Raw genomic sequence first — 57671 nt, 5'->3', positions numbered from 1 at the left:
ATCAGGAGATCGAGGTCGGCCTTCAGCCAGACCGATACGCCATGGCTCGCGATCGCCTCGCGCGTCTGCGCGTTCATGAAGGCGCCGCCGCCGGTCGACAGCACCTGCGGGCCGTTCTCCAGCAGCCGCAGGATCACGCGCTGCTCCAGCGCCCGGAACTCCGGCTCTCCGTAGCGCTCGAACAGCTCCGGCACGGTCATGCGCGATACGCTCTCTATCTCCTGATCGCTGTCGATGAAGGGCAGCGAGAGCATCGCCGCCACCTTGCGGCCGATCGCCGTCTTGCCGGCACCCATCAGGCCGACAAAGATGATGGAGCGGCTGCCGAGCCTTTCGAGCAGCGCGACACGGCCTTCGTCCGGCGGATTTGCTGGCAGCGCGTTCATGCGGAACCTCTTTTGCGCCGTATCGACATCAAAAGCCTGTTTGCGTCAAGCACGGCGCCGCAAGCAAACAGGATCGTGCGGCTTTCCAACGGAACCTTCGCCGACAAAATCCTTCGTCCTTGAATTGGTCGGATTGGCGTCCCATAAGGGCACAGGGTTTGGAAACGCAAAAACAAGAAGACGGGCGAAAGCTGAATGCCGACATTGTTTCGCTTTGTCGTGACGCTGGCGGTTCTTGCAGGCATTGCCTATGGCGCGATGTTCGCGCTGGCGATGTTCGTCGAGCCGAAGAAGGCGGAAATGAGCGTGCGCATTCCGGCGGAAAAGCTCAATCCGAAGAAGAACTGATCCCGGCCAGATGAACAGCGCCGCCCGCATCGAAGCCTTCCTGGAGATGATGAGCGCCGAGCGGGGGGCGGCCGAGAACACGCTTTCCTCCTATCGCCGTGACCTCGAAGACGCTTCCGCCTCGATCGGCGGCGGGCTGGCGGGAGCGGGAGCGGCCGACATCCGCGCCTATCTCGACGACATCGCGGCCAGAGGCTTCGCTCCGACCTCGCAGGCGCGAAAATTATCGGCGATCCGCCAGTTCTTCAAATTCCTCTATGCCGAAGGACTGCGCGGCGACGACCCGACCGGCACGCTGGACAGCCCAAAGAAGGGCCGACCGCTGCCGAAGACGATGACCGAAGCCGAGACCGGCCGCCTGCTCGACCGCGCGGCCGAGGAAGCGGGCGGTGCCGCGCCGGGCGGCGACCGGCTGGCGGCGCTGCGCCTGCATGCGCTGGTCGAGGTGCTCTATGCCACCGGCCTGCGCGTTTCCGAGCTGGTCGGCCTGCCGGTGACGGTGGCGCAGCGCGACGACCGTTTCTTCATGGTGCGCGGCAAGGGCGACAAGGAACGCATGGTGCCGCTGTCGGCCAAGGCGCGCGACGCGATGCGGGCCTGGCTTGCAACAAGGGCCGAACGCCCGGCCTTTGCCGAGAGCCCCTATCTGTTTCCGGCTTCCTCCGACAGCGGCCATCTCTCCCGGCAGGTTTTCGCCCGCGATCTCAAAGGGTTGGCGGCCCGGGCCGGTATCGCCTCGGCCAAGATCTCGCCGCATGTGCTTCGCCATGCCTTTGCCAGCCATCTCTTGCAGAATGGCGCCGATCTCAGGGCCGTCCAGCAACTGCTTGGCCACGCCGATATCTCCACCACGCAGATCTACACCCATGTTCTGGAGGAGCGGCTGGTGCGGCTGGTCAACGATCATCATCCGCTTGCCGACTAGGCCTCATATCGCTATGTGATGGCGACGTTCCACCGCCCGGAGCCAGCATTTCCAGGGTTCCGCCAGCCATTGCCTTCCGACGGATCGGTCCGCCCAAGCATGTACAATTACCTCGATTTCGAAAAGCCGGTGCAGGATCTTGAGCTCAAGATCCTCGAGCTGAAGAAGCTTGCGGAGAACGGCGAGGCGGTCGATGTCGCCGACGAGATCAACAGGCTGGAGAAGCGCTCGCGCGACGCGCTGCGCGATCTCTACAAGGCGCTCACCCCCTGGCAGAAGGTGCAGGTGGCGCGCCACCCCGACAGACCGCACTGCGTCGACTACATCAAGGGCTTGTTCAGCGATTTCACGCCTTTGGCCGGAGACCGCAATTTCGGTGAGGACCAGGCGATCGTCGGCGGTTTCGCCCGTTTTCGCGGCGAGCCGGTGGCGGTGATCGGCCAGGAAAAGGGCTCGGACACGGCGAGCCGCCTGAAGCATAATTTCGGTTCGGTGCGTCCCGAAGGCTACCGCAAGGCGGTGCGGCTGATGGAGCTTGCCGATCGCTTCAAGATGCCGCTTCTGACGCTGGTGGATACTGCCGGCGCCTATCCCGGCGTCGGCGCGGAGGAGCGCGGCCAGGCAGAGGCCATAGCGCGCTCGACCTCGGCCTGCCTGGCGCTCAAGGTGCCGTCGATCTCGGTCGTCATCGGCGAAGGCGGCTCCGGCGGCGCCATCGCCATCGCCACCGCCAACCGCGTCTACATGCTGGAGCATGCCATCTATTCGGTGATTTCGCCCGAGGGCGCGGCTTCGATCCTGTGGCGCGACACCACCCGCTCCAAGGACGCGGCGACCAACATGAAGATCACCGCCCAGGATCTTCTCGAGATGAAGATCATCGACGCCATCGTTCCCGAGCCGATGGGTGGCGCCCAGCGCGCTCCCGAAACGGTGATTGCCGCGACCGGCGACCTCATCGCCAAGACCATGAAGGACTTTGCCGGCGCCAATATCGACTTCCGCGAGCAGCGCCGTGAGAAATATCTGGCGATGGGCCGCAGCCTTTAATCGGGCCGCCCGTGGTAAACTGTGGCGGCAACGAACAATTTCGCCACAAAAATGCCGCCGCATTCGGCTCAATGAAAATCGCCGTGAGGGGTTGGCCAAGGCTTGCGGTAAGGATTTTTCAAGGTTAACGGGCTTACCGTCCGTCGGTGTTCAGCGTGCGGGCTCGGTCGTGCCGAGGCCTTTGGCCCGAAAGAAAGACGTAGCCGTAGCGATGTTTGCCAAGCTTGCCCGCACCGGAGTCCTGATCGCCGCGATTGGCGTCGCCGGCTGCAATGATTCGTCGATGAAGGATTTCGCGCCGGAGGCCAACAAGCCGCTGCCGGACAAGATCCTTGCCGACATGAAGGCCAAGGGCATGGTGCGCACCTCCTCGGTGATGGCGCGCATCTTCAAGGAAGAAGGCAAGCTGGAGATCTGGAAGGCCAAGACCAACGGCCGCTACGATCTCGTTGCCGCCTATGACATCTGCAAATGGTCGGGCAAGCTCGGCCCCAAATACACCGAGGGCGACCGCCAGGCGCCGGAAGGCTTCTACACGGTGCGTCCGTCGCAGATGAATCCGCGTTCGAACTATCATCTGTCCTTCAACATCGGCTTTCCCAACGCCTATGACCGCGCCAACGGCCGCACCGGCGCCAATCTGATGGTGCACGGCGCCTGTTCGTCGTCCGGCTGCTATTCGATGACCGACGCGCAGATTGAGCAGATCTATGCCTTCGGCCGTGACGCCTTCCAGGGCGGCCAGACCGAGTTCCAGATCCAGGCTTTCCCGTTCCGCATGACCGCCGCCAACATGGCGCGCTACCGCAACGATCCGAACTACGAGTTCTGGAAGATGCTGAAGGTCGGCTACGACAATTTCGAGATCACCAAGGTGCCGCCGAAGGTCGACGTCTGCGAGAAGCGTTACGTCTTCAACCAGGTGGCGCCTGAAGGCACGACCTTCGATCCGACCGGTCCCTGCCCCGAGAGCACGCAGCCGGATTCGTTGAAGACGGCCTATGCCGATTACGAGAAGCGCTATGACGCGGCTTTCAGCTCTGCCGTCAGGTCGAGCGCGCCGGCGCCCAAGCCGACCATTGCCGGCATCAAGGAAGCCAGCATCGTTTCCGATTGGTCGAAGCGCCGCGCCCGCGGCGAGCGCGTGCCGATCGAGCCGCCGTCGATGAATTCCGATGGCTCGGTGACCGAGACGGTGCGCATGGGCCGCATCGATTCGCCGCTCGGCCGCAAGATGGCGGCGCTCGACGCCGAGAAAGAGGCCAAGCGCAAGGCCGAGGAGCAGCGGCTGGCGGCAATCGAAGCCGCGAAAGCCGCCAAGGAAGCGGCCAAGGCTCAGGCGCTGGCCGAAAAGGAAGCCGCCAAGCAGGCAGCACAACAGCAGGTCGTCACCGCCGGCGTCGAGGTGGCGCCGGCCCAGCCGGCGGCTGAGACACAGGCGGCGAGTGCTGACGAAGGCACCGTGTCCAAGCTGAAGAAGAAGCTGCTCGGCATGTTCGGCGGCTGAGATCTTTGAGCTTGGCAAAGCACGCAATCACCTACGATCTCAAGGGCCTGAACTGTCCGCTGCCGGTGCTCAAGGCCCGCAAGCGTCTGGCCGCGATGCGGCCGGGCAGCCGTCTGTGGCTGGAGACCACCGATCCGCTCGCCGTGATCGACATTCCGGCCTTCTGCGCCGATGCCGGCCATCAGTTGATCGAGACGGCGACGGTAGCCGGAGGCCATCGCTTCCTGGTCGAGCGCGGCAGCGCGGCTTAACCAGTAGCGGGCTTTCCAATCACAGTCCGGCGATCGCCAGCGGATTGGCTTCGAGCGCCGCCCGGTCCGGCGTATCGATCGATGGCCGATTGGTGAAGGCGGCGAACAGCCGCTGGACATAGTCTTCAGGCATATCGAGCGTGATCAGCACCAGTCGGGTGCCGCGCTGGCCGTCCGGCCAGGCCGGCAGCCTTGCCGTCGGATGCAGGACCTTCTGCACGCCGTGAACGACCAGCGGCCGTGACGGATCTTCCATCAGTTCGATGACGCCCTTCATGCGCAGCAGCTTCTCACCATGCGTCGAGCGTAAGAGATCGAGGAACATCTCGATCGCCGAGAACGGCACCGGTCCGTCGTGGACGAGCGAGTGGCAGCGCACGCGGCTGTCGTGGCGGTGGTCGTGATGATGGTGGCTGTGATCATGGTCATCGTCGTGGTGATGATGGCCGTGGTCATGCGCTGCCTCTTCGCCGAGCCAGCGTCGCACATCGGCGGTCTTGGTATCGGGATTGTAGAGGCCGCAGTTGAACAGCGACGCCACGCCCGTGCCGCCATCGTTGACGTCGAGGAGTGCCGCGCCCGGATTGATCTGATGGAGCCGTGCCCGCAGGGCCCCGACATCCCCTACCTCGGCAAGGTCGGTCTTGGTGAGCACGATGCGGTCGGCGACCGCCGCCTGCTTCACCGCCTCGACATGAGCATTGAGGGTCGCCTCGCCGTTGACGGCATCGACCAGCGTGATGACGCCGTCGAGCCGGAAAGCCTGCACCAGCGCCGGATGCGCCATGATCGACTGCAGCACCGGCGCGGGATCGGCAAGGCCGGTGGTTTCGACCACGACGCGCGCAAGCCGGGCGATACGGCCGGTCTGCAGCCGGTCGACGAGATCGGCCAGCGTATCGACGAGATCGCCGCGCACCGTGCAGCAGAGGCAGCCGTCGGAAAGCTGGATGATGCCGTCCGAGGCCTGCTCGACCAGAAGATGGTCGATCGCCACCTCGCCGAGCTCGTTGATGATGACCGCCGTGTCGGCGAGTGCCGGGTCCTTGAGCAGCCGGTTGAGCAGTGTCGTCTTGCCGGCGCCGAGAAAGCCGGTGAGCACCGAGACGGGAATGGGAAAGCCGCTGTTCATCGCTTGCGCGCCGGCTAGTTGGCGGCCTTGGCCGGCTGGTCGCCCTGCACGGCGGCAGCGGCCGTTCCTGTCGCGGCGGGCGCAGCGTCGGCCGGCAGCGGCTTGTCGGGTCGCCAGGTCGGCAGCGGCACATCGGCGTAGTTCTGGTCGGCTTGGTCGACGAAAGCCTTCGGCGCCGGTCCGGTGGCACCGCCGAGGCCGACCGCGATCAGCGTTGGGTGGTCGAGTTTCACCTGATAAGGCGATTTCGGCTTGTTCTTGGCGTCGACGGTTGGGGCGGCCTCGGATTGCTCCTCTTTCGTCTTCTTCTTGCAGATCTCGTCATGCAGATCGTTGGGCGACAGCGTGTCGCCATAGGGCTTGAGCGCCGCCAGCGTCGTCGAGCCGGCGGCCGGCGTATCAAAACCCTGGTCGAGCAGCTTCGCCGCGGCTTCGGCGCGGCTGATGGCGGATTTTTCGCCAAGCACCACGGCAACCAGCGTGCGGCCATTGCGCGTCGCCGAGCCGATCATGTTGAAGCCCGAGGAGCAGACGAAGCCGGTCTTCATGCCGTCGGCGCCCGGGTAGCGGCCGATCAGGAGATTGTAGTTGGGAAGCGCCTTCTTGCCGACGGCAAGTCCCTCGATGGAGAACCATGGCGCATATTGCGGGAAGTCGTTGCGGAGCGCCGTGACCAGGACGGCGAGGTCGCGCGCGGTCGTATACTGGTCCGGCGAATAGAGCCCGTTCGGATTGACGAAATGCGTGCCGGTCATGCCGAGTCTGGCGGCCTCGGCATTCATGCGGTCGGCAAAGGCCTCCTGCGAACCGCCGATGTTCTCGCCGACGGCCATGGCGATGTCGTTGGCCGACTTGACCAGCATCATCTTCAGCGCATTGTCGAGCCGCATCACCGAGCCTGGCTTGAAGCCCATCTTGCTCGGCGGCTCGCCGGCGGAATGTTTCGTCACCTTGATCGGCGAATCGAGCGCGACCTCGCCGGCGGCGATCGCCCGGAACGTCACATAGGCCGTCATCAGCTTGCTGAGCGAGGCCGGATACCAGCGCTTGAAGGCATCCTGATGCTCCAGCACCTTGCCGCTCTTCAAGTCGAAGAGAACCACCGGATTGGCGCGCGCGGCGCCACAGAGCATCGGCAGCGCCAGCCCGCCCGCCAGCAATAGGTTGAGGAAATGCCCTTGCCGCATGATCTATTCCGAAATCGCCTCTTGCCGTAGTCGCCGCTGGCTCCGTAAGATTTCGATACGCGATAGCCAGCATGGTGCGGACCGACCCTCGACCCAGGACCGCATTCGTGCGTGCTATTTACCCTATGTGACGCCAAAATGGCAAAGCGCCAGGCAATCACAATTGCCGGGCAGCGGACCTGAGCCGTCTGCCCCAACAAAGAGATGGACCGATTATGCCAATTCTCAACCGTGCCGCGGAAATGCAGGAAGAAGTCGCCGGCTGGCGGCGCCATCTGCACCGGACGCCGGAGTTGAATTTCGACGTCTTCCAGACCGCCGGCTTCGTCACCGACAAGCTGATGGCCTTCGGCTGCGACGAGGTCGTGACGGGGCTCGGCAAGACCGGTGTCGTCGGCATCATTCGCGGCCGCAAGGGCGAGGGTCCGACCATCGGGCTGCGCGCCGACATGGACGCGTTGCCGATCAATGAGATCACCGGCAAGCCCTATGCGTCGACAGTCCCCGGCAAGATGCATGCCTGCGGCCATGACGGCCACACCGCCATGCTGCTCGGCGCCGCAAAATACTTGGCCGAGACGCGCAATTTCGCCGGTTCCGTGGCGGTGATCTTCCAGCCGGCCGAGGAAGGCGGCGGCGGCGGCAATGAGATGGTCAAGGACGGCATGATGGAGCGCTTCGGCATCTCGAAGGTGTTCGGCATGCACAACATGCCCGGCCTTCCGGTCGGCGAGTTCGCCATCAAGCCCGGCCCGATCATGGCGGCGACCGCCGAATTCACCATCACCGTCAAGGGGCACGGCGGCCATGCGGCCATGCCGCACGGCACGATCGACCCGATCGTCGTCGCCAGCCAGTTGATCAGCGCTCTGCAGACTATCGCCTCGCGCAACACCGATCCGGTCGAGGCCGTCGTGGTGTCGGTGACGAAATTTCACGCCGGCGATGCCTACAACGTCATTCCGGAACAGGCCGAGATCGCCGGCACGGTGCGCACGCTGAAGAAAGAGGTGGCCAGGAAAGCGGAAGAGCGCATGCGCGCCATCTGCGCCGGCCTTGCGTCGGCCTTCGGCGCGACGATCGAGGTCGACTACGACGCCAACTATCCCGTCACCTTCAACCATGCGGAAGAGACGGTTTTCGCCAGCGATATCGCCGCCGACGTCGCCGGCGACGCGCATGTCCACCGCGCCATCCAGCCGGTGATGGGCGGCGAGGATTTTTCCTACATGCTGGAGGCGCGCCCCGGCGCCTTCATCTTCATCGGCAATGGCGACAGCGCCGGCCTGCACCATCCGGCCTATGACTTCAACGACGAGGTCATCCCGCATGGCATGAGCTATTGGGTGAGGCTGGCGGAGGCCGCGTTGGCCGCCTGACCGCCTTTGCGGCACGGCGGCGAGCCCACCTCGCTGCCGCCCGGCCGGCGCCGTGGAGTAAGTTGTTGCTCGGCAGCGAGCAACACCTCTTGGCGAACCGGCCCGAAGCGGCTATGTGTCTGGCCGCGTGGTCCCGTAGCTCAGTAGGATAGAGCGGCAGATTCCTAATCTGTAGGTCACAGGTTCGATTCCTGTCGGGATCACCATAATTTTCAAACGCTTAGCGAGAAGCCGCCATACTTTTTTCTGAAGATTAGTACGGCGAATTTCGCAGCTCCCGCGGTTCTCGCACGGTCAGCGATGGCCGCTTGACCGGAAAGTCGGAAGTTCTGTGTGACGAAAAGGCGGATTGCGGTCGGCCTCCCAGCTTCGCAAGGGCCAGCCTTACACCAGAGGACTAGATCGATTGATCATTACGACCTGCGATAGGCAAAGATAGCCGTCTGCCGCAATCGCGCTGTGCCGGGCTATGCCTGTGCATCATCAGAATGATTGATGAAAATGCCACCCTGCAGAGCGATAACCGGGCGTCAACTTTAGCTCAGGCAAGCCATGCTCCCGGCATACTGGAAGGCACCAGCGGCGGATACGGTTTTTTTTGAAAATTCTAATTTGCCGGCATCCTGCAGATGGGAAAGCGTACACGATTATGACCTGGATCACGGGGGCCCGGTCCGGCGCCCATACCGGCCGTTAGGGCCTGGCTTCGCAGACGTTTCGATCGACGCTCACCTCAGGGAAATTGCGGCGCGCTACCCCTCGAAGGTGGCCGTCCATGACGGCGTGAATGAGCTTCGCTACTCGAATCTCGATACCGCCGTCCAGCTTTGGTCGCGCCGTGTCACCGCCCTTGCCCCTGAAGGGAAGGCGGTCGGAATCTGCCAGCCCGCTTCGGTCTGGTATATTGTTGCGGTGCTTGCGATCATTGCCGCGGGGAGGATTGCAGCCCCGCTCAATGCAAGGGATCCCAGCGTCAGGATCAACGAGATTGCATCCGCGGCGCAGCTCTCCGCCATCCTTGGCGCAGGAAGCCGGCCTGAAGATTTGGCTGCCGAAATCCAGTGGATCGACATTACGGCAAATGCCGCGGCGGACGATCAATTGTCGGCCATGCCGCATCCATCACCATCTGTCGATGCGCCGGCGATCGTTCTCTACACGTCGGGCAGCACCGGGCGTCCCAAGGGCATCGTCAACAGCCAGCGCAGCTTGCTCTGGCGCGTGCAACAATATGTCGACGCATGTCACATCAATTCCGAGGATGTTTTCCTTCCCCTGACGGGTCTGGCCACGATAGCCGGCTGTCGCGAGATTTTGGCGGCCATTCTCACCGGCGCCACCTTGCACCTCGTCGAGCTGGAAACGATCGGCCTGCGCGGCGTTCGCGCGAGGATCAAAGACCAGGGCACAACCGTCACCTACCTCGTGCCCGCCTTGCTTCGCACGCTCATGGCCGATGCTCCCGCCGACACGTTCAGCTCGCTCAGAGTGGCCCGCGTCGGGGGTGAGAGAGTGCTTTGGACCGACATTGCCCTTCTGCGCAAAGCCGTCCCGCCGCAATGCCTCGTCCAGATCGGCTATTCGTCCACGGAAACGACAGGCTCGCAGTGGTTCCTGCCGTCAGAGCCGCCGAACGCCGAGATCGACGTGCCGGTTGGACGCCTCTTGCCGGGGATCGCATTTGCGATCGTGAATGAGGAGGGGCGTCCTGCCCCGCCCGGTGAAACGGGAGAGCTCGTGATAAAAAGCCCGTATGTCCTCCTTGGGCATTGGGAGAACGGCGCCGTCGCCCCCGCCGAAGCGGACGCTGACAATCCGCGCGAGCGGATTTTCCCGACCGGCGACCTCGTCCAATTGGATAGCCACGGACTATTGAGGATCATTGGCCGAAAGGGGCGGCAGATAAAGATCAATGGTCGACGCATCGAGCCGGCCGAGCTCGAGAGGGTGCTGCGATCCGCCCCATCCGTTCAGGACGCCGTGGCGATCGTGACGGAGGCAACCGAACTTGTCGCATTCGCGACCCCGAATGATCCCGCGGGTCCGGATTTTGTGGATGACCTTCGCCAGTTGATCGCAAACGCGCTGCCCTCACCCTTGCGCCCTCTGCGGCTTCATCGCGTGGATGAGATTCCGCGCTTGGGCAGCGGAAAGATAGACCTGGCGAAACTCGGGAAGATGGACCTTTTGGCCAGGAAGCCGACCACCATTGCCGATCTGCCAAGTCCCGGCAGCGACCTGAAAGTGCGTCAGGTGGTGCAAAAGGCCTGGGGCAAGGTTCTCAACACGCGCGCAGCAGCAGGAAGGTGGGACGAGGCCGGTGGAGATTCGCTCAAGCTGCTGCATTGCGTGATGGAGATCGAGACCCTGATCGGCCAGGAGCTCGGGCTTGAGAACTTCACCGTGGGGATGAGCGCGGAAGAGATGGTGAGGGCAGTCGTCGCGGCGCAAGCAGCCGCGCCGGGCAGAGCCGCACCGGAGCATGATCCTCCGCTCCTTTTCCTGTTTCCCGGGTCCGTCGGATACGGACCAAGCCTTGCCGCTTTCGCCTCTGCCATGAGCAAGACCGCAAAGGTCGTGCCGATCAGATATCCAGGTCTAGCAATGATCCTCAAGGGACAGAACGATCTGGCGAGCATGGTGGATGCCGCAGTCCAGCAGGTCAACCGCGCCCAGCCGTCGGGCCATGTCAGGCTTCTCGGCCATTCGCTCGGTGGAGCAGTTGCCCTGGAAGTCGCCGTGCGCCTGCTCAAGGCGGGACGGTCGGTAAAGTTCGTCGGCATCCTCGACACGAGCCTTGAGGGCGAGCGCAGCCGTCGCTGGGAGACGGTCACCCGCACGGTGCGCCGGATACGGTCCAACCGCATCTCGTTCCACCGCGTCGCCTGCCGCGCTCTGGCGAAGATGGCGGTCAGAATGGGTTACGAAACTCGTCTCGCTCGCGCGATCGACCGTTACACCGACGGCCAGTTCAATGGAGCCTGCTTCCGGATCAAGCTGGAGCTGCAGGAAGTGTTGCGGGCCCAGGCCTTCTTCCGCTGGCTGGAGGAACCCAAAGCGGCGCTTTCGATCCCCGGCACCCTGTTTCGCTGTGCTCGTCCGGGCATGTCCCGCACCATCGGGTGGGACAGCGTATTCCGCGACCTGCAGGTGATTCCGATCGTCGGTACCCACATCGATCTCGTAGCGGAGCCTCATGTCGCGACCAACCGTCCACTGATCGAAAAGGCCGTCCTGCAAACGTATACGCCAGCCGAATCTCTGCGATTGGAGGGCCAACCGGCATGATCTCGCTGTTCACCAAGGAAGTGCTGGCATTGGATGCCGCCGCGGAGGCAGACCGCATCGCGTCGTCGACGCGCGAGCAGGTTCTGGTCACGCTTCGTCGGCGCGGTGTGGTGGTCGGGCTGTCAGGCGGCATCGATAGTTCCGTCGTCGCATCGTTGTGCGTGCGCGCCTTCGGAAGGGATAAGGTCCTGGGAATCTTCATGCCGGAGCGGGACTCCTCCGGGGACTCGCTGAGGCTCGGGCGCGTCATCGCGGCCCAGCTCGGCATCGACACCCTGGTGGAAGACATAGCCCCGGCGCTTGATGCCATCGGCGCCTATCGTCGACAAATCGAGGCCATCCGCTCCGTCGTTCCAGACTATGACGAAGGGTGGAAATGCAAACTGGTGCTCACCTCGGTCCTGGAGAGCCAAGGCCTCAACATCACCCGTCTCACGGTTCAGGATCGTGACGGCAAGGTCAACACGGTCCGGCTGCCCATGGCAGCCTATCTGCAGATCGTCGCCGCGACCAACTACAAGCAGCGCATCCGCAAGATGACGGAGTACTATCACGCGGACCGCCTCGGCTACGCGGTAGCGGGAACGCCGAACCGGCTCGAATACGACCAGGGCTTTTTCGTCAAGCAAGGCGACGGCATCGCCGACGTGATGCCGATCGTGCACCTCTACAAAACGCAGGTTTACCAGTTGGCGGAACATCTCGGGGTGGACGAAGAAATCCGGCGCCGGCCTCCGACCACCGACACATTCTCCATGGCGCAGAGCCAGGAGGAATTCTATTTTGCACTGCCTTACCACCTGACGGATCTGTGCCTCTATGGAGTGAACCATGGAGTATGCGCGGACGAGGTCGCGGCGGCTGCGGGCCTTACCGGCGGCCAGGTCGAAAAGGTCTACAAGGATATCGAGGCCAAGCGTCGGGCAGCACGTTACCTGCACGCCCGGCCCTTGCCGTCCGTCCCGATGGATGCGGGCTGACCCGGATGTGCGGGATCGCCGGAATACTGGCGCTGAGCGCCACCGCCGAACCGCCTTCTCGCGAGGCACTGATACGCATGGCTGGCGCGCTTGCGCATCGCGGCCCGGACGAGCGGGGACTTTACCGGGACAGACGTGCAGGGCTGGCGCATGCCCGCTTGTCGGTCGTCGATCTTCGACATGGACAGCAGCCCCTCGCCGACGCTGACGGCCTGATGTGGGTCGTGTTCAACGGCGAGATTTTCAACTACCTCGAACTGCGGGACAGGCTGATCGCTCTCGGTCATCGGTTCCGCACCCGCAGCGATACCGAGGTCGTTCTGCACGCCTATCAGGAATGGGGCCAGGCCGCCTTCGAGCGTATGAACGGTCAATGGGCGCTGGCAATCTGGGACCCGGTTGCCGGCCGGCTGGTATTGTCGCGCGATCGCTACGGCATTTGCCCGCTGCATTTCTGCGAGCATGGAGGCCGCATGTTCTTTGCGAGCGAAGTCAAGGCAATTTTCGCGGCCGATGCCGCGATCCCGCGCGCGTTCGATCCGGCCGGCATCGATCAGACCTTCACCATGTGGACGGTCGTTCCTCCGCAGAGCGTGTTTCAGGGCATCCGCGAACTCCCGCCTGGACATGTGCGCCTCTATGAGAACGGCGTGGCGCGCGAGTATCCCTTCTGGCAACCGCGCTTCCCGGAAATCCATGGTCGGGAACACGACCGATCCAGCGGCTCCCTGGACGATGCGGTCGAGGAGGTGCGCGTCGCGCTGGAAGCCGCGACGGCGTTGCGGATCGTGCAGGCCGATGTGCCGGTTGGCTGCTATCTGTCGGGCGGGCTCGACAGCTCCCTTGTCGCCGCGCTCGGAAGGCGCTTCGCCGGCGAGCGTTTCCAAACCTTCTCCCTGCGTTTTGCGGATGCCGAGTATGACGAGACCCATTTCCAGCGGCTCGTCGCCGCCCGAACCGGGAGCGAGCACCACGAGGTAGTCGTTTCGCGCAGCGACATCGCCGCGGTCTTTCCCGAGGTGATCCGCCACACCGAGCGGCCAATCCTCAGGACCGCCCCGGCACCACTCTTCCTGCTGTCGAGGCTGGTGCGGGAACACGGCATCAAGGTGGTGCTGACCGGCGAAGGCGCCGACGAGATGTTTGCCGGCTATGACCTGTTCCGCGAAGGCAAGGTGCGCCGCTTCTGGGGACGCCAGCCGGCTTCGACAAGGCGTGCCCGGCTGCTCGAACGGCTCTACCCCTACCTCTCGCGCTCACCGGTTCATCAGCAGGCGCTGGCCAGGCAATTCTTCGGCCGCAACATTCAGGCCCACGCCGTGGCCGGATTTGCGCATGACACGCGCTGGCGCACGACGAGCGCCATCAAACGCCTGTTCTGCCCGGATATGCGCGCCGCATCGGAACGGCGCGACGCGGTGACCGAACTGCTCTCGACATTGCCGGCCGAATTCCCGCGATGGAGCCCCCTCGCCCAGGACCAATATCTGGAGATCCGGACGCTGATGTCGGGCTATCTGCTCTCTTCGCAAGGCGACAGGATGCTGATGGCTCATTCCGTCGAGGGCCGCTTCCCCTTCCTGGATGACAAGGTCGTCGCCTTGGCCAATGCGCTTCCGGACGCCTACAAGCTGCGGGGCCTCGATGAGAAGCACGTGCTGAAGCGCGCCGCGGCGCCGATTCTGCCGCCCCAGGTCGTTGCCCGAAAGAAGCAGCCCTACCGGGCGCCGAATGCGCTGAGTTTCTTCGCCGCGGACGCCCCGGCATACATTCGTGAAGCGCTGTCCCAGACAGCATTGCAGGCGGCGGGCGTCTTCGATCCCCAATCGGTTGCCCGTCTGGTTGGAAAGTGCCAGGCCCGAGTTGGCGAGGGCGACATGTCGAATTCCGACAACATGGCCCTGGTGGGCGTGCTGTCGACGCAACTCCTGCATCAGCAATTTGTCGCAACCCGTCCAGCCGGCGCGACAAGGCCGGATCTCGGCATCGATGTCGACTACGAGCATCGGGAAAGGGAGGTAGCATGATCCATGGTGCCGTACCGCTCCTGCACGACTATCTGATCCACTCCGCCAGCCGGCTCGGCGATAAGGTGGCGCTGGTTTGCAATCGGCAACGCGTCACCTACGCCGAAATCGACGAGCGCTCCAATGGGCTTGCGCAATGTCTGGTGTCGGCCGGCGTGCAACGCAGCGACCGTGTGATGATCTTCGCCGACAACACGCTCGAGACCGTTGTCGGCTTCTGGGCGGCGCTCAAGGCAAACGCTGTCGTGTGCATCGTCAATCCGCTCACAAAGAGCGAGAAGCTCGACTACCTCCTGAATGATTGCCGACCGGCGGCGCTGATCACGGACCAGCACTTGCGCTCGGTGTTCGGTGGGCCGGCGCACAACTGCCGATCGCTGCGAAAGGTGATCGTATCGGGGCCGATCGAGGACGACGAACTCAACCGGCTGCCGCATGCGATGCGGTGGGAAACGGCCGCCGAAAGAGCTCTCGCCGCGCCGGCACGCTGTTCGATCGACGTCGATCTTGCCGCCATCATCTATACCTCCGGGTCCACGGGCGAACCCAAAGGAGTGATGCTGACACACCGCAACATGACGGCGGCATGCACATCGATAGCGTCATATCTGGAGCTTCGCGAAGATGAGGTGATCCTCAACGTCCTGCCCCTCGCCTTCGACTACGGCCTCTATCAGATGCTGATGGCCTTCCGCACCGGCGCTCGGCTTGTCCTCGAACGTTCCTTCGCTTTTCCGGCGCAGATCCTTCAGCTCATCAAGGACGAGAGGATTACGGGCTTTCCCGGGGTGCCCACCATCTTCGCCTCGCTTTCGGAGCTCAAGTCGCTGAAGGACCACGACTTTTCGAGCATCCGCTATGTCACCAACACCGCGGCCGCCTTGCCGCTCAAGCACATCAACATGCTCAGGGAGCTGTTTTCAGACGCGCGAATCTATTCGATGTACGGCCTCACCGAGTGCAAGCGCTGCACCTACCTGCCGCCGGAAGATCTCGAGCGAAAGCCCCTGAGCGTGGGGATTGCGATCCCGAACACGGAAATGTGGATCGTCGACGACAACGACAGGCGGGTCGAGCCCGGAACCGTTGGACAGCTTGTCATCCGTGGCGCGACGGTGATGAAGGGTTACTGGGGCAAACCGGAAGCGACCGCCAGGAAGCTCAAGCCTGGCCCCTTGCCGGGCGAGCAGGTGCTCTACACCGGAGACTACTGCCGGATGGACGCGGAGGGCTATCTCTACTTCATCGGCCGCGGCGACGAGATCATTAAATCCCGCGGCGAGAAGGTTGCGCCGAAGGAAGTCGAAAACGTGCTGGTGAACATTCCGGGCGTGAAGGAGGCCGCGGTGATCGGTGTCCCCGACGAGCTTCTGGGCCAGGCGGTGAAGGCGTTCGTCGTGATCGAGCAGGGACGGATCGTCGGCGAGAAGCAGCTTCAGATGGAATGCCAGAAGCGGCTGGAAAACTTCATGGTCCCGAAGTCGATCGTCATCGTGCCCAGTCTGCCCAGGACGGACACCGGAAAACTCAAGAAGGTAGCTCTTTCGTAGCGCCTGTTGAACGGCGCGGATCGCATTTGTCTTTTTATCGGAGGGTGGATTGGATGGATTCGATTTTGGCAACCAAGCCCGCGGGCGACGTTTACACGAAACAAATTCGGGATTTCCTGGCCTCGAACTTCTACGTCGCCGACGTGAAATCTCTCAGCGCCACGGAATCGCTGCTCGATCAGGGCATCGTCGATTCCACCGGGGTGCTCGAGGTCATCGGCTTCATCGAAGAGACCTTTGGCATCATCGTCGAAGACAGTGAGCTCCTCCCTGAGAACCTCGATTCCATCCAGGGAATAGCGCAGTTCATCGCCCGAAAGAGGGGGTGAAGCCGACCTGCCAGTTGCTCAGGGCTGCGGCTTTGCATATCCGAGCACGACGCGCGCCTCGCCGGCGAGGTTGGTGACGGCGGCGATATCCTCGTAGCCCCTGCTGCGCTCCATCAGGCTTGCGACCTGGCGGTCCTGACCGAGGCCGACCTCGAACAGCAGGGCGCCGCCGGGCCGCAGATACCGCAGGGCATCCTTCACCACGCGCATGTGGATAGCGATGCCGTAAGGCCCGGCCGCGAAAGCCTCGCGCGGCTCGAGAGCGACCAGATGGGAGCGATCGCCTTCAAGCCGTTTCTCCGAGATATAGGGCGGATTGCACACGATGAGGTCGATCGTGCCCTGATGTAGCAAAGCGGATAGAGCTTCGAACAAATCGCCCTTCAGGACCGATACCCTGCCGACCAGCCCATGGTGGACGATATTGCGGTGTGTTGCCTCGACACACGCATCGGTAAGATCGCTGGCCCAGACCTTCGCGGCCGGAACATGATGCGCGATGGCGCAGGCGAGATTGCCTGCGCCGCAGCACATGTCGACGACGCGCGGCGCCGGCAGGTTCATTCGATGCAAGACATCGACCGCGGTCGTGCCAAGCAGTTCGGTCTCCGGTCTCGGGACCAGTGAGCCGGGAGCGACGAGCATCTCCATTCCCATGAAGGCCGTGCTGCCTTTGCTGTAGGCGTCGGTAACGCTGATATCTTGGCTCAAGGCTTGCACTCGTAAAGACATCGAGTTGGTCGGTTGCTGCGGAAGCGACAGCCTACTGGACCGCCGCGCTTTCGAGTTCACTGCTGAACTTGACCTCGATCGTATCGCCAGGCGACACATCGGCGTCTTCGTCGGCAGGTTCCTTGCGCCATTGCCCATCGATCTTGCGAATGACCGTCATCTGAGCCCTGACGGTTTCGCCGGCGATCGACAAAGGCGCGGCGGTTGCGCCCTGGGGCTGCAGCTTTTGGCTCGCGGCGCGAAGTCTTGTGCCGATGTCGGCCAGCCGGACCTCGGTGTCCCGCAATTCGTTCAGCAAACCGATACGCCTTTGGTTCTCGTTGCGCTCGAGCTGCCTGGCAAAATCATCCTGCTGGCGCCGCGTTCTCATGAGCTCGACCGATGTTTCCAGCGCCCGGCTGGACGAAAGCAGGACAGCGCGCCGAACATCGGCGAGCCGGTTGTTCGTCAGATTCCCGGCCTTGAACAGCTTGGTGACCTGCTCCAGGTCGTCCTCATCGGCCTTCACTCCGTCCGCTTCATCCTGCGCGCGCTTCAGCAGCGCTTCGACCTGCGTGGCGGCATCCTTGGCGCCTTTTTCGACAAAGCTCTGCTCTTGCTGGAAATTGTCCAGGGAGAGCTTGAGCGCTTCCGCTTCGGCTTTCGCTATTCCCGCAGCGAGCGCGGGAGAAAGGGGCGATCCTTGCGGAGGCTGCATGTCGAAGCTTGCCTGTTTGTCGAGTTCGGCACGCAGGCGCGCGCTGTGGAAGTAGTCCCTGGTGTATTCTCCCCAGATCATCTCATAGTCGCGTCGGAGATCCGTCGGATCCGGTCCTGCCTGGTTGCCCCGCGCCCGCAGGAGGCTGAAACCGCCAGCCACCGCGATCGCCTGTCGTACGGTCATGAGCGGACGATAGGCCTGCTGTCCCGGTGTAAGCACATCGCCGGTTACATAGATGGGACGATACTCGGCGATGATCGCCGTCACGTCGCTCGGCCTGACGACCGCCATCTGTTCGCGGCCGTCGGACATGCGGATGTGAAAGATCTTGGTCGGCAGAATCGTTTGCATGCGCGCCTGCAATTCGGGCGGCGTCAGACCGCCGACCGAGACCGCGCCGGCATCGGGAAGCACGATCGTGCCGTCCATCTGGACAACCGCGCGCTGGGTCCGGTCGGGAATGGAGGTTATCCCGATCTCGACCGTATCGCCCGGTGAAATCCGGTAGGCGCTCGATGTATCGGCCGCGGCAGCCATCGGCGCGGTGCCCAGGACCGCAAGAACCGCAAGGAAGAACCGGCTAAGGTCGGTCATTGGCAACAACCTCCTTCGGATTTTGTTGTTCGCCCCAGTCGAGGCGCGCGACGAACTCGTAGACCGGGCCGCCCGGCGTGCCCCAGTTGCTCGACCAGATCACCTGGGAGCCATCCGGAGAAGGCGAGGCATGCGTCTCGCTCCAATAGTCGGAGGGAGGGTTTCGCGTCTGCACGATACGACGGATGGCGCCCCTGCCATCGATGCGGAGCGCGATGACTTCTCGCGCATAGGGAGCCCAGCCCGGATTGGCCGAGACCTCGTCCGGATCGCCGCCATAGCTCAGGAATACCCAATCGCCCCTGGCCAGGGCGCGGGTCGATGCATGTTCCGCCTGGCCGTAAGCTGTAAGCGAAGTCGCCTTCCCGTCCGAAAGCCTGCGCTTGATGATCTGGAACTTGTCTGGACTGGATTTGCTGATGCCGACATAGACTTCGCTGCCGTCCTCGTCGACCGTCAGATCCCCGTGACCGGGCCGATGATGGTCCGTCCATCTCTGCCGCAAGGTGCCGTCAACCGCGAAAATCGCTCTTTGCTCGGTACCGTCCACCAGGTTCTGGAAGCACAGGATATACGCTCCGAGCGGGGAGATCGTGCAGGAACTGGTCGTTCCGGGAACCTGAGCAAGGTCGATGTCTGGGAATTTCAGCCGCTGGTTCAGATCATAGGCGAAAACAACGTCCGTGCCGTCCTTGCGGACCGCCCGGACCGCGATGCGGCTACCGTCCCGGCTGGGATTGCCCTTCGATGGGCCGAATCGCAGATCGTGATACGCCGTGGAGGTGAACAGGATCTCTTCCTGGTTCGTCCGTGGTGCCCAGGTCGAAATCGTCCGGCCTTGAACGCAGATCATCAGCTCGGCGTTTCGAGGGTGCCACTCGCACTCTCCCCCTCTCTTACGACTGAACAGCGCCACATAGGTATGCCCGTCGAGAAAGCACATTCCATTGCAGCCGTTGTCGAGGAGGAGCAATGTCTGGTCTGCGTTCCAGGCTTGAGCGCTCGAATAGCGATGGCTGCAATATTTGGGACCGCAAACGACACCATTTCCAAGAACCCCGGGCTTGGTTATGCGAACGAAGCTTGTGCCGAAGGCCGGGTCGGTCGCTGGGCGAAGATAGTCAGGCAGATCCATCCCCACGGGCGCCACGAAGCCGGTGGATGTGTTGCTTCCTTGACCGCCGGCCGTCCGCAGGTTCAGCAGCGCGGCAACGCAAACCAGCAGCAACACGGCAACAAGCGGGGGAAGCCTCATGTCATGTAACCCATCTCATGACGTACAAGGCCCGCGCGGAGGCGTGTCCGCCACCACGCAATGGTTCGGCCCAAGCCTTCGCGAAGACCGGTCTGCGCCCTCCATCCCGTTGCGGTCTCAAGCCGGGACGAATCCGCCAGCAGCGCCCGGACCTCGGAATTCTGCGGCCGCAGCCGCCCTTCGTCGCGATGAACCGGCTTGTTGGAGCCGCTCAAGTCGAGCACCAGGTCCAACACGTCCGATATAGTCACCGCACGTTGGCTTCCGGCATTGTAGGCATGGCCGAATTCGAGTTCGGCCGAGCCGGCTGCGAGGAAGGCCGCCGCGGTGTCCTCGACGAAGGTGAGGTCGCGGACCGGGCTGGTATCACCCACCATGATGGCTGGGCATTTCGGGTCGAGGGCCTGCCTGATGATCGTCGGCACGATTGCCCGTTCGCTCTGTCGCGGTCCGAACGTGTTGAAGGGACGCAGCACGACGACGGGCACGCCGAAGGATCGAGCATAGGACTCCGCCATCATGTCGGCTCCGATCTTGGAGGCCGAGTATGGCGATTGTCCCTGCAGCGGGTGGGATTCGCTGATCGGCATGCTGAGGGCGGTGCCGTAGACCTCGCTGGTGGAGGTGTGCACGACACGCTCGGTGTCCCACTGGCGCGCCGCCTCCAGGACGTTGACGGTGCCCATAACGTTGGTCTCCACATATGACTGGGCAGCCGCATAGGAATATGGAATGGCGATCAGTGCCGCGAGATGAAAGACAACGGCTTGGCCACGCACGATCCTGTTCAGGAACGCGCTGTCGCGAACGTCGCCGCGCAGGAGTTTCAGCTGATTTCGGATATCGTCCGGCAGATCATCCAGCCACCCGTGACTGTCGAACGAGTTATAGAGGGCCAATGCGGTCACGTCAGCGCCGCCGCGAACCAGCGCTTCGGTCAGGTGCGATCCGATGAATCCATCCGCGCCCGTGACCAGGACTCTCTTTCCCTCGTAGGTCATGACTATATAACCCTCGCATCACCCAAGCGCTGACTTGCGAATGCCGCTGACGACCATGCGAAACGCTCACCTATCCATTGAACGCGACAAGCCAAGGCCAAGAAGAACGAAGACACCGCGGATGACGAGTGCAGCGTCCGACGCCATCGTTCGCCGGCCATAGTAGGAGAGATCTATCCTGGCTTTTGCCGGGAACAGGACTTCCTTGTAGAAAAGCGTCGGCTCTATGCCGCGAGGATAGAAAAGGGCCTCGCGGCGGAACATGATTTGAGCAGGGCCGAGCAATCCTGGCTTATATTGCAGAACGGCTTCATAGCCGTCCCTGAAACACTCGGCGAAAGCGAGGCTCTCCGGCCTCGGACCGACTATTGCCATTTCGCCTTTCAGGACGTTCCACAACTGCGGCAGTTCATCGAACTTGGTGAGGGCGAGGATCCTGCCCACAGCGGTCATGCGCAGGTCATTGTCGAGGGTCAGCGCGAGGCCGCCGGAATCGCAGCGCGGATCGAATTTTCGAAACTTGTACATATGGAAGAGCCGGCCGCCGGCGCCTATGCGGGGCTGCACGAAAAGCACAGGCCGGCCGCCTTCGAGCAGCAGCACGAGCGCAATTGTCAGCATCAGCGGGGATAGGACGACGATGCCGACGGACGCGGCAATGATATCCATCGCGCGCCTGCCGAATCCGTGGCGCGCGCGTGTCATTGCAGGCCGGTGAATGGGCAGGTCGAATGCATTCATGCGACGGCCCCCGCCCGAGCGCCGCCATTGAGGGCTGATGCCAGGGCATCCACGACCGCCTCCGCGACGGGAGATGTGATCTGCGGATGGAGTGGAATGGTCAGCTCACGCTCGGCGAAATCCTCGGTACGCGGTAGGTGGACCCCTGGGTAACGCTCCCGATACAGCGTCATTTGATGCACGGGAGGATAGTGGATTGTGGTCTGTATGCCCTGCGCACGCAGCTCGTCGATGACATCTTGCCTGTTGACGTAGCGAGGCAAGAGGATCGGCATGATGTGATAGGCGGAGGTGCGAGGTTCGCAAAACGGGATCGTCACGGTCGGACAGCGCATGGCGATAAGGCGCCGATACAGCACAACGAGGATGCGCCTGACCTCATTCCACTCCTGCAGATTGCGCAGCTGAACCAAACCGATCGCGGCCCTCATTTCATCCATGCGGTAGTTGAAGCCCAGCATGGTCACGTCATATTGCGGCGTGCGGCTGTTCAATCTCTGGCGGGTTCCGGTGGTCATGCCGTGCCCACGGGCCTGGCGGATCGTCTCACGCAGGTTGGGGTCCCTCGTGACGACCGCCCCACCTTCGGCGGTGGTCATGTTCTTGTTGCCATAGAAGCTGAATGCCGCTCCGGCACCAAACGTGCCCACCTCCTTCAGTCCGGGAGCATGCGCGGCGTCCTCGATGATGTAGAGGCCTCGTACGTTTGCGAATGTCTGCCATTCTTCCTTGTTGGCAAGATAACCTGCAAAATGGACGAGGATCACGGCCCGGGTGCGGGGCGTGCAGCGCGCCTCCGCTTCCGCGACCGACATCAGCGGCACGTCTTCGGATTCTATGTCGACGAAGACTGGCGTGGCACCGACATAAAGGACCGCGTTCACGGTCGCCACGAAAGTCAATGAAGGCACCAGGACCTCGTCACCGGGTCCAATCCCAAGTCCGTAGAGGATCAGGTGAAGCGCTGCGGTGCAGGAGTTCACCGCGACGCAGTCTTCGACGCCGTGCATTGCGGCGAATGCCTCTTCAAACGCTCGAACACGCTCGCCCATCGTCAGCCAGCCGCTGTCAATCACTTTGGATAAAGCAGCCTTCTCTGGTACACCCAGCACGGGGGCACTGACCAAGAGCATCCCAACCTCCCGGTGATTTTTCACGTGTGTCGATAAGCGCCTTCACGCCGCGGCGGCGGCGACCTCGATGGATGCCGACTGCTCCTCCCAGGATGTCGCCTGCGCTTTCTGAAAATCCTCGACGCGGCCGATGTCCAGCCAGAGACCTTCGTGCTTGTAGACGTGCACGACCTGTCCATCTTGAAGCATTTGCAGCATGAGATCATCGAACCCGAAGGGGATGCCCGATGGAATGAACTGCAGAACGCCTGGATTCATGCAATATATTCCCATGCTTACCAGGTGCGAGAGCGCAGGCTTCTCGCGGAACACCCGGACTGTGTCGTTGACCTCGTCGATGACGCCGAAATCCATCTTGGTGATACGCGAAGCGGTCGCGATCGTGACCAAATCGTTGTGCGCCTTGTGCGTCGCCACGAACCGACTGAGGCTCAGGTCGGTGAGCACGTCGCCGTTGAGGACAAGAAACGGTTCATCCAGTTCGTCCCTGATCAAGGAGAGCGGGCCGATGGTCCCGAGCGGTTCCATCTCCTGGGTGTAGCGGATCTTGAGGTTCCATTGCGAACCGTCGCCGCAGACACTGCGGATCAGATGGCCGAGGTAGCCGGTTGTGACATAGACGTTTTCGATGCCGTTGCGCCGCAGCCATTTCAGCAGCAATTCAAGCACCGGCCGGGCGCCGATCGGCATCAGAGGTTTGGGCAATACCGATGTGAATGGCCGAAGCCGCGTACCCATTCCACCGCATTGAATAACCGCTTTCATACGATCCTCCGTGCGTACTCGGCCGACACGACCAATGATCAACCCTATCGTCCGGCAGGATGAACGCGACCGATGGCCTGCCGGACATGCCTCGACTTCATGGCCGGGAAATTACGCCGTGGCCGGTGGCCTGTCGTCGTGCGTTCGAATGGCGCTCCGGACGCTGCTCAAAGCTGCACGGATTGGAGCCCGGATGGCGAGACTTGTCGCTCGGCGTCCAAGCTCGTCCGCCCGCAGGCACCGACGGACCAAGGTCCGACTTGAATCATGGTAAACGGGGAGTAAGCTTTTCTGCCGCCGGATGGGTACATCAGACTGGCGATTGAGTGTGAAGCGGGCATTGTTGGGGACCGGCTAACCACAGGTTATGGATCGCCTCAGAATTCGTATTGGGCAGAACAACGCTCTGGGCGATTGCCGTTAGCCCCCCAATGGGCAGTGTGTGCGTTGGGGTAAAATGTACAAGATCGTCATCGCCGATGATCACGGCCTCTACCGGCGTGGCCTGCGGTTGGCTTTGACCGCCGGCATTGATGGCGTCGATATCTTTGAGGCGACGTGTTTCGATGCCGTCGTTGGCCTTCTTGCCGAACACAAGCCCGTCAGCCTCGCGATGCTTGACCTCAACATGCCGGGGCTCTTCACTCAAGAAGTGCTTGGCGACGTCCTGGCGACCTATCCGGACACACGGTTTGCGATTGTTTCCGGAAACGATTCACGATCCGAAATACTGACCGCTCTCTCGGTGGGGCTGCACGGTTATATCGTGAAATCGCAGAGCGATGAGGAGGTCGTGCTGGCGGTCAAGGAAATCCTCTCAGGTCGAATCTACGTGCCGGCGCTGCTGTCCCGGAACTCCGGGAGCCGAGAGCACATGTTGGAGATCCCGCACGGGAACAGTGCCGGTGCCGGCGCCCTGGAAAGGCTCACGTCGCGACAGAAGGATGTTCTGAGGCTGATGGCTGAAGGATACTCGAACAAGGAAATCGCGCGAGATCTCGATATCGCCGAGGCGACGACGAAGATTCATGCCGCCGCGATCATGCGGGAGCTGGGGGTTCGAAATCGCACGGAAGCGGCGGTTTTGATCAAGACCTGGTTGGGGCCGATGTGAACCAATGCATGTCGCCCAAAAGTGTGCAGCGGTTTTGGGAAAACGACATGCATAAAAACAAAGATTTAAAGCGCGTCGCTCAAATCCGTTTCAACGTGACGCGCTTAGCCTTGGATCTCCTTCGGCGACAGCCGGAGAGAGTACCGCAACCCATCCTCCCGCATTTCGAATTTTGAGGAATGCCCTAAAAGGGGTGCTCCGTCGACTCCCAGAACCATTGATCCGAAGCCCTGGCGCTTGATCGGAGCGATGCGTCTGCTCCCTGTTTCGATCCAATCAAATACGACCTCGTCGCCTGCCTTCCCTGAGACGAAATCCCATCGCACCTCGATCTTGCCGTGCGAGTCGCCGAGCACCCCATGCTTTATCGAATTGGTGGTGAGTTCGTGGACGATCATTGCAAAACTCTCAGCCGCCCCGCCTGAAATCTTGATCTCCGGGCCCGTAACCGTTGTCTTGCCTGCTTCCGAGAAGGGCCGAAGTTCCTGAGCGACCAGATCATGAATGGTGGACGATGCATCGGCGCTGTTCGTGAGCAGCATATGCGTCACCTCGAGCGCGCGAATTCGCTCGATGAGCGTTTCCTTGAATTTGACGAGGTTGCCGTCCGGCGCATTGACCATCTTCACTATGGCCGTGATGACAGCAAACAAGTTGCTGGACCTATGGCGCTGTTCGAGCATCAGCCCTTCTTGCTTTCTGATCGCCGCACGCAACAGCGTCGTTTGCCGTCGCTCGGTCAAATCCGCTGCGATGCCAGTCCGTTGATTGCGGCCGTTCTGGTTTTCCTCGCGTCCCCGCAAGGCGATCCAACGGATTTGACCGTCCGGCCGCTTGATACGGACCTCAACGTCATAATTGGCTCCAGGACGATCCTTCCTTGGAGGCGATGCGATTTTCGCCCAGTCCGCTTGGTGTACGATTGCCGACATATCCCCCAAGGGACGAAGCGCAGCCGGCTGCAGCCCTAAAATCTCCCAAAATTTGTTTGAGCCCGAGATGACCTTTTCGCCATACTCTATTCGCCACATGCCCAGCCTGCCGGCAGATAGCGCGAGGTCCAGCCACTCCCTCTGAGCCACAAGCGCTTCACGAGCCGATCGTTGTTCCGTAATGTCGTCGACGACCATGAACAGACTGTCGAGCGGCGACGTGTCCGGCGCGGACAAAGAAAGCGTGAGCCGGGCCCAGAACGTGCTGCCATCCTTTCTGATCAGGCGCATTTCTGAGCCGGACGACGGCGTCTCGGCACTCAGCCCCGCCAGCGACTTTTTGAACAAGTCACGATCGTCCGGATGGACAAACGCATCCATCTGCCGGCCAACAAGGTCATCCTCGGGGTAGCCCAGCAAGGCACCGAGGCGCCTGTTCGATCGCAGCACCTCACCTTTGTCGTTGGCGGTGGCAAAGCCCATGGCGGCTCGCTCAAAAACCCGGCGGTAACGCGACTCGGCAGCCTCGACGGCTGCGAGCTTGACGTCCAGCGACGCACGTAAGCTTTGCCTCGAACGGTCGAAAAGAAAGGCAATCATCCCGCCGGCAAGCAAAAGCAGAATGGCGCGTACCCATTCATCGGCAAAAGCCTGGCCATTCATGACGATCCGGGCACCCAAACCGGCAGCCGCCATCACAAGGGTCGATGCGATCGCAAGCCAGCGGTTCTCAAGGAAGGCAATGATAACGATCGCCGGGATGAATTCGAGAAAACCTGGGTCAACGGCACCCGTAAGGGAAACCCTTGCCTCGAAGAGCAATGTAGCGATCAGTATGGCCGTCGACGCTAGATGAGTTCGCGACAGGACTAGACCTCTTTCAGCACCTCATCCAACCTAACTACTACTTTCGGCTTAACCCGTCGAGCTTAGACCGTCGAACGCGCAATCTAGTACGTCTGCTCGCTTTCACACTCCAACGTCCCGGCCTATTGAGAATCAGCAGCCAAACCTTCCGATTATCGATCGTCAAGACGCACTTGTGTCGAAGCAGCGACTTGGCGTCAGGGCGCCGATAGCGGCGATGGGCGATAGGGGTGGTCAATGAACCTGGTCGATGGGCAGAACGACACACGATACAGCGCGCAACGTAGCATGTTGGAGGCGGGCTTTGGCGGCAGGCCAAAGACCTCGGTCTATGCTCAAGGCTCTGACCGCAAGGTCAGGCCGGTTCCGGTAAGCAGGTGCGAGCGGCCGGGGCTCGATTCGATAACCGGCATGCTCGAGCGCATAGGCTGTGGCTGGCTTGTTTTGAGCGAGTCGAAGAGGGTTCTCAAATGGAACGCGGCCGCTGAAACCATTCTTGACAGTTATGGGAATTCTCCGGATCGACACAGCGATCTGGCTGCGGCGCTGCGGAGTTTGATCGCCAGCGTGCCCGCTCATTTTATGCCCGGGACGTTGTCCTGGATCGTGATCCGCAGCGCTGGAGACCGGCCGGTTATCCTCAACGAAGAAGGGATCGTCACTCCCGACAGATCGATCATCCTCGCCCTCCTTGACCGCCAGCCGAGATCCGGGCCGAACCCTCAAACGCTGCAGAAAATGTTCGGCTTGACCGGCGCCGAAACGCATCTGGCATTGCGCTTGGCGAAAGGCGATGCCCCCCTGGAAATCGCCGAGCATTGTCAGCTTAGCCGGACGACGATCCGCACCCAGCTTGCCTCGCTCTTCGCGAAAACGGACACGAAGCGTCAGGCGGAACTGGTCGCTCTTTTAGGGCGGATTTCCGTGTTGCCTTAGGGCAACTCCAGGAAAAGTGCGAAACGCTTAATGCATGTCGCGCAAAAGTGTGCAGCGGTTTTGCGAAAACGACATGCATAAAAAAAAGACCTAAAGTGCGTCGCCTGGATCCATTTCAGCGCGACGCGCTTTAGGCGCGGCGACTTCGCCGTAGCCTCCGTCCGCAATTGCGTGGAAACAAATAGCCAGCGGTTCGGCGTTTTCGTGAAACGATGAGCCGCTCCAGACACAAGCGACGACTTCACTTTTCCTGGAATTGCTCTAGCGCCGGCCGTTGGCGCCGACGGCGCCTTCGCGATGGGCGGCCTGCCAGCTCGCGCCCAACCGATAGCGCTCAGCGTTTGCGGGTCTGCAACGGCCCGAGTGTCCGGCGTATCCTGAAGAGGTATTCCCGAGCATATTGATTGGCTATTTTCATCACCGATGGACGAAGGATCTGCAGCGCATCCCGCATGGTTGTTCGCCAGGACTGATACCGGAGCCTGGCCGGGATGCGGGCGACCCGCAGCGCACGCAAAAGGGTCTCGGGATCAGGCAGCCCCTTCCTGTCCTCGATAAGACCCCAGTTGAGCTGCTTGACGGCAAGGGTTACCTCGTCCACGTCGTCGTAGCTCTTCGTCGTGGTGATGCTGGGGTGGCGTGTCGCGTCGTAGAAGATCAGGCCCTCATTGATGGCAACCATATCTCCGCAACGGGCAAGGTCCACGAAGAACAACTGGTCGACCCCGGCCGGGATCGATTTATGGGCGCGCATCAGGCACCCGGCGTGAATGACCGTAGCGTTGATCAAGAGCGTTGACGGTATGATGCCAAGGCTCCTGGTCATGCGAACCAGATAAAGGTCCGTCAGGCACTGCTGGCTTGAATAGAGCGAAACCCGGTTTTGCTCTGGTGGATCCGAGCGCATGACCACCCGGCTCTCCTCGACGACATGCGCTGCGCAGGTCATGAACGCCGCCGACGGATATTTTATCGAAATCTCGGCAAACCTCTTCAGGGCTCCCGGGGCCAGCCAGTCGTCGTCATGCAGCAACTTGATCCACTTCCCCCTGCAGGCGAGCATGGCGTTGTTGGTGTTCTCCACCTGCCCTCGACCTCGGTGATTTTCCACGATTCGAATGCGAGGGTCGGTTCGTGCATATTCTTGCAGGATGGGCCAACTCGTCCCCCCTCGTCCCTCGTCGTCGCTGACAACAAGTTCCCAGTTCGAGAAGTCTTGCCCCACAATGCTGTCAATAGTGCGCCGAATGGTGTCGGGCCGGCGAAAGGTTGGAACGGCAACTGAAATGAACGGGCGCAGTGCCGCGGCATCTGCAAAATGAGCGGCATCGTTCATGTCACGCGGACCGAGCCGTGACGAACCTGCCTCACCTTCTTTGCGCTCCGGGGAATCCGCTGGTGGCATAGCCCCTTCAGAGCGCGCGCCGCTATTCAATAGGAGCTTCATGGGCTCTTTCCTCGCGATGATATGAGCTCGGCAACGTCGGCCGCTCTGCGTTGCGCCTCAATAGGTAGACCGAGGCTGCGGCTCTGAGGGCAAAGCCGACTGTTCCGCCAGCCGCCATGAGATAGATGACGTCGATGGGCGCCCAACCCGCCTTCGCGCCGGCGAGCAACGGACCAAACACGAGCACCATCCGCGCGGCGTCGACGACGAGCCGCACTTCTTGTCGGCGCAGCAGAGCGGGAACCTCGCCGAGTGGCGTCGATAGTGCCTGCACGGCGCCCATGAACGCCAGCGCGGTCATGATCTGGGCGGTCGGGATCCAGGCCTCGCCCAGGAGGGGAACGACAAGGTAAGGGGCTGCCAGCCCGAGCGCCAGGATCGGCAATGCGGCGAGACCAGCTGCAAGTATCAGAAGGCCCCGCGCGATGCCAAGCAGATGGCCGCGATTGCTGGTCTTGTTCGCCTCGGCGACGAAGACGTTGCTGAGCGGCGTGGCGATCAGCACGATAGGCCCAGTTACGAGCCGCGCTGCGACACCGAGGTAACCGGCGAAAGCCGCGCCGAACAATGAACCGACGAGAATCGCCGGAAGATTGTTGATGGCATAACTGCCAAGGGTCGCGGGGATGTCGAACAACGGAAACTTGTATTCCCTCCTGGCCTTGTCGAGGACGCTCCGCCATGGCGCTCGGGCGATGCCATGCAGGTCATTCCAACTCAGAATGCGGAGGCCCAGGAAAGCGAGAAAGATGAACTGGCTGAGGATGTGCGCATGCACCATCGCCTCCCCCCCCAGACGGGCAAAGCCGAAAACCAACTGCAGCAAGGCCATGGTCGCGGGCAAGATGAGACGGCCGACGGCGAAGTCACGCAACAAGCCCGCGCGCAAGGCCCAGCAGTTCATCGTTTCAACGAGTGCTGCGCCGCTCATCCCAATTGGAACGAGCCAGACCAGATGTCTGAGTTGGACAGGTGTAACGCTCGAAAGCACCTGCCCGGCCGCGAAGGTCAGCGCCCCGGTCACCAACACAGCCAGGAGAATTAGCTTGACCGTGACATAGGTCTGTCCGGCTTCCTTGACGCCGTACAGCGAAGGCTCGAAGCGCAGTGCTGCGACGGCGCCAAGTATGTTTACGGCCGAAAGATAGATCGTGAAGAGGCCGAAATCCGCGGGAGAATAGAGCCTGGCCAGTATCGGAATCGTGGCGACGAGGATGAGTTGCCCGACAATCGCCATCGCCGATACGCCACCCGCCGCTCGGACGATTTTGCCGATCGCGTTTGGAGGAAGATCGGCTCCTATTGGCCCCCCCTGGATCTCAGAAAGTCGCTTTGGGACATGGCTCGCGATTCCAGAAGCGGCTGAGGATTGGGACAAAGAGCTTACGGTGCACACCGCGCCTCGCCATCATTCACCTGAATGACGCTGCCCGGCCGAGCACTCCGGCTGCCCGAATGAGACCGTTGGATTGCGAACCAGCAGCACAATTCTTGACACGCCTGCCCCTATCCCGCTCATCGGTTGGAACGATCAGCCTTGGCAACTCTCGAGCTAATGCATGTCGCGCAAAAGTGTGCAGCGGTTTTGCGAAAACGACATGCATAAAAACAAAGACCTAAAGCGCGTCGCCTGGATCCATTTCAGCGCGACGCGCTTTAGTGATCGCGACCGCACTGGGACGCGCGGACTTTCCGGAGTCAGGACCGCTGCCTCAGTTGGTGCTATCCACTGCGAATGCTGAAGTTACGTTTGGGGATCCGCCGCCGGATTCTATCATTTTGGCGACGATCTTGCGCTCGACGTCCTGAATGCTTTTCATTGTTGTGGGCTCGTTTGAAATGCCTACCGAAATAAATTCGCGACCGGACACGGAAAGCAGCTCGCTGATTTTTTTGAAGATACCAAAGGAACCCATATTTACATCGAAATCGGCCTCAAAGAGGCGTTCCGCGGGAGGTTCGCGTTCCATGCGCCGGCGCAAACGTGTCGCAACGATCGGCCGCGGCACCACGACTCTAATGGTGATATCAGCTACAGGAACGTTGTTCAGCGCCGTTGCAAGGGCGGCTTTTCCCGCGGCTCCATTCAGCGATGCCAGCGACCCGATTGCCTGAACATACCCCTCATCGAAGATCACGATGTCTTCGGTGAACTTGGCCTGATCCCAAACAGAAGACATTTTCAGCAGCTGCTGCCAGATGCGGGCGCGCCAAAGTGCGCTTTTGGGTGGAATTGCCCTGACCATCAGCAGAGGTTTCGACAGGTCCTCAATGCCGTTTGGCGGAAAGAGAACCAATTTCATCGTGGACAACGTCGCCGAGACGATCCTCGCGACGAACAGAAAGACTCCGAAGTCGAGGGTTCCCGCCCGTTCGGCAGGCTGGTAGCTCCGCGCAACCTCAGCGTGGTATCCGTCCTCGCACAGGCGCTTGGCAAGGGCGTGAGCAAAGGTCGTCTTGCCCGAACCGGGCGGTCCGAAAAGCTCGATGATCACGAATTCAACACCCGATCATAATAGCCGCGCTTCACGGTTTTCGTATAAGCAAAAGGTCCGCGCTGTTGCCAAATCGGAACTTGGCGTGCCGCTTGAAGCTCAGCCTTGCATTCGAGATAGTCCGCGCGTGCGAGAAGCCGCATCGTCGAGGTCGCAGGGATTGCTGACAAGGTCACCGAAGGACCGTATAGCATTGCGACCAGAATAAGCTGGCCGGCGATCGCCATGGCCGACCCTTCCAGCCGCGCAAACGATGGTGTCGATCGGGCTCCACGCAATATCGATGGTTGCTTTCTCGGCCCTGGGAACAGAATGTCGCTGGCCCCTATCTGACATGAATTGGCGCTTCCGAAGAGGCAAAGTCATCACGGCAAGGAGAGCTTACGATGGGCGCAGGGCCTCGCCATCATTCACCTGAATGACCGGATTCGGCAGAGCGGCTGGATCATGAGTTCCGCTGCTCGATGCAAGTCATCGCAAAGGGGCTTTCATTCCGAGTATCGGCATCTGCCGATGCGCCCACGGAAACCGGCGCGAGGGTTCAACAATTGCGAACTTCCGGGCTGGCAGAAGGCGTCTCTCAACCTCGAGGCCTCTACCCTGTGCAGCATGAGGACTCATTGCGGCGCCACTCCGCCGAACGATGTCATTCAGATAAATGATGGTGACGTTCGGTCCCCATCGTAAGGTCACGTCGAGTGCATTTGCCAATTCGGAATCGCGGCTTCGTGCGGTCAGGGCTTTAGGGACAAGCGTGATGACCATCTGTCCGGCGTGTGGCAGCAAATCAACTGCGAAATTGTTCGAAGTGACAGCCGACGAGGCCTCCCGACACTTCATTAATCCGCGGCAAGACCCCGAGCGCTCTCGAAAGCTGACGAGCCACCTCTCGGATCTCTGGGGCCGCGACGCCTGCGATATCCGCAAATGCTCAGATTGCGGATTCGGTTTCGCAGATCCCTTCGTCGCGGGCGGCATCGAATTTTATAACTTGGCCTGGGCGCACCCCTCCTATCCAACCATGAGATGGGAATATGCGCGAACAATCGTCGAGCTTACGGGCTTGAAGACCAAAGGAAAGACCGTTGTCGACGTAGGAGCCGGTTTCGGCTACTTTCTCGACCGCGTGAAGAATAAATTCTTCGACGTCTCAGATATTTCTGCGGTCGACTATAACGAAGAATCGCAGTCCGTACTGTCTGCAAAAGGTTTCAAGACTTTTTCGAACGACGTTCGAGAGAGTAGCTTCGATTCTATGAGAGAGGCATTTGACTTTATTTGTTTGTTTCAAGTCTTTGAGCACATGGATCACGTGGATGACGTCTTCTCTCGATTGAAATTCCTCTTAAGGCAGCAGGGTTCTGTATTCATTGCAGTGCCAAACGAAAACAGGACCTACTATATGGAGTCCCACGGCTCCCTCATAGACATGCCACCAAACCACATCGGTCGCTGGACGAAAGAAGCGTTCGATGCCATGTGCCGACGGCACGATCTGCAATTGACCAAATGTGAGCGAGAACCGTTCAACCTGCTTGGATTCCTCAAGCAAGACATCGTGAACAGCTATTTGCGCAAGGGCGAGAAACCAGGCACCCTGAGTGAATTCGTCCGCGCCCTGCCACGAAGCAAAGCTCAACGGATTGCGCAGGGTCTGACTGCGCTTGCGATTTCGCCGTCACGCTTGCCAGCGTGGGCATATGCGGTCAAGAACGCATCGACGCTGGGCGGGAACGCACTCTGGGCGAGGATCGACAAAGTCTCGTCGTCGGCGCTACGGCTCCATTAAGTCAAATAGCAACGAACCGCTTGCTGCGAATGATGGGTTGTTCGGGCAGCCAAGCCGCAAGGACCACCACCCCGTTTGAGGACGGCCGCTCGGCGTATAGGCAGTGGCCCCAGGGCGATACTCGCGCCCGTTCATGCAATTATCGTTGCTTGAGGACGAGCCTGCAGCTCTCGTCATACCTTCTCGCGCAAGAGATCGGCGCTGTCGCCGAGCCGATATCCGGCATGCTTCTTGAGGTTCACCCGCGTAAGGACGCTCCCGACCGGTACCGAACTAGAATCGTCTCCCTGAAGCAGTTCCAGCACGCCGCGGGCGACATGACGTTGCGTCTTCGCCCACCGGACTGCGAAAAGCACCACATCCGCCCATCCAGTGAGGAACCTGGCTTCCGGCCTCCCGAGCCCCGATGGTCCAATTATGATGACGACGCTATAAGCCGAGTGCAGATCCTCCATCACTTCGGACCCGTTCCCACGGGACAGCAGAGTCAGCAGATCTTCCGAGGGACCGAGGGTCATTAGGTCGATTCCGACCTCAGGCATGCCGGTAACCGCATCCTCCAAGGCGCAGCGATTGCCCACATAGTCCGCGAAAGAATGGCGAGCCTTTGGTCCACTGAATTGATGCAGAAACTCGAGTGTGAGCTGCGCGCCCTTGGGTTCAAGATCGACCAGAAGGACTCGACCGCCCAGCCGCGTGGCCGCCAATGCCAGGCTCCATGCAAGTTCGGTCGCTCCATCTTCGGGCACGCTGGAGGTGATCAGCATGATGTGCGGCGAACGAACTCTCAGTTGATTTGGTGCCGCCGCGACGAGCAGGGATGTCACGGCACGGCTGTATCGAGACTCCTGCTGGCCCAAAACCAGCTGCTGCAGCCGCTTCGCGTGCGTCGTTGGAGCCTGGGGTATCAATCCCAGGCACGGAACCCTGAGCGCTGCTTCAGCTTCGACCTCGCCGCGCAAAGTGCGGTCAAAGCGTTGGCGGACAAGTACCAGGATCCCTCCGATCAGGCCGAACAGAATCATACCCGGCGGAACGAGGAAAATTGGCGGAAGGGTTGTTGCATTCGTGGGCGGCCACGCCGCGGAAAGAATTCCGACGCTGGGGGATGGACTTGCTATGCGCCGCTTTAGGTCCTGTTGCCGGGCCAACAGGTCATTGTATCGCTGCGTCAGGATGCTCACCTGCGGCTCGAGCGCGCGCAGTCCCGAGAGCCGCCCGGCTGTATCTGCCACGACCGCGTCGAGGACATTCTTACGCTCTTCCAGAGCCCGTACCTGAGCCCGATAGATGTTCACCTCCGCGGCGATACGCGCGAGGCCGTGCTCGACCTCGCTGTCAATCGCTTTGCTCAGATCCTTGTCTGCCGGCGCGCCGGCCTGGCGAGCCGCCAGGTCGGCCAACTCAGGCGTGCCGATGGCTTCGACCAGCGAGGCGACTGGTGCGCCCTGCTTGCGAAGGTCCTCAATATGTTGAAGACGGGATTCCATCGCAGCGAGATCCGCTTTGGACATCGATATCTGCTGGGTGAGTTCGGCCGTCTCCTTGGCAGCGTTGTCCGCCGCACCCTGATCGACTGCGCCGTGACTCAGTCGATACCTCTCCAGACGATCAGTCGCTTCCGCGAGACTGTCTTGTATAGTCGGCAGTCCGGCGACTATCGAGTCGAGTTCCTGCCTGTCCGAAGCCTGACTTTTGGCTGTAAGATCGCCGATATAGACTTGGACGAACGTATTGGCCACCAGAGCGGCTCTCGCCGGATCAGGATCGGTAAAGCCGACGCTGATAACTCTGGATCTCAGTTCCTGTCCAATCCTTAAGCCCTCGCGCAGCACCTTGAGTTCAGCCGCATCTGGCTCCGCCGGCGTGCTTCGCGGCCAAAGTTTGGCCAGCAGATTGTTCAGGACCGAGCGCGATTTCGGCTCGACGCGATCAGTATCGAGAGGAGGGCTTCCGGTTCCAGCACCAGGCTGATTTGCAGCATCGGCAGCGTCCATCTTGCGCAGCGCCGCCACTACGCTTCGCAAATGGCTTTGCGACGAGAGCATGGTGATATGGTCGTCCATGCTGGAGTCCAGCATATCCTGAGCAGAGATCAGACCACCGGCAGGGGCTGCTCTGCTGGGTGCGTCGACGAACACCTGTGTGGTAGCTTCGTACAATGGTGGACGGGCAAGGCCCGAAAGCGCGGCCAGGACACCTCCTGCGATGATCATGGCAAGCAGGAACCACCTTTTTCGCTGAAGGGTAACAACAAGCTGATGGACCGGTGTTTGCGTGTCCATCTGTTCGCGCAGCGGCCGTCTCAGACGCTGGTTGATTTCGCGTCCAGGCACCGGCATTTCAGTGGCATGCGGAAGATGGATGCGGCTGACTTTGGACCCTTCCATCTTATACTCCTGTAAGTTCGGGCACGCGAGAGAGCCCCGTTTCTGGCACTGATAGCCGCCTCGCATCGTTGTGCCAGGCCTGGAACATGAGAGCCGGCCACAATTCGCGAGAATGGTCGTGCCTGCCGTCGATGTGATCGCGCCAGCATGCATTCACCTTCGCAATGTCGAAGATCCCGTCGCCGGAACCGCGCATATCGGCGACAAGATCGTTGGCCCAGATGCGCAGCGGACCTCTCAGCCAGGCTGCAATGGGAACATCGAACCCTTGCTTCGGCCGGTCGATCAGCCGCTGCGGAACATAACGACGCAGCACGTGACGAAGGATCCATTTGCCGCCGCCATCGCGAACCTTCACGTTGGACGGAAGGCGCCAGGCGAATTCGACAACCCGGTGATCGAGCAGTGGACACCGTCCCTCAAGGCTGTTTGCCATGGTCGCGCGGTCCAGCTTCACCAGTATGTCGCTGGGCAAATAGCCGGCCATATCGTCATACAGAATTCGGGACAACAACCCGTCAAGCTGTGGTGTGCCGTCGATCGATGCTGGCGGGCTGTGGCGAGCGAGGCTCCTGGTCGATGATCCCACCAACCGTCGATATAGCTCGTCTTCGTGAGTTGCGGTGAGCAACCCTGCGAGGCGATCGAGCCGGTCGCTCCGCAGCATATGGCGAATGTTTGCCGAAAGCGGCAGGCTGCGCATCAAATCCTCGCGCGCTGCACGGGCCAGCAGTCCCAGGCCCGCTGCCATCGTTCGCCGCAGTACTAACGGGAGCCTTTCGTGACGTCTCAGCCGATCCGCCATGAAGTGGCGGCCGTAGCCGGCGAAGCACTCATCTCCACCGTCGCCCGACAGAGCCACTGTAACGTGCTGCCGGGCGAGCCGGGCCACCAGCAGCGTTGGTATCTGAGATTCGTCGGCGAACGGTTCGTCCCATATCCGCGGCAACTCCGGAATGACGGCGCGCGCAGCGCTGGATGAAAGGTGAAGCTCTGTGTGGTCGGTGCCCAGATGTCTCGCGACCTCGGCTGCGTAGGGAGCTTCGTCAAAGCCACCTTCCCCGAAAGCGATGGTGAAGGTTCGCACCCGAGTTCTGGATTGAGCCTGCATCAAGGCCACGACGGTAGAGCTGTCGACACCGCCTGACAGAAAGGCGCCCAACGGCACGTCGGCGACCATCCGTTCGCGAACGGCGAGCCGAAGCAGGTCATCCAGTTCGTCGGTCAGGTCATCGTCGCTGCCGACGATCGGCCGTTCCCGACCTTTGGCGGCGACTTCGGCCAGCGACCACCAGTGATTCACGCGCTGGGAAAGGGAGACGGCACCGCCCGCCTCGGCAAGATCCGAGGGTCTGACGGAGAGAAGGGAACCGGGCGGCAGCTTGAACGCTCCCCGCCAGATGCATCTGTGATCGGGCACCCATCCTCGCGAAAGCATGTCGGCGGCGGCATCGAGATCGAGTTCGGGGGAGAAGCCCGGAAAGCACCTGATCGCCTTCAGCTCGGACGCAAAGACCAGGGCGTGCCCGGCCGATGCGACGTAAAGCGGCTTTTTGCCCATTCGATCCCGGGCGAGATGAAGGGTCCTGGTCTTCAGGTCCCACAACGCAAACGCGAACATGCCCGCAAAGCGTTTGAGGGCGGCCTCGAGACCCCACGTCTCGATGGCGCACAGCATCACTTCGGTGTCACCGGTGCCGCGAAACTGGTGGCCGGCATCTTCGAGCTCGCGCCGCAGGTCTCTGAAATTGTAGATTTCTCCGTTGAAGGTGATCACATATCTGCCGCTGGAAGAACGCATGGGCTGTCGCCCCGCCGCCGACAGATCGACGATCGCCAGCCGCCGGTGGCCCAGCGCAATGCCGGCTTCCCGATCTGTCCACAGTCCTTCGCCATCCGGCCCGCGGTGTCGGAGCGCCGTCGTCATTTGCCCTATCGCCTCGAGCGACGTGGGATCGGCCGTATCGGGTGCGAGAAGAATTCCAGCGATCCCGCACATCACATGGCCTCGATGGATATGAGCCGCTGACGGAAAGCGCGAGGCGTTCCCGCAACAAGGCAAAAGGTTATCGCAAACCACACGATGGGATGGCGGATAATCAGGTGCGGCATGCTGAAGATGACGATTGACACCATGAGCGCCAACAGCGCGTCCAGCTTCGCACGCCACGCCGACATGATGGCGGCGCCGACGATCCAGACAAGCGCAAGCACCGAGATGATGCCACCTTGGGTGTACAGATCGAGGATGGTGCTGTGGGCCTCAAAGGGTCGTGTCAGAGCATCAAATTGTCTGTCCCACGTGGGTGGGCGGCCGACATGCGCACCTGGCCCGAGTCCCAGCGACCCTGATTGCGCGCCTTTCTCCAATGCTGCGTTCCAGAGATACAAGCGAAGCTCGGCGGTTTCGGCTGTGGCTTCGCCGCCCTTGTCCTTGGTCAGGCTCTTGGCGAAGCTTTCGAGGATGGTCGCCTCCGACAGGACATAGGGAGTGACCGACATCGCCAACGGAACGCTGCCGATCAGCAAGAGAACGAGAGCTTGCCGCGGAAGGCTGACCTTGGCGCCAGCCGTCTTGAGCCACGTCCTGATCTGCAGCCCGAGGAAGGTGAGATAAGTCAGGATACTGGTGTACAAAAAGGCATCGCTCTTCGTCAGCCTCCCGACGTAGAAGGTGAAGAACACGCTGGCGATGCCGACGAACCTGCCCCATCGATTGCCGGTGGTTGTCGCAAGATGCAAGGCCAGCGTACCGAATATCGCGCAGTACAGCGCGAGCTGGTTCGGATTCTCGGACCAGCCGCGAAAGCGATCCCAATACCAGGACTCGACGCCGGCCTGTGGGATCCACCCCCAGCCCTGGATCACCTGAATGGCAAGGGCCGTATTCGCGATTGCAAGCAGCCACCAGGTAGAGCGACGAAAATGGCGATCGGCGTCAGGCTCTGCGGCCGCCAGACAGGTGATGCTGACCAACAGAAGATACGCTACGGTGTCGTGTATCAGCCCGGTTAAAAATATGACCGTGGTCAAATAAGCGACTATGGTGCCGATAGCGAGAGTGACCGCCATCACCAGCCAGAAGCCGGCCAGACTGGTCAGGGCGGGTGTAAACTCGATACGACCCCCGGCGAGTATTCGTCCGATCGACAGCATGATCCAGAGGGTTAGGGACAATTCACCATAGCCGAAGGACGAGCCCGGAATATTGAGCTGCGTCGCGCCGGCCATCACAACCCCAAAAGCGAGGAGCGCGTCCCGGATCATCCGCGCACTCCGCCCAACCGGCTATCCGCGAGGTCGTGCTCTGGCGCGATCGGGCGCCGTCTAATCGATCCGCCGCAGGACCTACCGCTGAGGGTTTTGTCGTACAGGTCGCAGTACTGGTCGACGATCGACGATAGCGCAAACCGCTCACGGACAAGTGCGGCAGACCGGCTGCCCATGGCCGCAGCAACAGGACGATCCGAGAGAAGGTCAACGATGCGATTTGCCAGGGCGTCCTGGTCGCGCGGCGCAACCAGGTAGCCGTTCCACCCGTCTTGGACGACGTCGCTGCACCCTGGCATCCTTGAGGCAACGATCGGCAGACCGGCGAGCCCGGCTTCCAGCAACACACGCGGGATTCCCTCGCGGTATTCGGTCGGGAAGGCGAATATGTCAGCCATGCCCAGAAGGGCGGGAACATCCTGGCGCTTCCCCAAAACGACGACATCGGAACCAAACCGTCGAATTTCCGATTCGTCGACGGCGAACGGTCCTTCGGACTGCCATGGGCCGATGAGCACGAAGCGCGCATTCGGCCTTTTGGCGAGAACCTTCGGCACCGCCTTGAGGAGGGTAGGTATCCCTTTTTGACGGGTCAGTCGGCCGACGAACATGACGACTTCGGCGGATTGAAGCCCGAATTCCTGGCGCATCCTCGCCGCCGACGGACCAAGGCGCCTCGCGGCCGTGAATGCGTCGATATCGATGCCGGATCCGCCGATCAGGCGTCCGTCGCCACGCCCGAGCAGCCGATAACGTTCAAAGAACGACTGATCGTCACGGTTCTGGAACACCGTCGCGGCCGTCCAGAAGGACACAAGCCATTGCAGACCGCAGAAGATCGGCCGAAGCGCCAAGGCGCGCGGGCCGATAGATGAGAAGGTCCAGCCCAGCCCGTTGATCGTGCGGACAACCGGAACCTGTCCACGTACCGCCAGCGGCGTCAACAGGTTGGGCTTTGTATCGAAACTCTGGACGATGTCCGGGCGCAACTCCGCTATCAACCTGCGAAGTGTCCTGACCGTGCCCGCTTTGCCGCTGCCGCTGGCAAAGCGGTCAAACCCGTAGCGTCTGTGCGCAATCCCGTGTCTCAGGAACGGGGCGTCGTCGCCGGTCGAGACGGCCGAGACTCGAAAGCCCCTCTCACGCAGCTCCATAAGAAATGGAATTCTAAGCGCGTGATCCTCGCCTCCTACACACACCAGGTGCGGGCTCATTTTGCCGCTCCCAAAAACCCGCGGTCCACCAGTTGAGTGGTCCGAACTTGGATCGTCTTTCACGGTCCCGCTACAGTCGCGGGACGCGCTCGTCTCGTTTTCCAAGCTAGGGGCGGGTCCGATTGTTGTCCTCGTCCGTTCGAATGATGAAGACGCAGGGCGATCGGCTGGAGCCCGTAAACTGATGCAGATTCAATGACTACGGCCCGGCCCGCCTTGCCCCGGGAATGCGACGATGGCTGCAGCCCCGCACGGAAAAAGCCAGGGAGGTTTTGGAGTTGGGCGGACCAAACGCCAGGGGAGAGCGCCGGCTACAGGATCTGATTGGGTGGCAAGGCGCTGACGGAGGAGAGCCGACCTCATCCTCCAACCGAGGAATGGTCCGGTTTGACCGGGCTTGAATCGTGAAACGGCGCGAAGCCCGTCTCTGGGGCGGAAACCGGCAGGAGCGTCAGTTCGCTCCTGCCGGCAAGGCGCTCCGTCAGATTACAAAAAAGGAGTGTTCGTCAAGGTGGAGATGCGGGGTGAGGGAGGCGAATTGCGTCTGAGCATTGCCGCCAACTCCGTCGCTGTCGAAAGAGAGCGCCCCAGTCCGGCTGTTGTAGATGATGTGGTCGCTGGCGTCCTGCGCGCCTTGACCAATGTGGAAATCGCCGGCCGGGAGCGCGCCCTTCTGAAGTCCGGCGAATATGGCGTGGTCGAGGTAGATCTTGTCTTGGGAAACGTTGAAGTCGACGATCCTGTCGACGTTTCCAGCCCCAAGAGCCGTGTTGAACACGAAGGCGTCGTGGCCGCCATAGCCCTTCAATATGTCGGACCCTCCGCCACCGTTGATTTTGTTGTCGCCATAGTTGCCGTTGATCTTCTGGGCGAACTCGTTGCCGGTCAGGTCGATCGCCGTCTTGCCGCCGGTTCTGGAGGTGGAGAGCTGCTCGATATGCGAGCCGGCAGACAGGGCATAGCTGACCGAGGCCATCACCTTGTCGAAGCCGGCGCCTGCAGCTTCCATCACTTTGTCGTGCGCATTGTCGATATGGTAGGTGTTGTTGCCCTTGCCTCCATGGACAATGTGATCGCCGCTTGAAGGATCTGTGGCTATTGTCGTCGGGTCGGTCGTCGGCGTCGTCGGGTTGGTCGTTGACGTCGTGGGGTCGGTCGTTGGCGAAGTGGGATCGGACGGTGGTGGTGTCGCCTCCGAGGTGGGTATCGGCTCGGAGGTTGTCGGCTGCGTCGGCTCTGTGGTCGACGGCTGCGTCGACGAGGTCGAGCTGGTATTGTGCTGCAGGAAGAAGGCCTGCAGTTCCGGGGAGTTCCCGAGCGCGGTGTCGCCGTTCTGCGAGCCCCAGGCATACGTGAAGTCGAATGCCGGCGAAGGAACCAGCTTGGCCCAGTGATCCATCATGATCTTTTCCTGGTCAGCGGTCGGGACGACGAAGGAGCCGCCATTTTCGCTTACCCAGTTTCCGCCGCCGAAAGCCTGGTACTCCGGGATGATGCGGTCAGCCGGAATCCCTGAAGCAACCGCAGCCGCAACCATGCGATCGATCATGTTGTAGTCCGGATTGCTGGCTGTCTTGGAAGTGATCGCATAAGCACCGACGCCGTAATAGTCGATGCCCGTGTTTTCCGGGTTGTAGGTATTGGCGAAGCTCGGGTCGGCGATAGACCCCATGTTCATCATCGTGATGAAAGTCTTTGCACCCGGGAAATGAGAATGGATCCAGTCGGATTCCGCCTTCAGATCTGCCGCGGTCGCATAAGTCCCCCACCTGCCGGTAGGATCCGGCTCATCCGTCAGATAGAACCCAAATACCTTTGGATTGTTAAGGAATGGAGTAACTTGATCAATGAACGACTGGGTAACGCCATCATGGGCGTTGAGATAGACCAACGCCTTCATTCCGTCGGGCAGTGCGTTTACCTGCGAAAGGTACTGAACATCGACGAGATTGAACCCTGCGGCTGCCACGTCGGCGGCAGAGCCGCCCGCTGCATAATGGAGAGTTGCCATATGAGTTCCTTCTAATTCGGCAACGCCCCCAACACCCGTCTGCCTAGCGGAAAGGTACATTAGAAAGAAATCACATACGGATTTCACCGGTCAAAATAATTGATCGGAGCCTGGTGATCGACAACCTCCGTCCGCGAAAAAACTCCGCATTTTCAGCACGCTCGCTCCAGAAAGCGTGAAGCTTCGCGCAGTCCTTGTCCCCGAATATCACCGATTTGCCGGCTCTCGACCGCGGGTTTCGCCACGATTTTGCTTCATTTTGATTAAAGTTCGAATATGTTAGCAACGCCTCATGTCCGGAAATTTCGCCCGGATCTATCTCAGCAGTAGAGGTTTCCCATATTGGCCAAAGCCAAGAAAGCCACGCGGCATTTCCGCGTGAAAGACAGCAGGCTATGAAGACCCAGCAAGAGTTACCTTCCCTTTTACGCACCGCGATGTCGGATTGCGCACCGGGATTGCTTGGCGTTGGGCTTTTTTCCGCGGTGACAAATATCCTGGCGCTGACCGGGTCCCTCTATATGCTCCAGGTCTATGACCGGGTGCTGCCGTCCCAGAGCGTTCCGACCCTGGTTGGATTGACTGTTGGAATGCTGGGCCTTTACGCAGCCTACGGACTGCTCGACTTCGTACGGCTTCGCCTTTTGGTCCGCATTGCCAGCCGGCTCTACAGGAACCTGCACCAAAGGGCATTCGCCGTTTCGGTGCTTTTGCCGCTCAAGGCCGGCCGGGAGGCAGACCGGGTGGATCCGCTGCGAGACCTCGACCACCTGCGCGGCTTTCTTTCAGGATCCGGGCCGACCGTCATCTTCGACGCGCCCTGGATCCCCTTTTACTTGCTGATCATCTATATGCTGCACCCCTCGCTCGGCGTGCTGGCGACGGTCGGCGCTCTCGCCGTCGTGGCGTTGACCGCGGTGGCGGAAATTCTCGGCCGCAGGCCGGCCAGGCTGACATCCGAAGCCATGATCTCGCAGCGCGCCCTTGCCGAGTCCGGTCGCCGCAATGCGGAGGTCGTTCAGGCCATGGGCCTCTCTTCCAGGCTGGCCCGGCGCTGGAGCGACATGGTTCATGGCTACCTCCTATATCAGGAGCGGCTCTCCGACATCATAGGAGGAACCAGTTCGTTATCGAAGGCGCTGAGGATGGCGCTGCAGTCTTCGGTGCTGGGCCTTGGCGCCTATCTGGTGATCGGCGGCGAAGCGTCCCCCGGGGTGATCATCGCATCTTCTATTTTGCTCGGCCGCGCGCTGGCTCCGGTCGATGCGGCGATTGCAAACTGGAAAGGCTTCCTGACGACCCGACATAGCTACTTCCAGCTCAAGGCGACGTTCGATGCGTTCGAAAACCCGACCGAACCCATGGAATTACCCCGGCCGCAAACACGGCTGACGGTCGAGAGATTGACGGTCGCGCCGCCTGGCGCGCCGAAGCCGACCGTGCTCGATGTGAATTTCCAATTGTCCAGCGGCGCAGGAATGGCCATCGTCGGGCCGAGCGGCTCCGGGAAGACGACGCTGGTGCGCGCCTTGGTTGGAGCCTGGAGGCCGCTGCACGGCAAAGTGAGATTGGACGGCGCCTCTCTCGATCAGTGGAACCCGCATTCGCTCGGCGCCCATATCGGCTATCTGCCCCAGGACGTTGAACTTTTTGACGGGACGGTGGCCGACAACATCTCGAGGTTCGGCGGCAAGAGCGATCCCAAAGGCGTGCTTGCGGCCGCCCGGGCCGCGGGCGTCTATTCGATGATCATGCATCTGCCGGAAGGTTTCCAAACGCGCATCGGCGAGGGAGGCAGGGCCTTGTCCGCTGGACAGAGGCAACTGATCGGCCTCGCCAGAGCGCTCTACGGTGAGCCGTTTCTTGTCGTCCTGGATGAGCCGAACTCGAATCTCGATGTCGAAGGCGATGCCGCCCTGGCGGGCGCAATTCTAGCCGTGCGCCAGCGCGGAGGGATCGTTATCGTTGTTGCGCATCGCCCGTCCGCTCTCACCAACATCGACCAGGTTCTGGTGCTGACCAACGGCATGGTCCGCTCGTTTGGCTCCCGCGAGGAGGTCTTGGCGAGTGTGGCGCGAGCATCCTCTCCTGCCGCGCACCGCCCGTCCCCGGTCATTCCGATCCAGAGGGGAGTAAGCGGACATGCGTGATGTCTTGCCCCGCCTCTTTGCGTTCCTGCCATCTTACGCCTGGTTCGATGCCGGTCAGCGTTCCTCGCTCGAGGCCCCTGGCAGCATCGGACCCAGCCTGGTGTGCGGACTGGCGGTCACGTGCCTGCTCATTGCTGGCGGAGGGCTATGGCTTGGCTTCACCAAGATAGCGGGTGCGGTGATCGCCCCCGCAACCGTGGTGGTCGAAAGCAGTACCAAGAAGGTCCAGCACCAGACCGGCGGCACGATCAGCGGCATCTTTGCCCAAGATGGCGATCATGTTCGGGCCGGCAACGTGCTGGTCCGGCTGGACGATACGCTGCCGCGGGCGAACCTGCAGATCATCAGCGAGGATCTCGACCGCGCCACGGTGCGGCTTGCCCGGCTGGAGGCCGAACGCCAGGGGCTGGCGACCATGCCGCTTCCAGCCAGCCTGCAGGCGGAAATGAGCAAGCCGGACCTGGCTGCACTGGTCAATGGCGAGCGTGCCCTGTTCGAAACGCGGGCGTCGGAATTGGCAGGGCAAAAGGCGCTTCTGAAGAGCCAGACACAGCAAATCGAGCGTCAGCTCGAGGGCCTGAAGGCCCAGCAGGTGGCGATGGATGAATCGGCGGCGTTGCTCGGCCGCGACCTGACGGACGTGGATGCTCTCTATTCGAAGAAACTGGTTTCGAAAGAGCGGTTGAGCAATGTGAGACTGGACGCGACACGGGCCAAAGGCGAGTCCGGCCGGCTGGCGGCGGCGGTCGCGGAAGCCCAGACCAAGATCAGCGAGACCGAGCTGCAAATCCTGCAGCTCGATGAAAAAAGGCGCAGCGATGTGACGACCGAGTTGCGCGAAACGGAAGCCAAGCGGACCGAACTCAACGAACGCAGGATCGTCGCTCTGGACGAACTGACCAAGACGGAAATCCGCGCCCCGCAATCCGGAACCATACAACAGTCCACCGTCCACACGGTGGGTGGTGTAGTCGCCCCCGGGGAGTTGCTGATGACGATCGTCCCCGATGCGGACAATCTTGTCGTGGACGCGCTCATTCCTCCGCCTCGAGTGGACGACGTTCGTTCCGGCCAACCGGTCTCGATCCGCTTTCCGGCTTTCGATGGCGGCACGACACCCGCCTGCCAGGGCACGGTGAAGTGGATTTCCGCGGACCTGATCAAGGACCAGCAGCGCCAGGTTTCGTATTTCTCGGCGCGCATCGGCGTCGAAAACAAGGCTGACTGCCTGACAGACGCCAAGGAGCTCAAGCCGGGGATGCCGGCCGAGGTCCATATCAGCACGGACCGGCACAGCGTCTGGTCTTATCTGCTGAAGCCGCTTACCGATCAGATGTCACGCGCTTTCCGCTAGCGGGCACCAGCCCGTTACGGTCGGTCACATTTGCGCAAAATCGGCGCTCATTTGGCATAGCGCAAAGAGGCGGCCCATCGCGGCGGCTAAGGAGTGGCCCGCACCTTTCTCTTCAACGACATCGCGACGATCGCGAAGGACGGTGCGCTTTCGATGCGGCGGCTCGCTCAGCTCGCCGCGCTTGCCTCGGTCGGACGGTAGCCCAGTCGCAAGCAATCCGATCCACGAAGCTGTCTCAAATCACATGCCTGGCTCTTGCTCCCGGAAATTCGCCGGGGCTTCCTCCCGTTGGCAGCTCCATCAAAATGACCGATGGGCCGCGACGTTCTTTTCGCCCCACCGGGTCAGCTTGTCGCCGGGGTCCACGCCAACCCAGCCAACCAGTCGTGCCGCCATCTCGACGATCATCGCCTCGATCGAAGCCGGCTTGACATAGAATGGCGGCACGGGCGGTGCGATGATCGCTCCAATCCGCGTCAATCTCAGCATCGCATCCAGATGCCCTTCGTGCAGAGGCGCCTCGCGCGGTACGACCACCAGCCGGCGCCTCTCCTTCAGGACGACGTCGGCCGCCCTGGTCAGAAGGTTGTCGCCCAAGCCGTGCGCCATCGCCGCAAGGGTCCGCATCGAGCAGGGCACGACGATCATGCCGTCCGTTCTGAACGAGCCGCTGGCGATCGGCGCTGCCAGGTCCTGGTGGTTGTGGGTGTGGTTGGCGAGTGAAGCAAGCTGCGCCAGTCCGTCGGCGCCAAGCTCGTAAGCGATGGTCATGCGCGCGCTTTTTGAGACGACAAGATGCGTTTCCGCACCAGCTCTGACCAGTTGGCGTATGGTCTCAAGCGCAAGCACCGAGCCGGACGCGCCGGTCACCCCCACGATTATCCGTTTGGTCATTTTCGCACCGAACCGCTTGCCTGAGGAAAAAGCTCATCCCAGCGCTCGGAAACTCTTTCAACGATGTGAGACGACATCCTTAGCTCCTTCCCCCACTCGCGCGATGTCTCGGACCCGATCTTGCGCGTGGCGTCGAATCCGATTTTTCCTCCAAGCCCTTCCAGCGGCGACGCGAAATCGAGGGAGTCCATAGGGGTACGATCCAGCTTCATCAGATCGCGCGAGAAATCCATGCGGGTGGCGACCGCCCACATCACGTCCGACCACGACCGGATGTCGATGTCGTCGTCCACCACGACGACCATCTTGGTCATCGAGAACTGCGGCAACAGCGACCAGAACCCCATCATCACGCGCCGCGCCTGACCGGCATATTTCTTGACGATCGATATGACCGCAATCCTGTAGGAACAGGCTTCCGGCGGAAGCCAGACGTCGAGAATTTCCGGTATCTGCTGGCGCAGCAGAGGCTTGAAGACGTCGAGCAGCGCCTCGGCAAGGACGGACGGCTCGTCGGGCGCGCGCCCGGTGAACGTCGTGAGATAGTTTGCCCCGTCCCTCACGCGAATACGCTTGAGCTTGAAGACGGGAAAATGCTCCGCGCCGTTATAGTATCCGGTGTGGTCGCCGAAGGGACCTTCCTTCGCCGTTTCATTGGGTGAAACGGTTCCCTCGAGCACGATCTCGGAACTGGCGGGGACATGGAGCTCGATGCTCTTGCATGGCGACAGTCCAACCCGTCGATCGTTGATCATCCCGGACAGAGCCAGTTCCGACACGCCTTCGGGCGCCGGCATTACCGCTGCTATCAATGTGGCGGGATCCGCGCCGATGACGACGGCGACGGGCATCTCGAGCCCCCTCGCCCGCCACATGCGATGGTGGGCCGCGCCGCCCCGCATGGGCAGCCATCTTATGATCGCCCGGTCACGGGCGATGACCTGCATCCGGTATATGCCCAGATTGTATTTGCCGGGATCATCCTCGCCCGGCGGCCGGGTGACGACCACAGGCCATGTGATGAGAGGACCGGCATCCTCCGGCCAGCAGGTCTGGATGGGAAGGATTGCGAAATCCGGTTCCGCGTCCCTCCATAGTCTTGACGACGAAACGATCTTCGGGCGCGCCGCCAGCGCACCACGCGCGGCGGAGAACATGTGGCGGGCCTGACGCAAGTTTTGCGGAGCTTGAGGGGACCTCATCCACGCCAGCAGAGCGCCGAGAGTCTCGAGCCCGCGAATGTCCGTGCCCAGCCCCCATGCGACGCGCTCGCGCGTCCCGAAAATGTTTGCCACGGCCGGAAAGGACGAACCGGTCCCCTGGTCGTCGATCGGCATGGTCATGCGCAGCGCCGGCCCGTGCGCCGCGATCACCCTCTTGTGTATCTCCGTCAATTCGAAACGCGTCGAGACCGGGGCGCGGATTTCCCGAAGCTGGCCCTTCACTTCCAGGTGCGAAAGAAAGGAGCCGAGATCGGAGAACTGGGGAAGAAGGCGATAATGCATGGCGAAGTCCGGCACGACCGGTCCGTCGGCGACATTCTTCTCACACGGCGGCCGCCCGAAAACTTTGCGCTAGGTCAAAGAAGCGATCGTTTCCGCACGATATGAGGAATTCAGCGGTCCACTCGCCTGAGGGGCTGGTCGATATCGGGAAGACGTTCAGAATGGCCAACAATCTAATCAACGGCACCCTTGAAACATGCCGGTCGGCAATCGCCTTTTTCAGGGACCGCGGACGAAGCAAGGCAGCGAGAAGGGAATTCTGGGCCCTTGGGCTGGAAGAGTGCACGGGCATGCTGAACGACATCGGCATGTCGCCCGGCGAATTCGATGACGCCATGCATCTGCCTTATGCCGCGCAGGATTTCCTCACTTTGGCGATGCTTTCGGTCGGGATCGATCCCGATGACTTCCAAACGCTGGAATTCGCGCAGGACCGCTTCATGTCCCGAACCTGCATCACATGTCCCCACCGCCGCAGATGTCACGATCATATGGAGGCCTTCGATTTCGAAAGCCACTATCGCGATTTCTGCCCCAACGCGGATAATTTTTCGAAGCTTCTCGGCAAGAAATGCGATGCCTAGCTGGCCGTAAGAGATCTGCCATGATCGAATATAGAACGGACAGCGCTTGAAGATGCGGCCGCCAAACGCCGAGCCAATGTTGCCGGGATTTGTTCGCCGCCTGTTTCCGACAGTCGCAGGACTGCCTCTCGGTCCGTTGCTGACATTGTCCTTGCGCGCGCTTGCCGGACGGCGTCCTGGCCTTTTCGAGCGCTTGGGCGAATACCGTTCGGCCTGCTTCGTCATCGATCCCGTGGACCTCGCATTCGCATTCCGCGTGACCCCGGACGGACAGCGATCCAGTGTCCGCGTCGTGAGCAAGGATGAGGCTGCTCGATCGGACGTGCTGATCAGAGGGCCGCTTTTGACCCTGTTGGGCCTGCTTGACGGCACGCTTGACGGCGATGCGATGTTCTTCAGCCGCATCATCTCGATAAGCGGGCGCACGGAAGCGGTGCTCGCCTTGAGGAACACGATAGAGGATGCCGAGCTTCGTCCGGCGGACCTGCTCGGACTGCGCGGCATCCTTGCCCGCTGTGTCGATACGGGTGTCCTTGGCGCCCTGGGCGTCGCCCGCCGATTGGCCGACAACAGCGCCAGAGAGGCGCGGGAAACATGACGACACGCATGGAACTTGTCTGTCCGGCGGGAACTCCCGCGACGTTGAGAGCAGCCGTCCAGGCGGGCGCGGATGCGGTTTATTGCGGATTTCGCGATGAAACCAACGCCCGCAATTTTCCCGGGCTCAACTTCTCTCGGAACGAACTCGCCGAGGGCGTGCGCTTCGCCCACGACCATGGCAGCAAGGTTCTGGTCGCGATCAATACCTTCGCGCGCGTCGACGATGTCGACACCTGGAAGAAGGCAGCGGACATGGCCGCCGAAAGCGGCGCGGATGCCATCATAGCCGCCGACTTCGCCGTCCTCGATCATGTGGCAAGGAACCACAAGCAAATCCGTCTTCATCTGTCGGTGCAGGCTGCCGCGGCGACGCCGGAAGCGATCGGCTTCTATGCGGCTCAGTTCGGCATTCGCCGCGTCGTGCTTCCAAGGGTTCTGTCACTCCAGGAGATAGCCGCGCTGAACCGCGCGATCGACGTCGAAACCGAAGCCTTCGTTTTTGGCGGTCTTTGCGTGATGATCGAGGGTCGCTGCTATCTCTCTTCATATGCGACGGGCAAATCGCCGAATCTCAACGGTGTCTGCTCGCCACCCGAGATGGTGAGCTATGACGAAGAGCCGAGCGGCACAACGGCGCGGCTGTCGGGCTTCACGATCGATCGATATGAGCGCGGCCAGCCGGTGGGTTATCCCACTCTCTGCAAGGGCAAATTCAAAGCCGACGGCAAGACGTCCCATCTGTTCGAGGATCCCGTCAGCCTGAACGCCGGCGGCATGATTTCAGGCTTGAAGGCCGCCGGGGTGACTGCGCTGAAAATCGAAGGGCGCCAGCGCGGCAAAGGCTATGTAAGCGAGGTCGTGCGCGCCTTCAGAAAGGCCGTCGACGCGGTCGAAAAGGGCGGCGACGCGGTCGACATCGATCGGCTTCTCGCTGGCCAGTCGGAAGGGGCTCGGCAGACCGCGGGAGCCTACGAGAAGAAATGGAGATAGCCGGTGTCCGAAATCGCGCTGACGCTTGGACCGGTCTTCTTCCACTGGCCCCCCGACCGTCTCCTGGATTTCTACCGCAGGATAGCGGACGAGGCCCCGATCGAGCGCGTTCACGTCGGTGAAGTCGTCTGCGGCAAGCGGATGCCGTTTTCGGATCCCGCATGGCCGGCGATCATCGAACGGCTTGAGCGTGGAGGCAAACAGGTGGTGCTGTCCACACTGGCGGCGCCGGCAACCGTGCGGGAACGCAGAAGCGTCGAGGATCTTTGCGGAGAGGACAGGCTGGTCGAGATCAACGACGTGTCCGGCCTGCCGTCACGCTCCGGCAAACCCTTCGTCACGGGTCCGTTCCTGAACGTCTACAACGAGGCTTCCGCGAAATTCCTGATCCAGCTCGGCGCGCAGACAATATGCCCGCCCGTGGAATTGTCGTTTGCAGCGATCGGCGTCATGTCCTTGAAATGTCCGGAGGCTGAGTTCGAGATCTTTGCGTTCGGGCGGTTGCCGCTCGCCCTTTCCGGACGGTGTTATCACGCTCGGATCCACGGCCTTCATAAGGATTCATGCCAGTTCACCTGCGAAAAGGATCCCGATGGTCTCTCCGTCGATACGCTCGACGACCAGCAATTCCTCGCCATCAACGGCGTACAGACCCTTTCCAATCAGGTGCAGGCTTTCTGCCCCACCCCCGCCGCACTCGCCGCCAAGGGCATCAGGCGCCTGCGTTTGTCCCCCCAGACATGCGACATGGTGGAGGTAGCGAGGATATATAGACGGCTGGCCGACGGCAAAGAGGAGCCGAAGGATGCCCGCTTCGCCCTTTCGTGCCTCGATCTGCCTGGCATCCTGGTCGACGGGTACGCCCATGCCAGGCCCGGTTGGCAGGCAACCGCGACGGCCTGACGGCAATGACCCGGATTGCGATCGTGACCATCTCCGACCGTGCAAGCCGCGGCGAGTACGACGATCTTGGCGGACCGGCAATCGAGCGCTGGCTCCGTGGTGTCCTGGCGGAGCCCTGCGATTTTGTCCGCCGCATCGTCCCCGACGGCCTGGAGAGCGTCCGCGACGTGCTCATCGAGCTTTGCGACCAGGCAGGCGCCGACCTGATCCTGACAACAGGCGGAACCGGTCCCTCCCCGAGGGACCTCACGCCGGAAGCCATGCGGCAGGTCATTACCAAGGAGTTGCCCGGTTTCGGCGAGCTCATGCGGCAGGCAAGCCTGCTGCATGTACGCACGGCCATCCTTTCACGTCAGACCGCAGGCGTGCGCGGCCGATCGCTGGTCATAAACCTGCCCGGAAAACCGTCCTCCATCGACGTGTGCCTCGACGCTGTCTTTCCCGCAGTGCCTTACTGCCTCGAACTCATCGGCGCGGGCCGGATCCTGGTGGATTCTTCTGTTTTGGGATGAACCGCTCTAGCTGTTGAGGCTCAACAGCCAGAGCGGTTCCAGGAAAAGTGTGTAACGGTTTTCCGTCCGGAATTGCGTCAAAACAAGGAGATAGAGCGGGTCGCCGTTTCCGTGAAACGGTGAACCGCTCTAGTTGCAAATTTGCGAAGCTTTGGTTGGTCCCGTTCCTGACGGGGCCTGTATTCACCCCCGGCTGCCGGCCGCCGGATTGGCTGCGGCCGCCGCCCGGAAGCGGGCGACGAAATCGTCGAGCGCCGGCCGCTCGGCATCCGAGATCGCCCAGTAGGAGAAGGCGCCGTCGGTCCAGTGGACCAAGAGGAAGCCGCCCGCCGAGAGATCGTCCGCCACCGGCACGGATGCGCCTCCGGTCTGCTGTGGTGCCGCCACCAGGGTGATCAGATGCTCATGGTGGCGATAGACCAGCGCCGGCATCGGCCTGTCACCGATCACCTCGACGCGTCCGCCAAGCAGCGCGTAGCCGTCCTTGGCCATGTCGGGCGCCGGCGGCGACACGCCGATCCGGCCGTCGAGCCACGGCTTCACCGTATGGCGGTCGGAAGACACGATGTCGACCGGGGTTGCGGCGAGCAGGCTGCGGCGATGGCCGTTGGCGACGGCGACCGCAAAGCTGTCGGGCGCATTTTCCACCATCAGCCACTGCGTCGCGCCGCTGGCGAGAAAAGCCGTCAGCACGATCGAGGCCGCCATCTGGCGCCAGTCGAAGGAACTGAAGCGGCGCGCCAGGCTGCGCGCCGTCGGCCGCATCTCGATGACTTTGCCTTGTTGCTGTTGCGGCCGAGCGGACGGCTCCGCTTTCACAGCGTCGGCCGGCGCAGCCTCAACTTCGCCGGAACCTTTCACCTCAGCGATCGCCGCGATGCGCGCCAGGAAGTCGTCGCTGACTGCCGGGCGCGGCACGCCGGCGACAGCCATGCGCAGCGCGAGGATGCGCGCATGTTCGGCCGCCAGCTCCGGATCGGCGGCGATGCGCCGCTCGACGGCAAGTGCCGCGGCGGCGTCGAGCTCGCCATCGACAAGGGCATGGATCATCAGCTTCATATCCTGCGGGTCTTCCGGCAATCCGTCCTCACGCGGGCGATTTTCATGCGGGCTCATGGTGGCGCCCTCCAATATCCGTCATCAGCAGGCTGCGCGCCCGCGCCAGTCGCGACATCACCGTGCCTTGCGGCACGCCGAGCATGGCCGCGATCTCGCGATAGCTGAGGCCGTTTATGTCGCGCAGCACCAGCGTTTCGCGAAACGCTTCAGGCAGCCTTGCGATCGCTGCTTCCACGGCTGCCGAATTCGCCTTGGCGATCAGCGCCGCTTCAGGGCTGTCGGCGTTGCTGTCCGGCGGCGGCGACACGTTATCGAGATCGGCGAGATCGCCGACGGCGACCACAGCGCGCGGGCGGTTGCGTGCCAGCCAGGTGTAGGAGGCGTTGCGCACGATGGTGAGCAGCCAGGCGCGCGGATTGCCGCCGGCAAAGCCGGCGATGCCGGCATGCGCCTTGAGGCAAGCTTCCTGCACCACATCCTCGGCGTCCGCTGCATTCCCGGTCAGCCAGCGGGCGAGCGACAGCGCGTCGCCGAGATGCGGCAGCACCACTTCGGCAAAACGCGCGGCCAGCATTCTTTCGCTCAACACCGTTCCACCGTCGGGCGCTCCGGCCGGGGGTCTGCAGCCACCTTCAGCGGGTGGCGGCGGTCTGTCCCTGCTCGTGCGGGTGAAGATCGCTCTTGCAGGCGAAGATCCCTGCTTTGGTGGAGGTGAAGGCATAGGTGTCACCGGAGTCAAGCGCCTCGGAACGGAACGGCGCATCACCAGGTCAGGCCCGCTGGCAGGACGGCGATGCCAAAAGCACTTTGGTCCAGCTCAGCCGCTCCAGGGGCCGGCGCCGGCCTATGCCCCGCCTCCCGCCGTTCGCGTTGTCGCGATGGGTCATGTCGGTCTCCCGCAACGCCATGAGCGGCGTATGTCCAGAAGACCGATGGAACCGGCGGGTTATTCCCGAATGATCAGTCTTTTTCGATCACGCTGACGTGATCGATTGTCACTCGACGCTCGTGAGGATTGCAGCGATCAGATGCGCCGACCGGTCTTGGCGTCGAACAGATGCGCTAAGGCGCGGTCGACCTCGATCCGCACACCCTCGCCTTGCTTCAACGCCAGCCGCTCGCGGAACAGGCAGGAGATCGCTTCGCCGCCACAGTCCACCGTGGCGAAGATTTCCGAGCCGGTCGCCTCCATGAGGGTGACGGTGCCGGGGACGCCTTGACCGGTCGCCCGGATGTGTTCGGGACGGATGCCGTAGACCAATTCCCTGCCCGCAGCCTCGCTCGGCTGGATGCTTTCCGGCAGCGGCAGCGTCAGCCCGCCGGCGCTGCGGAAGATGCCCTCCTCGATGTGGCCGTGGATGAAGTTCATGGCGGGCGAGCCGATGAAGCCGGCGACGAACAGATTGGCCGGGCGGTCGTAGAGATCGAGCGGCGCGCCGATCTGCTCGACAAGGCCATCATGCAGCACCACGATCTTGTCGGCCATGGTCATGGCCTCGATCTGGTCGTGCGTGACATAGATCGTGGTGGTGCCGAGCCGCTGATGCAGCGCCTTGATCTCGCCGCGCATCTGGACGCGCAGTTTGGCGTCGAGGTTGCTGAGCGGCTCGTCGAACAGGAACACCTGCGGATCGCGCACGATGGCGCGGCCCATGGCAACGCGCTGGCGCTGACCGCCGGAGAGCTGGCGCGGATAGCGGTCGAGCAGCTTTTCGAGACCGAGAATGCTCGCTGCCCGCTTGACCCGGCTCGCGGTATCGGCCGGATCGGCCTTCTTGATCCTGAGCGCGAAGCCCATATTGTCGGCCACCGTCATATGCGGGTAGAGCGCGTAGTTCTGGAACACCATGGCGATGTTGCGGTCCCGCGCCCTGAGGTTGTTCACGGTGCGCTCGCCAATGGCGATCTTGCCGCCCGATATCGTTTCAAGCCCCGCGATCATGCGCAGCAGCGTCGACTTTCCGCAGCCGGACGGCCCAACCAGGATGACGAACTCGCCATCCGCGATATCGACGCTGACGTCGTGGATGATCTTTGCGCTGCCGAAAGCCTTCTGCACATTGTTGATGCTTACCGATGCCATTGCGTGTCTCCAAAGAAAGTGACGGCGGATCAGGCGCTCAGCCGCCCTTGACCGCACCGGCGGTCAATCCCGCGACGATCTGCCGTTGCGCGAACATGGTGAGCACGAGCACCGGCAGCGTGACCACGAGCGCGGCGGCGGCGAGCGGCCCCCAGCTCACCTGCTCGTAGGACAGCATGTTGTAGACGGCGACCGGCAACGTCCGTGTCTCGCGGCTGGCGAGCACCACGCCGAAGACGAAGTTGTTCCACGAGAAGATGATCGACAGGATGAAGGCGACGACGATGCCGGGCTTGGCGATCGGCAGCGCCACCAGCTGGAACACCTGCCAGGAGGTGGCGCCGTCGATGTTGGCCGCCTCCTCCAGCTCCATCGGCGTCGTCTCGAAATAGCCGATCATGACCCAGACCACGATCGGCACCGTCACCACCAGATGGATGATGATCTGCGGCCAGAGCGTGCCGAGGATGCCCAACCATTGGAACAAGAGGAAGAGCGGGATGAGGTAGGAGAGCCCCGGCGTCATGCGGGCGATCATGATCACGACCGCCGAGCGTTCCGCCTTGAGCCTGGCGATGCCATACCCGGCTGGCACGCCGATCAGCAGCGCCAGCAGCGTCGCCGTGCCGGTCACCAGCACCGAATTCCACATATAGAGCAGGAAATTGTTCTCCTCGAACACCTTCGCATAGTTCGACCAGGCGAAGCGCTCGGGGATCAGGATCGGCGGATAGGCGCCGTTGTCGATCTCGAACTTCAGCGACAACGAGATCATCCAGAGGAAGAACAGGATGGCCGGCGAGACCAGCACCAGCGCCGCGAAGAACAGGCCCAGCTTGTTGAGAAGCCGCGAGCTCATTTATTTGCCCTCCGCGTCGATCCATTGCGAACGCTGGCGCAGCATCAAAAGGATGAAGGACAGCGCCACGATGACGATGAAGAAGACGACGGCCATGGCTGAGCCATAGCCCATGTCGTAGTAAGAGAAGGCGGTGTTGTAGAGATAGATGTTGATCGTCTCCGAGGCCGTGCCCGGCCCGCCCTGGGTCATCGCGTAGATGATGTCGAAGCTCTTCAGCGCATCGATCGTGCGGATGATGACCGCGATCATCAGGAACGGCGCGATCATCGGCAAGGTGAGATAGCGGAACTGCTGCCAGGCATTGGCGCCGTCGATCTCGGCGCTCTCGAACGGCTCGCGCGGCACGGAAGCCAGCCCGCCCAGCACAATCAGCATCACCAGCGGCGTCCACTGCCAGGTCTCGACCGCGACCAGCGAAGGGATGACCGTGTTGGCGTTGAATATCCACTCTTGCGCCGGAATGCCGACCAGCGACAAGAGATAGTTGAGCACGCCGAGCTGCGGATGGAACATCATCGTCCAGACCAATGCCACGGCAACGGGTGTGGCCATCATCGGCATCACGAAGATGCCGCGCAGCAGGCCGCGCAAGGCAAACCTGGCGTCGAAGATGAGGGCGGCGACAGTGCCGAAGAACATCGGCGCGACGACCGACAGGAACGTGTAGGTCAAGGTATGCCAGAGCGATTCCCAGAAGCGCGGATCGCTCGCCAGGCGCAGATAGTTTTCCATCCCGGCAAAGCTTCGCGACTGGCCGAGCGTCCAGCTGTTGACGCTCATCCACAGCGTGAAGGCCCACGGAAAGACGATCACCGCGCCGACGACGACGAGCGCGGGGACGACGAAAGGCCAGTAGTTGGGAGCCAGCCGGACCGGCTGGCTCTCCTCGATGGCTTGCGTCGTCGCCCCCGCGCGTTCTGGGGCGATGGCGGACATCAGCCTTGCTCGCTCCTGTCGAGAACCGGCTGGAACTGCTCGGTGGCCTTCTTCAGCTCGGCGGCGGGATCGGCGCCGGCAATCATGTTGGTCAGCGCCACGCCATAGATATCGCGGAACTCGGTGACCGGGATGATGACCGGCAGCGCCAGCCGGCTGATGTTGCCGGAACCGACCACGGCATCGAGCCAGCTCGGTGGCATGGTGACGCCTGCGCGCACCTTTGGATCCTCCAGCACGGATTTGCGGAACGGCACGCCGGCGCCGGCCTGCAGCAGGCGCGCGCCCATGGCCGGCGATACCGCCCACTGGCAGAATAGATAAGCCGCTTCCTTCTTCGTGCTGGCGGAGGTCACGCCGATGCCGTCGCCGAACGTACCCGAGGCATGCGCTTTCGGTCCCTTTGGCATGACGCCGTAACCGACCTTGCCGACCACCCGCGATTTTTCCGGATTTTCCATCGGCGGCGCAAAGCCCACGCCGTCGAACCACATGCCGATCTTGCCTTGCAGGAATGCGGATTGCGCCTCGGCCCAGTTGAAGCCGGTGACGCCGGGAGGTGCCGCCTTGGTCATCAGCCGCTGGTAGAGGCTGGCGGCCTCGACCGCTTCCGGCGACGTCGTGCGCAGCTTGCCGTCGCTGCCGAGCGGCGTCATGTCGTAGCCGAGCATCAGCGACGTCCACACCGGGGTATTGGCGTTCTTGAGGCCGCGGGCGACGAAGCCGAACGTGTTGCTTGAGGGGTCGGTCAGCGCTTCGGCGGCGGCCACCAGTTGCTCGAAGCTCTCGGGATATTTCAGCCCCTTGGCGTCGAACAGCTCCTTGTTCCAGTAGAGGATCCAGTAGTCGACCGAGAACGGCAGCGAGCGCAGCACGCCCTTGTCGTCCTTGGCGAACTGCAGGCCGGCCTCGGCGAAGTCGCTTTCGACCAGTCCAGGATCGGTGAGGCCTGGATCGGCAAGGTAGCCGGAAATGTCGGCCAGCCAGCCGCCCTTCTCGAACTGCCGCTTCTGCACATGGTAGCTCAGATGCACGACGTCGAAGCTGGGCTTGCCGGAGCTGAGCTCGATCACCGTCTTCTGGCGCTGCTGCTGTTCGGGCGTCGCCTCCGCATTGACCTTGATGCCGGTCAGTTCCTCGAACTCGGCAAGGTTCTTCAGGATGGTGTCGCTGCGCGGGCTCTTTACCAGATTGACGTCGAGTGTCGTGCCGGCAAAGCGCTTCCAGTCGACGCCCGCGGCGAAGCTAGGCCGAAGACCGGCGAGACCGGCCGCGGCGAGTGCCGCAGTTCCCTGGAGCAGCTGCCTCCTGGTTGGACTGAACGGATTGGACGACATTTCTTCCTCCCGGTTGCTGTCGTTGTCGATTGCGCCGCGACGATTGCGGCACGGTCCTGCTTCCTCAAATCTGGAGCGCCAGCCGGCGCGCATTGTCGATATGCTGGCTGATCGCCTCGACCGCCTTCTGCGGATCGCGTTTCTCCAGCGCATCGATCACCGCCAGATGTTCGCGCA

General features: G+C 61.8%; 50 protein-coding genes and 1 tRNA gene (2 of these 51 running past the window's edge). 21 read left to right on the top strand and 30 right to left on the bottom strand.

From position 1 onward, the window contains the following. Window positions 1-386: the 5' portion of a shikimate kinase gene (locus tag EJ070_RS12620; protein ID WP_126091655.1), read on the bottom strand. Its footprint begins 226 nt before the window's first position; the window shows 386 of its 612 coding nt (coding positions 1-386); its start codon is at window positions 384-386; its stop codon lies beyond the left edge, outside the window. Window positions 387-581: 195 nt separating this feature from the next. Here EJ070_RS12620 and EJ070_RS12615 point away from each other — a divergent pair, with 195 nt between their 5' ends. The 5 genes from EJ070_RS12615 (at window position 582) to EJ070_RS12595 (ending at window position 4467) form a co-directional block, all read left to right on the top strand. After that, window positions 582-734 (top strand): hypothetical protein, encoded by a 153-nt coding sequence (locus EJ070_RS12615; protein ID WP_040989318.1) that lies wholly within the window; start codon window positions 582-584, stop codon window positions 732-734. A gap of 10 nt (window positions 735-744) precedes the next feature. Further along, window positions 745-1659, top strand: coding sequence for a site-specific tyrosine recombinase XerD (locus tag EJ070_RS12610; RefSeq protein WP_126091654.1), 915 nt, complete (start codon window positions 745-747; stop codon window positions 1657-1659). A gap of 99 nt (window positions 1660-1758) precedes the next feature. After that, entirely contained in the window at window positions 1759-2709 is a 951-nt protein-coding gene (locus EJ070_RS12605) for an acetyl-CoA carboxylase carboxyltransferase subunit alpha (protein WP_126091653.1), read from the top strand. A 211-nt stretch (window positions 2710-2920) separates the two neighbouring features. Next, window positions 2921-4216 (top strand): murein L,D-transpeptidase family protein, encoded by a 1296-nt coding sequence (locus EJ070_RS12600; RefSeq protein ID WP_126091652.1) that lies wholly within the window; start codon window positions 2921-2923, stop codon window positions 4214-4216. Between the two features lie 11 nt (window positions 4217-4227). Beyond that, window positions 4228-4467, top strand: coding sequence for a sulfurtransferase TusA family protein (locus EJ070_RS12595; protein ID WP_189350513.1), 240 nt, complete (start codon window positions 4228-4230; stop codon window positions 4465-4467). A gap of 19 nt (window positions 4468-4486) precedes the next feature. Here EJ070_RS12595 and EJ070_RS12590 read toward each other — a convergent pair whose 3' ends face one another. Beyond that, a complete protein-coding gene (locus EJ070_RS12590) occupies window positions 4487-5599 on the bottom strand; it encodes a GTP-binding protein (protein ID WP_126091650.1) in 1113 nt (370 codons plus the stop codon). Window positions 5600-5613: 14 nt separating this feature from the next. Next, window positions 5614-6786 carry a D-alanyl-D-alanine carboxypeptidase family protein gene (locus EJ070_RS12585; RefSeq protein WP_126091649.1) on the bottom strand — a complete coding sequence of 391 codons (1173 nt, stop codon included), beginning with the start codon at window positions 6784-6786 and terminating at the stop codon, window positions 5614-5616. Between the two features lie 215 nt (window positions 6787-7001). Here EJ070_RS12585 and EJ070_RS12580 point away from each other — a divergent pair, with 215 nt between their 5' ends. From EJ070_RS12580 to EJ070_RS12550, 7 genes are all read left to right on the top strand, one after another. Further along, window positions 7002-8165, top strand: coding sequence for a M20 aminoacylase family protein (locus tag EJ070_RS12580; RefSeq protein WP_126091648.1), 1164 nt, complete (start codon window positions 7002-7004; stop codon window positions 8163-8165). 129 nt (window positions 8166-8294) lie between these two features. Next, window positions 8295-8371: transfer RNA gene (locus EJ070_RS12575), tRNA-Arg, on the top strand. Between the two features lie 346 nt (window positions 8372-8717). After that, window positions 8718-11453: an AMP-binding protein gene (locus EJ070_RS12570; RefSeq protein ID WP_126091647.1), complete on the top strand. Its 2736-nt coding sequence runs from the start codon at window positions 8718-8720 to the stop codon at window positions 11451-11453. Next, complete coding sequence (nadE, locus tag EJ070_RS12565) at window positions 11450-12433, top strand: NAD(+) synthase (RefSeq protein WP_189350511.1); 984 nt, start codon at window positions 11450-11452, stop codon at window positions 12431-12433. The genes EJ070_RS12570 and nadE overlap by 4 nt, the downstream gene beginning before the upstream one ends. A 5-nt stretch (window positions 12434-12438) precedes the next feature. Next, window positions 12439-14460, top strand: coding sequence for an asparagine synthase (glutamine-hydrolyzing) (asnB, locus tag EJ070_RS12560; protein ID WP_126091646.1), 2022 nt, complete (start codon window positions 12439-12441; stop codon window positions 14458-14460). After that, entirely contained in the window at window positions 14457-16010 is a 1554-nt protein-coding gene (locus EJ070_RS12555) for an AMP-binding protein (RefSeq protein WP_189350509.1), read from the top strand. The genes asnB (EJ070_RS12560) and EJ070_RS12555 overlap by 4 nt, the downstream gene beginning before the upstream one ends. Window positions 16011-16063: 53 nt before the next feature. Beyond that, window positions 16064-16339, top strand: coding sequence for an acyl carrier protein (locus EJ070_RS12550; RefSeq protein WP_126091645.1), 276 nt, complete (start codon window positions 16064-16066; stop codon window positions 16337-16339). Between the two features lie 18 nt (window positions 16340-16357). Here the strand turns inward: EJ070_RS12550 and EJ070_RS12545 are convergent, their stop codons facing one another. The 7 genes from EJ070_RS12545 to EJ070_RS12515 form a co-directional block, all read right to left on the bottom strand. Beyond that, on the bottom strand, window positions 16358-17050 hold the full coding sequence (locus EJ070_RS12545) for a class I SAM-dependent methyltransferase (protein ID WP_126091644.1): 693 nt from the start codon (window positions 17048-17050) through the stop codon (window positions 16358-16360). A gap of 52 nt (window positions 17051-17102) precedes the next feature. Next, the gene (locus tag EJ070_RS12540) at window positions 17103-18365 is read right to left on the bottom strand and encodes a polysaccharide biosynthesis/export family protein (protein ID WP_126091643.1); all 1263 of its coding nucleotides are present in this window, start codon (window positions 18363-18365) and stop codon (window positions 17103-17105) included. Beyond that, window positions 18352-19620 (bottom strand): hypothetical protein, encoded by a 1269-nt coding sequence (locus EJ070_RS12535; protein WP_126091642.1) that lies wholly within the window; start codon window positions 19618-19620, stop codon window positions 18352-18354. The genes EJ070_RS12540 and EJ070_RS12535 overlap by 14 nt, the downstream gene beginning before the upstream one ends. Beyond that, window positions 19617-20621 carry an SDR family NAD(P)-dependent oxidoreductase gene (locus EJ070_RS12530; protein ID WP_126091641.1) on the bottom strand — a complete coding sequence of 335 codons (1005 nt, stop codon included), beginning with the start codon at window positions 20619-20621 and terminating at the stop codon, window positions 19617-19619. Before EJ070_RS12530 ends, EJ070_RS12535 begins: the two co-directional genes overlap by 4 nt. Window positions 20622-20687: 66 nt before the next feature. Next, on the bottom strand, window positions 20688-21290 hold the full coding sequence (locus EJ070_RS12525) for a sugar transferase (RefSeq protein ID WP_245464863.1): 603 nt from the start codon (window positions 21288-21290) through the stop codon (window positions 20688-20690). Between the two features lie 68 nt (window positions 21291-21358). Then, window positions 21359-22495 (bottom strand): DegT/DnrJ/EryC1/StrS aminotransferase family protein, encoded by a 1137-nt coding sequence (locus EJ070_RS12520; protein ID WP_126091639.1) that lies wholly within the window; start codon window positions 22493-22495, stop codon window positions 21359-21361. A 42-nt stretch (window positions 22496-22537) separates the two neighbouring features. Next, a complete protein-coding gene (locus tag EJ070_RS12515; RefSeq protein WP_126095724.1) occupies window positions 22538-23260 on the bottom strand; it encodes an NDP-sugar synthase in 723 nt (240 codons plus the stop codon). Window positions 23261-23717: 457 nt separating this feature from the next. Here EJ070_RS12515 and EJ070_RS12510 point away from each other — a divergent pair, with 457 nt between their 5' ends. Then, window positions 23718-24374 (top strand): response regulator transcription factor, encoded by a 657-nt coding sequence (locus tag EJ070_RS12510; RefSeq protein ID WP_126091638.1) that lies wholly within the window; start codon window positions 23718-23720, stop codon window positions 24372-24374. A gap of 104 nt (window positions 24375-24478) precedes the next feature. On the opposite strand, the gene EJ070_RS12505 is transcribed toward EJ070_RS12510, so the two are convergent. Next, window positions 24479-26128, bottom strand: coding sequence for a PAS domain S-box protein (locus EJ070_RS12505; RefSeq protein WP_245464862.1), 1650 nt, complete (start codon window positions 26126-26128; stop codon window positions 24479-24481). 282 nt (window positions 26129-26410) lie between these two features. On the opposite strand from EJ070_RS12505, the gene EJ070_RS12500 reads away from it, so the two are divergent. Continuing rightward, on the top strand, window positions 26411-27109 hold the full coding sequence (locus EJ070_RS12500; protein WP_126091636.1) for a helix-turn-helix transcriptional regulator: 699 nt from the start codon (window positions 26411-26413) through the stop codon (window positions 27107-27109). Between the two features lie 334 nt (window positions 27110-27443). Here EJ070_RS12500 and EJ070_RS12495 read toward each other — a convergent pair whose 3' ends face one another. From EJ070_RS12495 to EJ070_RS12475, 4 genes are all read right to left on the bottom strand, one after another. After that, complete coding sequence (locus tag EJ070_RS12495; protein WP_245464861.1) at window positions 27444-28556, bottom strand: glycosyltransferase family 2 protein; 1113 nt, start codon at window positions 28554-28556, stop codon at window positions 27444-27446. Further along, window positions 28537-29793, bottom strand: coding sequence for a lipopolysaccharide biosynthesis protein (locus EJ070_RS12490; protein ID WP_126091635.1), 1257 nt, complete (start codon window positions 29791-29793; stop codon window positions 28537-28539). The genes EJ070_RS12495 and EJ070_RS12490 overlap by 20 nt, the downstream gene beginning before the upstream one ends. A gap of 475 nt (window positions 29794-30268) precedes the next feature. Further along, complete coding sequence (locus tag EJ070_RS12480; RefSeq protein ID WP_126091633.1) at window positions 30269-31051, bottom strand: AAA family ATPase; 783 nt, start codon at window positions 31049-31051, stop codon at window positions 30269-30271. Then, complete coding sequence (locus EJ070_RS12475; protein ID WP_126091632.1) at window positions 31048-31278, bottom strand: hypothetical protein; 231 nt, start codon at window positions 31276-31278, stop codon at window positions 31048-31050. Before EJ070_RS12475 ends, EJ070_RS12480 begins: the two co-directional genes overlap by 4 nt. Window positions 31279-31808: 530 nt before the next feature. On the opposite strand from EJ070_RS12475, the gene EJ070_RS12470 reads away from it, so the two are divergent. Beyond that, window positions 31809-32840 carry a methyltransferase domain-containing protein gene (locus EJ070_RS12470; protein ID WP_189350507.1) on the top strand — a complete coding sequence of 344 codons (1032 nt, stop codon included), beginning with the start codon at window positions 31809-31811 and terminating at the stop codon, window positions 32838-32840. Between the two features lie 173 nt (window positions 32841-33013). Here EJ070_RS12470 and EJ070_RS12465 read toward each other — a convergent pair whose 3' ends face one another. The 5 genes from EJ070_RS12465 to EJ070_RS12445 all read right to left on the bottom strand — a co-directional run bounded on the left by EJ070_RS12465 (window position 33014) and on the right by EJ070_RS12445 (window position 41725). Next, window positions 33014-35230: an exopolysaccharide transport family protein gene (locus EJ070_RS12465; protein WP_126091630.1), complete on the bottom strand. Its 2217-nt coding sequence runs from the start codon at window positions 35228-35230 to the stop codon at window positions 33014-33016. 1 nt (window position 35231) lies between these two features. After that, complete coding sequence (asnB, locus tag EJ070_RS12460) at window positions 35232-37229, bottom strand: asparagine synthase (glutamine-hydrolyzing) (RefSeq protein ID WP_126091629.1); 1998 nt, start codon at window positions 37227-37229, stop codon at window positions 35232-35234. Continuing rightward, complete coding sequence (locus EJ070_RS12455) at window positions 37229-38497, bottom strand: polymerase (protein WP_126091628.1); 1269 nt, start codon at window positions 38495-38497, stop codon at window positions 37229-37231. Before EJ070_RS12455 ends, asnB (EJ070_RS12460) begins: the two co-directional genes overlap by 1 nt. After that, the gene (locus EJ070_RS12450; RefSeq protein ID WP_126091627.1) at window positions 38494-39714 is read right to left on the bottom strand and encodes a glycosyltransferase; all 1221 of its coding nucleotides are present in this window, start codon (window positions 39712-39714) and stop codon (window positions 38494-38496) included. The genes EJ070_RS12455 and EJ070_RS12450 overlap by 4 nt, the downstream gene beginning before the upstream one ends. Before the next feature lie 481 nt (window positions 39715-40195). Continuing rightward, window positions 40196-41725 (bottom strand): calcium-binding protein, encoded by a 1530-nt coding sequence (locus EJ070_RS12445; RefSeq protein ID WP_126091626.1) that lies wholly within the window; start codon window positions 41723-41725, stop codon window positions 40196-40198. A 437-nt stretch (window positions 41726-42162) separates the two neighbouring features. On the opposite strand from EJ070_RS12445, the gene EJ070_RS12440 reads away from it, so the two are divergent. Both EJ070_RS12440 and EJ070_RS12435 read left to right on the top strand, forming a co-directional pair. Beyond that, window positions 42163-43875: a type I secretion system permease/ATPase gene (locus tag EJ070_RS12440; RefSeq protein WP_189350633.1), complete on the top strand. Its 1713-nt coding sequence runs from the start codon at window positions 42163-42165 to the stop codon at window positions 43873-43875. Continuing rightward, the gene (locus tag EJ070_RS12435) at window positions 43868-45229 is read left to right on the top strand and encodes an HlyD family type I secretion periplasmic adaptor subunit (RefSeq protein WP_126091624.1); all 1362 of its coding nucleotides are present in this window, start codon (window positions 43868-43870) and stop codon (window positions 45227-45229) included. Before EJ070_RS12440 ends, EJ070_RS12435 begins: the two co-directional genes overlap by 8 nt. Before the next feature lie 300 nt (window positions 45230-45529). Here the strand turns inward: EJ070_RS12435 and EJ070_RS12430 are convergent, their stop codons facing one another. From EJ070_RS12430 to EJ070_RS37020, 3 genes are all read right to left on the bottom strand, one after another. Beyond that, complete coding sequence (locus EJ070_RS12430; protein WP_126091623.1) at window positions 45530-46123, bottom strand: UbiX family flavin prenyltransferase; 594 nt, start codon at window positions 46121-46123, stop codon at window positions 45530-45532. Next, window positions 46120-47628, bottom strand: coding sequence for a UbiD family decarboxylase (locus EJ070_RS12425; RefSeq protein WP_126095722.1), 1509 nt, complete (start codon window positions 47626-47628; stop codon window positions 46120-46122). Before EJ070_RS12425 ends, EJ070_RS12430 begins: the two co-directional genes overlap by 4 nt. A gap of 173 nt (window positions 47629-47801) precedes the next feature. Beyond that, a complete protein-coding gene (locus EJ070_RS37020; RefSeq protein ID WP_245464860.1) occupies window positions 47802-48437 on the bottom strand; it encodes a hypothetical protein in 636 nt (211 codons plus the stop codon). Window positions 48438-48444: 7 nt separating this feature from the next. Here EJ070_RS37020 and EJ070_RS12415 point away from each other — a divergent pair, with 7 nt between their 5' ends. The 4 genes from EJ070_RS12415 to mog are packed head-to-tail and all read left to right on the top strand — an operon-like array spanning window position 48445 to window position 51217. After that, window positions 48445-48810 (top strand): SCP2 sterol-binding domain-containing protein, encoded by a 366-nt coding sequence (locus EJ070_RS12415; protein WP_245464859.1) that lies wholly within the window; start codon window positions 48445-48447, stop codon window positions 48808-48810. A gap of 8 nt (window positions 48811-48818) precedes the next feature. After that, on the top strand, window positions 48819-49802 hold the full coding sequence (locus tag EJ070_RS12410; protein WP_126095721.1) for a peptidase U32 family protein: 984 nt from the start codon (window positions 48819-48821) through the stop codon (window positions 49800-49802). 3 nt (window positions 49803-49805) lie between these two features. Next, window positions 49806-50705: a U32 family peptidase gene (locus EJ070_RS12405; protein WP_126091620.1), complete on the top strand. Its 900-nt coding sequence runs from the start codon at window positions 49806-49808 to the stop codon at window positions 50703-50705. A 5-nt stretch (window positions 50706-50710) separates the two neighbouring features. Continuing rightward, window positions 50711-51217 carry a molybdopterin adenylyltransferase gene (gene mog, locus EJ070_RS12400; protein WP_126095720.1) on the top strand — a complete coding sequence of 169 codons (507 nt, stop codon included), beginning with the start codon at window positions 50711-50713 and terminating at the stop codon, window positions 51215-51217. 183 nt (window positions 51218-51400) lie between these two features. Here the strand turns inward: mog and EJ070_RS12395 are convergent, their stop codons facing one another. From EJ070_RS12395 to EJ070_RS12365, 7 genes are all read right to left on the bottom strand, one after another. Then, on the bottom strand, window positions 51401-52333 hold the full coding sequence (locus EJ070_RS12395) for an anti-sigma factor (protein ID WP_126091619.1): 933 nt from the start codon (window positions 52331-52333) through the stop codon (window positions 51401-51403). Next, window positions 52320-52850 carry a sigma-70 family RNA polymerase sigma factor gene (locus EJ070_RS12390; RefSeq protein WP_126095719.1) on the bottom strand — a complete coding sequence of 177 codons (531 nt, stop codon included), beginning with the start codon at window positions 52848-52850 and terminating at the stop codon, window positions 52320-52322. The genes EJ070_RS12395 and EJ070_RS12390 overlap by 14 nt, the downstream gene beginning before the upstream one ends. Before the next feature lie 450 nt (window positions 52851-53300). Beyond that, window positions 53301-54359 (bottom strand): sn-glycerol-3-phosphate ABC transporter ATP-binding protein UgpC, encoded by a 1059-nt coding sequence (ugpC, locus tag EJ070_RS12385; protein WP_126091618.1) that lies wholly within the window; start codon window positions 54357-54359, stop codon window positions 53301-53303. 37 nt (window positions 54360-54396) lie between these two features. Next, complete coding sequence (locus EJ070_RS12380; protein WP_126091617.1) at window positions 54397-55218, bottom strand: carbohydrate ABC transporter permease; 822 nt, start codon at window positions 55216-55218, stop codon at window positions 54397-54399. Next, window positions 55219-56157, bottom strand: coding sequence for a sugar ABC transporter permease (locus EJ070_RS12375; RefSeq protein ID WP_126091616.1), 939 nt, complete (start codon window positions 56155-56157; stop codon window positions 55219-55221). Further along, complete coding sequence (locus EJ070_RS12370) at window positions 56157-57494, bottom strand: sugar ABC transporter substrate-binding protein (protein ID WP_126091615.1); 1338 nt, start codon at window positions 57492-57494, stop codon at window positions 56157-56159. Before EJ070_RS12370 ends, EJ070_RS12375 begins: the two co-directional genes overlap by 1 nt. Window positions 57495-57558: 64 nt before the next feature. After that, window positions 57559-57671, bottom strand: partial view of a GntR family transcriptional regulator gene (locus EJ070_RS12365; RefSeq protein WP_040973628.1) — the 3' end only. Its footprint extends 547 nt past the window's final position; 113 of the gene's 660 nt are visible here — the last part of the coding sequence; its start codon lies beyond the right edge, outside the window; the stop codon is at window positions 57559-57561.

The sequence above is a fragment of the Mesorhizobium sp. M1E.F.Ca.ET.045.02.1.1 genome (genome assembly GCF_003952485.1).
Classification (GTDB): domain Bacteria; phylum Pseudomonadota; class Alphaproteobacteria; order Rhizobiales; family Rhizobiaceae; genus Mesorhizobium.
Note: the sequence above shows the minus strand (reverse complement) of the source record. Positions and strands in the feature narration are given on the sequence as shown.

Bases quoted from the DNA above. Each gene is read 5' to 3' on its own strand.
- EJ070_RS12615 (WP_040989318.1), top strand. From the start codon at position 582: ATGCCGACATTGTTTCGCTTTGTCGTGACGCTGGCGGTTCTTGCAGGC.
- EJ070_RS12610 (WP_126091654.1), top strand. From the start codon at position 745: ATGAACAGCGCCGCCCGCATCGAAGCCTTCCTGGAGATGATGAGCGCC.
- EJ070_RS12605 (WP_126091653.1), top strand. From the start codon at position 1,759: ATGTACAATTACCTCGATTTCGAAAAGCCGGTGCAGGATCTTGAGCTC.
- EJ070_RS12600 (WP_126091652.1), top strand. From the start codon at position 2,921: ATGTTTGCCAAGCTTGCCCGCACCGGAGTCCTGATCGCCGCGATTGGC.
- EJ070_RS12590 (WP_126091650.1), bottom strand. From the start codon at position 5,599: ATGAACAGCGGCTTTCCCATTCCCGTCTCGGTGCTCACCGGCTTTCTC.
- EJ070_RS12585 (WP_126091649.1), bottom strand. From the start codon at position 6,786: ATGCGGCAAGGGCATTTCCTCAACCTATTGCTGGCGGGCGGGCTGGCG.
- EJ070_RS12580 (WP_126091648.1), top strand. From the start codon at position 7,002: ATGCCAATTCTCAACCGTGCCGCGGAAATGCAGGAAGAAGTCGCCGGC.
- EJ070_RS12570 (WP_126091647.1), top strand. From the start codon at position 8,718: ATGCTCCCGGCATACTGGAAGGCACCAGCGGCGGATACGGTTTTTTTT.
- nadE (WP_189350511.1), top strand. From the start codon at position 11,450: ATGATCTCGCTGTTCACCAAGGAAGTGCTGGCATTGGATGCCGCCGCG.
- asnB (WP_126091646.1), top strand. From the start codon at position 12,439: ATGTGCGGGATCGCCGGAATACTGGCGCTGAGCGCCACCGCCGAACCG.
- EJ070_RS12555 (WP_189350509.1), top strand. From the start codon at position 14,457: ATGATCCATGGTGCCGTACCGCTCCTGCACGACTATCTGATCCACTCC.
- EJ070_RS12550 (WP_126091645.1), top strand. From the start codon at position 16,064: ATGGATTCGATTTTGGCAACCAAGCCCGCGGGCGACGTTTACACGAAA.
- EJ070_RS12540 (WP_126091643.1), bottom strand. From the start codon at position 18,365: ATGACCGACCTTAGCCGGTTCTTCCTTGCGGTTCTTGCGGTCCTGGGC.
- EJ070_RS12535 (WP_126091642.1), bottom strand. From the start codon at position 19,620: ATGAGGCTTCCCCCGCTTGTTGCCGTGTTGCTGCTGGTTTGCGTTGCC.
- EJ070_RS12530 (WP_126091641.1), bottom strand. From the start codon at position 20,621: ATGACCTACGAGGGAAAGAGAGTCCTGGTCACGGGCGCGGATGGATTC.
- EJ070_RS12525 (WP_245464863.1), bottom strand. From the start codon at position 21,290: ATGGATATCATTGCCGCGTCCGTCGGCATCGTCGTCCTATCCCCGCTG.
- EJ070_RS12520 (WP_126091639.1), bottom strand. From the start codon at position 22,495: ATGCTCTTGGTCAGTGCCCCCGTGCTGGGTGTACCAGAGAAGGCTGCT.
- EJ070_RS12515 (WP_126095724.1), bottom strand. From the start codon at position 23,260: ATGAAAGCGGTTATTCAATGCGGTGGAATGGGTACGCGGCTTCGGCCA.
- EJ070_RS12510 (WP_126091638.1), top strand. From the start codon at position 23,718: ATGTACAAGATCGTCATCGCCGATGATCACGGCCTCTACCGGCGTGGC.
- EJ070_RS12500 (WP_126091636.1), top strand. From the start codon at position 26,411: ATGAACCTGGTCGATGGGCAGAACGACACACGATACAGCGCGCAACGT.
- EJ070_RS12495 (WP_245464861.1), bottom strand. From the start codon at position 28,556: ATGAAGCTCCTATTGAATAGCGGCGCGCGCTCTGAAGGGGCTATGCCA.
- EJ070_RS12490 (WP_126091635.1), bottom strand. From the start codon at position 29,793: ATGGCGATTGTCGGGCAACTCATCCTCGTCGCCACGATTCCGATACTG.
- EJ070_RS12475 (WP_126091632.1), bottom strand. From the start codon at position 31,278: ATGGCGATCGCCGGCCAGCTTATTCTGGTCGCAATGCTATACGGTCCT.
- EJ070_RS12470 (WP_189350507.1), top strand. From the start codon at position 31,809: ATGACCATCTGTCCGGCGTGTGGCAGCAAATCAACTGCGAAATTGTTC.
- EJ070_RS12465 (WP_126091630.1), bottom strand. From the start codon at position 35,230: ATGGAAGGGTCCAAAGTCAGCCGCATCCATCTTCCGCATGCCACTGAA.
- asnB (WP_126091629.1), bottom strand. From the start codon at position 37,229: ATGTGCGGGATCGCTGGAATTCTTCTCGCACCCGATACGGCCGATCCC.
- EJ070_RS12455 (WP_126091628.1), bottom strand. From the start codon at position 38,497: ATGATCCGGGACGCGCTCCTCGCTTTTGGGGTTGTGATGGCCGGCGCG.
- EJ070_RS12450 (WP_126091627.1), bottom strand. From the start codon at position 39,714: ATGAGCCCGCACCTGGTGTGTGTAGGAGGCGAGGATCACGCGCTTAGA.
- EJ070_RS12445 (WP_126091626.1), bottom strand. From the start codon at position 41,725: ATGGCAACTCTCCATTATGCAGCGGGCGGCTCTGCCGCCGACGTGGCA.
- EJ070_RS12440 (WP_189350633.1), top strand. From the start codon at position 42,163: ATGTCGGATTGCGCACCGGGATTGCTTGGCGTTGGGCTTTTTTCCGCG.
- EJ070_RS12435 (WP_126091624.1), top strand. From the start codon at position 43,868: ATGCGTGATGTCTTGCCCCGCCTCTTTGCGTTCCTGCCATCTTACGCC.
- EJ070_RS12430 (WP_126091623.1), bottom strand. From the start codon at position 46,123: ATGACCAAACGGATAATCGTGGGGGTGACCGGCGCGTCCGGCTCGGTG.
- EJ070_RS12425 (WP_126095722.1), bottom strand. From the start codon at position 47,628: ATGCATTATCGCCTTCTTCCCCAGTTCTCCGATCTCGGCTCCTTTCTT.
- EJ070_RS37020 (WP_245464860.1), bottom strand. From the start codon at position 48,437: ATGACGAAGCAGGCCGAACGGTATTCGCCCAAGCGCTCGAAAAGGCCA.
- EJ070_RS12410 (WP_126095721.1), top strand. From the start codon at position 48,819: ATGGAACTTGTCTGTCCGGCGGGAACTCCCGCGACGTTGAGAGCAGCC.
- mog (WP_126095720.1), top strand. From the start codon at position 50,711: ATGACCCGGATTGCGATCGTGACCATCTCCGACCGTGCAAGCCGCGGC.
- EJ070_RS12395 (WP_126091619.1), bottom strand. From the start codon at position 52,333: ATGAGCCCGCATGAAAATCGCCCGCGTGAGGACGGATTGCCGGAAGAC.
- EJ070_RS12390 (WP_126095719.1), bottom strand. From the start codon at position 52,850: ATGCTGGCCGCGCGTTTTGCCGAAGTGGTGCTGCCGCATCTCGGCGAC.
- ugpC (WP_126091618.1), bottom strand. From the start codon at position 54,359: ATGGCATCGGTAAGCATCAACAATGTGCAGAAGGCTTTCGGCAGCGCA.
- EJ070_RS12380 (WP_126091617.1), bottom strand. From the start codon at position 55,218: ATGAGCTCGCGGCTTCTCAACAAGCTGGGCCTGTTCTTCGCGGCGCTG.
- EJ070_RS12375 (WP_126091616.1), bottom strand. From the start codon at position 56,157: ATGTCCGCCATCGCCCCAGAACGCGCGGGGGCGACGACGCAAGCCATC.
- EJ070_RS12370 (WP_126091615.1), bottom strand. From the start codon at position 57,494: ATGTCGTCCAATCCGTTCAGTCCAACCAGGAGGCAGCTGCTCCAGGGA.